This window comes from Pseudomonas pisciculturae, from assembly GCF_015461805.1.
GTDB classification, from domain to species: Bacteria; Pseudomonadota; Gammaproteobacteria; order Pseudomonadales; family Pseudomonadaceae; genus Aquipseudomonas; species Aquipseudomonas pisciculturae.
Map to the genome: position 1 here is coordinate 288,357 of NZ_JACVZE010000003.1, position 57,671 is coordinate 346,027.

The following is a 57,671-nucleotide window of genomic DNA, read 5'->3' on the forward strand; positions in this document are numbered from 1 at the left end:
GTTGGTGATCACCGAAGAGCAGCCGCCCGAAGCGTATGCCCGTTGGATCAAAGACGTGCCGTTCCCCTACGCCCTTGGCCTGTTGGTGACGCCGGGCGACGAGTGGCAGTTGGAACTGAGCGCGGGCACTGTCCAACCCACTCAAACCCAGTGGCCCCATGCCCTGAACCTGCTGCGCGCCCTGCTCACCGAGCAGGCCGACTGCCAACATGCCTGGAAGAATCGCGTATGGAACTGGCAACGCAAACCGTGACCGACAAACCACGGGACGCTTACTACTGGCGCCTGTTCGCCACTGCCGCCAGCTTCTTTGTCTTCGGCGTCGGCGGCCTGTGCCTGCGCTTGCTGGTGTTTCCGCTGCTCAGTTGCCTGCCGGGCAGTGCCGAAACGCACCAGCGCCGTGCCCGCCATACCATCAGCAGGCTGTTCTGGTTCTTTATTCGCATGATGCAACGCTTTGGTGTGCTCACCTACAGCGTCGAGGGTGCCGAGAAACTCGGTCGTCCCGGCCAGATGATCGTCGCCAATCACCCGTCGCTGATCGACGTGGTGTTCTTGATTGGCTTGATGCGCCAGACCAACTGCGTGGTCAAGCAGAGCCTGTTTCAAAACCCGTTCATGCGCGGGCCTGTGCGCGACGCAGGCTATATCAGCAATGACGGCAGCGCCGATATGCTTGATGCCGCTGCCGACGCCCTGCGTGAAGGCCAGACCCTGATCATCTTCCCGGAAGGCACCCGCACCACACCCGGCGCGACGCCTGCCTTTCATCGCGGGGCCGCCGCCATTGCGCTGCGTGGTGCGACAATCGTGACCCCGGTGGTGATCAAGGTCAGCCCCACCACCCTGACCAAAGCCGAACCCTGGTATCGCATCCCAAAACGCCGCTTTCACTTTAGTTTGCGCGTGGGTGCCGATATAGAACCACAGGCGTTCGCAACACTGGGGCCCGCGCCCCAGGCCTCACGCAAGCTCAACGATTACCTGCATGACTATTTTATTAAGGAGCTCGCCGAAGATGAGCGACCAACAACGCCTTGAGTACGACATAAAGACGCTGATCATCGAGGCCCTGGGCTTGGAAGACATCAGTGTCGACGACATCGGTAGCGACCAGACTCTATTTGGCGAAGGCCTGGGCCTGGACTCGGTAGACGCCCTCGAATTGGGCCTGGCGATCCAGAAAAAGTACGGCATCAAGATAGATGCCGACGCCAAGGACACCCGCAATCACTTCACCAACGTGGCCAGCCTTGCGGCGTTCGTCACGGCCCGACAGGCAGCTTGAGACCGTACCATGCAAACTCGTGACGATATTTTCAACACCCTGCGCGATGCCTTGGTGGAACTGTTTGAACTGCCACCGGAACGCGTCACCCTCGACGCCAACCTGTACCAGGACCTGGAAATCGACAGCATCGACGCCGTGGACTTGATCGACCATATCAAGCGCCAGACCGGCAAAAAAATCGCTGCCGAGGAATTCAAGGCGGTGCGCACCGTGAACGACGTGGTTGAGGCCGTGTACCGCCTGGTCACACCTGCCGCATGAGCCGGCTGATCGGCCTCGGCCTGTTGCTGGCGGGGCTGCTGTACCCCTTTGCGGTGTATTACGGCACCGAGCACTTTGCGCCGTGGCAATTCGGCCTGCTGCTGGGCAGCCTGTGGCTGTTGCGCGCACTCACCGGGGCGCGCCGCCCCGGCAGTCGCTGGATGGCGTTGGTGGTGATCGTGTTCTGCCTGCTGTTGGCCTGGTTCGACAACCCGCACCTGTTGCGTTGGTACCCGAGCCTGGTCAGCGCGTTCATGTTGTCGCTGTTTGGCTTGAGCCTCAAATATGGCCCGCCGATGGTGGAGCGCCTGGCGCGCATGACCGACCCCGTATTACCACCCCATGCCATCGTGTACACCCGCCAGGTCACCGTGGTGTGGAGTGTGTTTTTTCTGTGTAATGGCCTGCTCGCCGCCGCCCTCACCCTGTGGGCGCCGCTGAGTTGGTGGACGTTGTACAACGGCCTCATCGCCTACGGGTTGATGGGCCTGTTGTTTGCCGTGGAATGGCTAATACGACAAAGGGTTCGAGGCCGCGTATGAAAGGGTTGAAACTTGAGCACTTGCTGCTTGAGCCGTTGGAACAGCGTTGGGTGACCACCGAACCTGCAATGAATCATGCCCAGCTGTGGGAGCAATCCCTGAGCCTGGCGGCGGGCCTGCAAGCCCGTGGCGTGCAACGCCTGGCCGTGCACCTGGAAGACGCCGGCCTGTTGGCGATTGCCTTGCTGGGCGCCTGGCGGGCCGGGGTCAGCGTGTTGCTGCCTGCCGATCTGCAACCCCAGACACGCCAACGCTGGAACACAGCCGTTGACGCCTGGCTGACCGAGGCCGCCGATCTCGACGCGCTGTATCAACCGCCGTTGAGCGCTGCGGCGCTGGATCTGGACGCGTGCCAATTGAGCCTGTGCACCTCGGGCTCCAGCGGCGAACCCAAGCGCATCGACAAGTCCCTGCGCCAGTTGGCCAACGAAGTCGATGCCCTGGAGACGTTATGGGGCCTCGACCTCAAAGACGCCTGCATCATCGGCAGCGTTGCCACCCAACATATCTACGGCCTGCTGTTTCGCGTGTTGTGGCCGTTGTGCGCCGGTCGCACCTTTGTGCGCAAGCAACTGGCCTTTCCCGAGGATTTGCAGCGCGCCAGCCGTGAACACCCACAGTTCGCCTGGGTGGCCAGCCCGGCGCTGCTCAAGCGCATGGGCGACAACCTCGACTGGCCTGCACTGAGCCAGGTGTCACGGGTGTTTTCGTCCGGCGGCGCCTTGCCCGTCGAGGCCGCCGGCGAACTGTACGACCGCCTGCAGCAATGGCCGACAGAGATCCTTGGCAGCTCGGAAACCGGTGGCATCGCCTGGCGCCAAGGCGCGCAGCCCTGGCAGCCGTTCGCCGATGTCGTGTTGAGCCAGGACGCCGATGGCGCCCTGCGTATCGCCTCGCCCTACTTGCCCGCCGGGCATATCGAGCAGACCGCCGACGCTGCGCGCATCCACGCCGATGGCCGCTTCGAACTGCTCGGCCGTCTGGACCGCATCGTCAAACTGGAAGAAAAACGTATCTCCCTGCCCATGCTGGAACACGCGCTGATGGCTCACCCTTGGGTCGCCGAAACGCGCCTGGGCGTGGTACAGGAAAACCGCGCCTCCCTCGGCGCACTGGTGGTGTTGAGCGCCGAGGGCCTGCACGCCCTGCGCAATCAAGGGCGGCGCACGCTGACCCAAACGTTGCGCCAGCATCTGAGCCAGCATTGCGAAGCGCTGGCACTGCCGCGTCGTTGGCGTTTGCTGCGCCAGTTACCGCTCAACAGCCAAGGCAAACTGCCCCAGGCACACGTCGAGGCGCTGCTGCTGGCACCACGGCCAAAAGCCCCGGAAGTGCTGCAGCAAGTCGAAGCCAATGGCGAGTGGACACTGCAACTGAGCATTCCGCCGGACCTGGCTTACTTCAGCGGCCACTTCCCGGTCACGCCAGTGCTGCCGGGCGTAGTGCAAGTGGAATGGGCGTTCAACCTCGGCCAGCAACTGCTCGACTTGCCAGCGACCTTCGGTGGGATGGAAGTGCTCAAGTTCCAGCAATTGGTACGGCCGGGTGATGCGATCGAACTGCACCTGCGCTTTGATCAGGAACGCGGCAAGCTGTACTTCGCCTATCGCAACGGTGTTGCGGCCTGCTCCAGTGGCCGCATCCTGCTGGAGACTGCGCATGCATAAGCCCTGCGCGCTAATCCCGGTCTACAACCACGAAGCGGCCGTGCCAGCCGTGGTCCAAAGCCTGTTGAACAGCGGCCTGCCCTGCCTGTTGGTGGACGACGGCAGCAGCCCGGCCTGCGCGGCAGTGTTGGCGCAATTGGCGACCCTGGATAACGTCACCCTGTTAACCCTGCCCACCAACCAAGGCAAGGGCGGCGCCGTGATGGCGGGTTTTCGCGAAGCGGCACGCCTGGGTTTTACTCACGCCCTGCAAGTGGACGCCGACGGCCAGCACGACCTGCGTGAAGTCGAGACCTTTATCGACACCTCCCGCAGGCACCCCGACGCCATCATCTGCGGCTATCCCGAATACGACGACAGCGTGCCCAAGGGCCGCCTGTACGCGCGCTACCTGACCCACGTGTGGGTGTGGATCAACACCCTGTCGCTGCAGATCCGCGATTCGATGTGCGGCTTTCGCGCTTACCCGCTGGCACCGGTGCTGGCGCTGATGGACTCGGCCTACATCGGCACGCGCATGGATTTCGACTCCGACATTCTGGTGCGCCTGGCCTGGCGCAACCAGCCGATGCGCTGGCTGCCGACCCGCGTGCATTACCCCGCCGATGGCCTGTCGCACTTCCGCTTGTTCCGCGACAACGTGCGCATCTCGGCCATGCACACCCGGTTGTTCTTCGGCATGCTGGTGCGCGCGCCGATGATCCTGTGGCGACGGTGGCAGGCATGAGTGACAGCACCAAGCACTGGGCCGACCGCGAGGAGCGCGGCAGCTACTGGCTGATGAAGCTCACCGCGTTCGCCGCCAAGGTGCTCGGCCGCCGAGTGTTGAGCCCGGTGCTGTACGCCATCGTGCTGTACTTCTTCCTGTTCGGCCGTACCGCACGCCAAAGCGCCTGGCAGTATCAGCAGCGCCTGGCTGATTGGAGCGGGCGTGACGACCTGCGCCCTACTCACCGCCGAGTGTTCGGCCAGTTCATGGCCTTCGCCGACTCATTGCTCGACAAGCTCGACGTGTGGAACGGCAAGCTGCGCCTGGAACAGATCGAGATCAACGACCCGACGCAATTGCGCGGGCAACTGCGCGGCGAACGTGGGCAGATGCTGGTGGGCGCGCACTTGGGCAACCTGGAAGTGTGCCGTGCGCTGGCCGAGATCGGCGAGCAAGTGACCATGAACGTGCTGGTGCACACCAAGCACGCCGAACAATTCAACCGCTTGCTGGGCGAAGCCGGGGCGACCCACTTGCGCCTGATCCAGGTCAGCGAGCTGGACCCGGCCACCATGCTGCTGCTCAGCCAGCGCCTGGACGACGGCGAGTGGCTGGCCATCGCCGGTGACCGCGTGCCGCTGCACGGCGGGCGCACGGTGCGGGTGGATTTTCTCGGCCATGACGCCGCCTTCCCCCAAGGCCCGTGGCTGTTGGCTGGTTTGCTCAAGTGCCCGGTGAACCTGCTGATGTGCCTCAAGCACAACAACCGCTATCGCCTGACCATCGAGCCTTTCGCTCAATTGATCGAGTGGAAGCGAAATACCCGCGAGCAGGTCATAGCCCTGTGGACCGCGCGCTACGCCGCACGCCTGGGCCAGTTCTGCCTGGAAGCGCCCCAACAATGGTTCAACTTTTACCCTTTCTGGAAGACCGATGACGACGCATCTTGAGCCGGTAACCTTTGGCGAACGCCCTTTGCGCATCGAAGACGTGCTGGCCCTGGCCAACCGTCAGGCGCCTACCCAATTGCAGGGCGATGCCGCGTATCGCCAGCGTATCGCCAAGGGCGCGCAGTTCCTCGACTCGCTGCTGGACAAGGAAGGCGTGATCTATGGCGTCACCACTGGCTACGGCGACTCGTGCGTAGTGGCGGTGCCGTTGCAGCACGTCGAGGCGCTGCCCCGCCATCTGTACACCTTCCACGGTTGCGGCCTGGGCAAACTGCTGGATGCACAAGCCACCCGCGCCGTGCTGGCAGCGCGTTTGCAATCGCTGTGCCACGGCGTGTCCGGGGTGCGTGTGGAATTGCTTGAGCGCTTGCACGCGTTCCTCGAACACGACGTGCTGCCGCTGATCCCCGAAGAAGGCTCGGTGGGCGCCAGCGGTGATTTGACGCCGTTGTCCTACGTGGCCGCGACCTTGTCTGGCGAGCGCGAAGTGATGTTCCGTGGCGAACGTCGCCAAGCCGCCGACGTGCATCGTGAGCTGGGTTGGGACCCGCTGGTGTTGCGCCCCAAGGAAGCCCTGGCACTGATGAACGGCACCGCGGTGATGACCGGCCTCGCCTGCCTGGCCTTCGCCCGCGCCGACTACCTGCTGCAACTGGCCACGCGCATCACCGCGTTGAACGTGGTGGCGCTGCAAGGCAACCCGGAACACTTCGACGAACGCCTGTTCGCCGCCAAGCCGCACCCAGGGCAGATGCAAGTCGCCGCCTGGTTGCGCAAGGATTTGGCCATCGACGCACCGACCGCGCCGCTGCATCGCTTGCAAGACCGTTACTCACTGCGCTGCGCGCCCCACGTCCTCGGCGTGCTGGCCGACAGCCTGAACTGGCTGCGTTCGTTCATCGAAATCGAACTCAACAGCGCCAACGACAACCCGATCATCGACGCCGAGGAAGAGCGCGTATTGCACGGCGGCCACTTCTACGGCGGCCACATCGCCTTCGCCATGGACAGCCTCAAGACCCTGGTGGCCAACGTCGCCGACCTGCTCGACCGCCAGCTCGCGCTGCTGGTAGACGTGCGCTACAACCATGGCTTGCCGAGCAACCTGTCCGGCGCTCCAGCTGATCGCGCCATGATCAACCACGGTTTCAAGGCCGTGCAGATCGGCACCAGCGCCTGGACCGCCGAAGCGCTGAAAAACACCATGCCCGCCAGCGTGTTTTCGCGCTCCACCGAGTGCCATAACCAGGACAAAGTGAGCATGGGCACCATCGCCGCCCGCGATGCGATCCGCGTGCTGGAGCTGACCGAACAGGTCACCGCCGCCACCCTGCTCGCGGCCAACCAGGGCGTGTGGCTGCGTGCCCAGGCCGAGGATGCGCGCCCACTGCCACCCGCATTGGCCGCGATGCACGAACAACTGGCCCAAGACTTCCCGCCGGTGATCGAAGACCGCGCCCTGGAAGGCGAACTACGCCTATGCCTGCAACGCATCGCCGCGCAACACTGGAGGCTGCATGCGTAGCCCCGGTGTGTTGCATTGCGACACTGAAATCCTCGTGCCGTTTTTTGACGTCGACACCATGAACGTCGTCTGGCATGGGCATTACGTGAAGTACCTGGAAGTGGCGCGCTGCGCGCTGCTGGACAAGATCGGCCACAACTACACGGCCATGCTCGAAGCGGGCTACGCATGGCCGGTGATCGACATGCAACTGCGCTACGTGCGCGGCGCCGTGTTCGGCCAGACCATCAACGTGCGCGCCAGTTTGGTGGAGTGGGAGAATCGCTTGAAGGTCAATTACCTGATCACCGACTTGGCCAGCGGCGAGCGGTTGACCCGCGCCAGCACCGTGCAAGTGGCCGTGGACGTCGCCAGCCGCGAGATGCAACTGGCTTCCCCCACAATATTCACCGACGCCGTCGAAAGGGCCTTGAAATGCTGACCCCTGTGGGAGCGGGCTTGCCCGCGAAAATCGCCAACGATAACGCGGGTCGCCTGACACTACGCGGCGTCCTCAGGTTCTTCGCGGGCAAGTCGAATCGTCGCACCGCCGCTCCCACATGGATCGCGTTTATTGTGTTGTTAAGCGTTACGGGCACGGCTCACGCTTTTGACTTGCAACAACTCAGCGACCAGCTTGCCAAACCCTCCGTGATCCACGGCAATTTCACCCAGGAGAAACACCTGCGCGCACTGCCCCAACCCCTGGTCAGCAAAGGCACCTTCGTGCTGGCCAAGGACCACGGCCTGCTGTGGCTGCTCAAAACTCCATTGCAACAGGACTACCGCATCAGTGCCCAAGGCATCGCCCGGCGCGATGCCACCGGTTGGCAGTTGCTGCCCAACAAGAGCGCCGGCGCCGAGCAGAATCGCCTATTCCTCGCCGTGCTTCAGGGCGACAGCAGCGGCCTGCAACGTGACTTCGAGCTGCAACTGCAAGGCGAAGCCAAGCAATGGAAGCTGACCCTGACCCCACGCTCGCTGCTGCTCAAGCAGGTCTTCACCCAGATCAATATCGACGGTGGCGACCTGGTACAAAGCATCGAGTTGCTGGAAACCCAGGGCGACAGCACCTTACTGCGCATGCAAGACAGCCATGCCGACCTGCCGTTGACCGAAGCGGAGCAACACGACTTTGCCCAGTGAGCGCTTGCTGCCGCGCCTGTTCCTGATCCTGCTGGTGGCCGTGCTGGCACTGGCTGGCTGGCAGTGGCGCCACGGTGCGCCGCTGTCGGCCAACTTGATGGAGCTGGTACCAGGCAACACACCTGATGCCCTGGAACTGCAAGCCGAACAGCGCATGCAAGAGCCACTCAACCGCGAAATGCTGGTGCTGGTGGGGCATGCCGACCGCCAACAAGCAGTGGCCGTGGCCCAACAGTTAGGCGAACAATGGCAAGCCAGCGGCCTATTTGAAAAGGTGCAGTGGAACCTGCAAGCCGATCTCCCTGCATTGCGCGAGCAACTGCTGCGCGGGCGCCTGGCGATGCTCTCGGCCAAGGACCGCGAACAACTGATCGCGCAGCCCGACGCGTTTATCCAACAACGCGTGCAAGCCTTGTTCGACCCCTTCACCGGCTTCAGCCTGGTGCCCAGTCAAGACGATTGGCTGGGCCTGACCGGGCGCATCCAGAACAGCCAGCCACAACACGGCTCAGTGCAACTGGACATCGGCAGCGGCGCACTGATTGCCGATGCCGATGGCAAGAGCTGGGTGCTGCTGCGTGCGCGCACCACCGGCAATGCCTTTGACATGAAACTGCCGCTGCAAGTGGCGGATCTGCTCCAGGCCAGCCGCGCACAAGCCAGTGAGCACGACGCGCAATTGCTCGCCGCCAGTGGCCTGCTGTATGCCGCCAATGGTCAGCAGCAAGCCACACGGGAAATGACGTGGGTGGGCGGCGGCGCGTCCGTTGGCATCCTGTTGTTGCTGTTGCTCGCGTTCCGGCGTTGGCGGGTGTTGCTCGCCTTCGTGCCGGTGCTGGTGGGCATGCTGTTTGGCGCGGTGGCGTGTGTGGCGGTGTTTGGCCATATGCATGTGATGACGTTGGTGCTGGGCTCCAGCCTGATCGGCGTGGCGGTGGATTACCCGCTGCATTACTTGTCCAAGAGCTGGAGCATGAAGCCTTGGCGCAGTTGGTCGGCGCTGCGCATCACCTTGCCGGGGCTGAGCCTGAGCCTGGCCACCAGTTGCATCGGCTATCTGGCGCTGGCGTGGACGCCGTTCCCGGCGCTGACACAGATCGCCATATTCTCCGCTGCCGGCTTGGTGGGTGCGTACCTGTCTGCCGTCTGCCTGCTGCCCGCCTTGCTCAAGGGCGTCGAGTTACGCCCGGCGCAATGGCCGCTGCGCATCGCCGAGGGTTTGTGGCAGACGCGTGCATCATTGCTCAAGCGCGTACCAAGCCCGGCGTTGCTGGTGCTGCTGTTGCTGTTTTGCGCAGGTGGCCTGTGGCACTTGAACAGCAAAAACGATATTCGCCAATGGATAGGCGCACCGCCGCAGTTGCTGCAAGAAGCGCAGGCCGTGGCGCGGATTACCGGGTTCCAACCCACCAGCCAGTTCTTCCTGGTGCGCGCAGAGAATCAGCAGCAGTTGCTGGAGCGTGAAAGCACCCTGGGCCAGCGGCTGGACCAACTGGTCAACATGGACAAGCTCCAGGGTTACTTGTCGCTCAATCAACTGGTCAGCCGGCCCGCCGAGCAGCAACAACTGCGTGATGCATTGAACGCGTTGCCCCAACACTGGCAACCGTTGCTGGACCTGGGCGTGCCCGTCAGCGCCCTGCAGGCCGAAGTCGCGCAACTGCAAGCGCTGCCCACTCAAGACATCGACGCTGCGCTGGCGGGCCCAATGGCCGAGCCATGGCGCACGCTGTGGCTGGGCCCGGTTGAAGGCGGCGTGGCGGCGATGGTCAGCCTGCAAGGCCTGAACAACTCGGCGCTGCTGCGGGTGCAGGCGCTGGATTTACCAGGGGTGCAACTGGTGGACCGCTTGGGCGATTTGAACCGGGTGTTTGCCGACACGCAGATCAGCGCCGCCGAATTGAAGTTGATGTCGTGCGTTTTGATCGTGCTGCTGCTGATCCTGCCGTTCGGCTTTGGCGGTGCGTTGCGCATCGTCGCCCTGCCGCTTCTGGCGGCGCTGTGCAGCCTGGCCAGCCTGGGTTGGCTGGGCCAGCCGCTGACGCTGTTCAGCCTGTTCGGGTTGCTGCTGGTCACGGCCATCAGCGTTGACTACGCAATCTTGATGCGCGAGCAGATCGGCGGGCCGGCGGTCAGCCTTCTTGGCACGCTGCTGGCTGCGCTGACGACCTGGTTGTCGTTTGGCCTGCTGGCGGTGTCCAGCACACCCGCGGTGAGTAATTTCGGCCTGTCGGTCAGCCTGGGCCTGGCATTCAGCTTTATGCTGGCGCCCTGGGCCGGGCAACAGAAACACGCCTTATGAATATGATTATCGCCAATGCGGCAAGGAGCCCTCGTGCCCACAGTTGAAATGGAACGTCGCCAGGTGGTGGTGATCGGTGCCGGTCCGTCCGGGGCCATCGCCGCCGCACTGTTAAAGCGCAAAGGGCATGATGTATTGATCATTGAGCGCCAGCATTTCCCACGGTTCTCGATTGGCGAAAGCCTGCTGTCACACTGCATCGACTTTATCGAAGAAGCCGGCATGCTCGACGCCGTGCAGGCCGCCGGCTTCCAGCTGAAAACCGGTGCCGCGTTCGCCTGGGGCGAGCGCTACAGCGCGTTTGATTTCAGCGATACGTTCAGCAACGGCAAGCCCACCACCTTCCAGGTGCAGCGCGGCGAGTTCGACAAGTTGCTGGCAGATCAAGCGGCGCTGCAAGGCGTGGAAATTCGCTACGGCGAAACCATCGTCGGCGTGGATTTCAGCGGTGACTGCCGCTACCTGCATGTACGCCGCGAGAACGGCAGCGAGTACCACCTCAAGGCCAGGTTCGTACTCGATGCCAGCGGCTACGGCCGTGTGTTGCCGCGCCTGCTGGACCTGGACTTGCCATCTGATTTCCCCGTGCGCCAGGCGGTATTCACCCACGTTGAAGACCACATCGAACACCCAGGCTTCGACCGCACCAAGATTCTGGTAACGACCCATCCGACGAAACGCGACATCTGGTTCTGGACCATCCCGTTCAGCAACGGCCGCTGCTCGGTGGGCGTGGTCGCCGCCAAGGAGCATTTCGACGGCCGCGACAGCGACCTCGACGCCTGCCTGCGCAGCTTCATCGACGAAACCCCAAGCCTGTCCGGTGTGCTGCAAAACGCCGTGTGGGATACCCCGGCGCGCACCATCGGCGGCTATGCGGCCAACGTCAAAACCCTGCACGGCCCAGGCTTTGCGCTGTTGGGCAATGCGGCGGAGTTCCTCGACCCGGTGTTCTCTTCCGGCGTGACCATCGCCATGCGCTCGGCGAGCATGGCCGCCGGTCTCTTGCATCGCCAACTGACGGGCGAAACCGTGGACTGGGAAACCGAGTTTGCCGTACCGCTCAAGCGCGGTGTCGACACCTTCCGCTGCTACGTCGAAGGCTGGTACGCCGGCACGTTCCAGGATGTGATCTATCACCCTGACAGCTCGCCGGAGATCCGCCGGATGATCTGCTCGATCCTCGCCGGCTACGCGTGGGATGAGCGCAACCCGTTTGTCAGCGAGCCCAAGCGGCGGCTGCGGATGTTGTCGGAAATTTGTGCGAGCGAGCCGGTATGAGCAGCCCTTCTCTTGAAAAAAACTACCTCAGTAAAAACTACGTCGAAGAAACCAGGTTTGGCTTCTGGTTCCTGCGCAGCCACACCTGGCAGCACCATGTATTGCGCGTGGCGATCAACGACCTGCGCAGCCTGTTCAGCGACCCGCTGCCACAAGCCCCCGTGTTGCTGGACGCCGGTTGCGGCCAGGGCAAGTCGTTCCAGTATCTGCGCCAGGTGTTCGCCCCTGAACGCCTGATCGGCCTGGACGCCGACCCCCATAGCCTGGAGTTGAGCAGGGCCGAGGCCGCACGCCAGGGCATGGCAGTGGAGCTGATCGGTAGCGACTGCGCCACCCTTGATGTGCCGGACGAAAGCGTCGATATCCTGTTCTGCCACCAGACTTTCCACCACTTGGTCGAACAGCATCGCGCCCTCAAAGAGTTCTACCGTGTGCTCAAGCCGGGTGGCTATCTGCTGTTTGCCGAGTCCACCGAGGCCTATATCGACACGTGGGTGATCCGCTGGCTGTTCCGCCACCCGATGCACGTACAAAAAAGCGCTGAAGAGTACCTGGAGATGATTCGCGAACAGGGCTTTGAATTCGGCCCGCAGAACGTGTCGTACCCTTACTTGTGGTGGAGCCGTTCCAGCGATTTCGGCCTGTTGGAACGCTGGGGCCTGCGCAAGGCGCCGCCGGTGGGTCAGCGTGAAGAAACCCTGGTGAACTGCGTGGCCCGCAAACCCTTGGCGAGCACCGCTCCATGATCCGTATGTTGCTGATCGGCTGCCTGTTGCTGCTGAGCGCCTGCGCCAGCCAGCCGCCGCTGCCCGAGAAACCACCGACCCTGGCGCTGCCGATGCAACTGCATGTGCAACGCCAGGCTGACGGCCAGAGCCAGGATTGGCTGCTGGTGATCCAGCGCGAAGGCGGTGGCATTCGCTGGTCGATGATGGACCCGTTGGGCATCCCCCAGGCCCGGCAGAAGCTGATCGATGGGCAGTGGCAGGCCGATGGTTTGCTGCCGCCCAACCCACAGGCCCGCGAGTTGTTTGCGGCGCTGCTGTTTGCGCTGGCCTCGGCCGATGACCTGCGCGCGCTTTACCCGACCGCACAAGCCAGAGACCTGACGCGCACGCTGCCGGGCCATTGGCAGATCGTGTATCAATCTTCCCAGGTGTTCAGCGTGAACATGAGCGGGCAGCCCTTGAGCTACCGCATCACACCACTGGGAGCCGCACGATGACTGCCTACCTCAACGCCCTCGGCGTGATCTGCGCCCTCGGCCGTGGCCAGGCCGACGTCAGCCGCAGCCTGTTTGCCGGTGACTGCTCGGGCATGCGCGCCGAGAGCGGCTGGGTGCCGGAGCGCGTGTTGCCGGTGGGTGGCGTGCAGGGCGAGCTGGCGATCATCCCGCCGCAGCTGGGCCAGCAGAGCAGCCGCAATAACCAGTTGCTGCTGGAAGCCGCTTTGCAGATCGAGGGCGAGCTGCGTCAGGCGATCACCACCTACGGCGCGTCGCGGGTCGGCGTTGTGCTCGGCACCAGCACGTCGGGCATCGACGAGGCCAGCCGCGGTATCGCTCATTACCTACGGGAAAATCAGTTCCCCGGCGACTACGACTACCAGCAACAAGAACTCAGCGCCCCGGCCAACTTCCTCGCCGACTGGCTGCAACTCTGCGGCCCGGCCTATGTGATTTCCACCGCCTGCACCTCCAGCGCCCGCGCGCTGATGAGTGCCCAGCGCCTGCTGGACCTGGGGGTATGCGATGCGGTGATCTGCGGCGGCGTCGACAGTTTGTGCAAGTTGACCCTCAATGGCTTCAGTGCGTTGGAAGCGGTGTCGAACGAGCGCTGCAACCCGTTTTCGGCGAACCGCAACGGCATCAATATCGGTGAAGCGGCGGTGCTGTTTCTGATGACCCGGCAACCGGCGCCCATTGCCCTGCTGGGCAGCGGCGCCAGCTGCGATGCGCACCATATCTCGGCGCCCGAGCCCAGCGGCAAAGGTGCGTTGCAGTCGATGCGCAAGGCCCTGGCCAGCGCGAAATTGCAGCCTGAGCAGATCGGTTACCTGAACCTGCACGGCACCGCCACCCAACACAACGACGCCATGGAAAGCCTGGCCGTCGCCAACCTGTTCCCTACCGGGGTGACCTGCTCATCGACCAAACCCATGAGCGGCCACACCCTGGGCGCAGCCGGCGCGCTGGAAGCGGCGTTCTGCTGGCTGAGCCTGGCCCACGGCGTGGTGCCGCCCCACGTGTGGGACGACCAGCCCGACCCGGCACTGCCCGCCTTGAAATGGGCACGCCTGGGCGACACCCTGGAAAAACCCCGCCTGATGAGCAACTCGTTTGCCTTTGGCGGCAACAACGTCAGCCTGATTATCGGAGAGGCCCCATGACCCCTTGGCCACTCGCTGAACTGCTGCCCCACGCCGGCGATATGATCCTGATCGATCAAGTGCTGTCGTTCGATGAAGAGCAGATTCACACCCGCGTTACCGTCAAGCCCGGCGGCCTGTTCAACCGTCCAGACGGCAGCCTGCCAGCCTGGGTCGGCATTGAGCTGATGGCACAAAGTGTCGCGGCATATGCAGGGTGCCGCGCACGCCAGAAAGGCCAAGCCGTGGAACTGGGCTTCCTGTTGGGCACACGTAAATTCGAGTGCAATGTGGAGCACTTCCCGGCCGGCGCCGAGCTGACCATCCACGGCCTGCGCTCGTTGGAAGACGACAACGGCATGGGTGTGTTCGAATGCCACCTCACCGGCAACGGCATCCAGGCCAGCGCGCGCTTGAACGTATTCCGACCGCCCCAGGCGGCCAACTATTTAGATGAATCGAAGGACGAAACGCCATGACTGAATCCGTACTGGTCACCGGCTCCAGCCGTGGTATCGGCCGCGCTATCGCCCTGCGCCTGGCTCAGGCCGGGCATGACATCGTGCTGCATTGCCGCAGTGGCCGTGCCGAGGCCGACGCGGTTCAGGTCGAAATCCAGGCCCTGGGCCGCCAGGCGCGGGTGCTGCAATTCGATGTGGCGGACCGTGGTGCGTGCAAGGAAATCCTGGAAGCCGACGTTGAGCAACACGGCGCCTATTACGGCGTGGTGCTCAACGCCGGCCTGACCCGCGACGGCGCGTTCCCGGCCTTGTCCGAAGACGACTGGGACGTGGTGATGCGCACCAACCTCGACGGTTTCTACAACGTGCTGCACCCGGTGATGATGCCGATGATTCGTCGTCGCGCCGCCGGGCGTATCGTGTGCATCACGTCGGTGTCCGGTTTGATCGGCAACCGTGGCCAGGTCAACTACAGCGCCTCCAAAGCCGGTTTGATCGGCGCAGCCAAGGCGTTGGCGATCGAACTGGGCAAGCGCAAGATCACCGTCAACTGCGTCGCACCCGGCTTGATCGACACTGCGATGCTGGATGAAAACGTACCGGTGGAAGAACTGATGAAGATGATCCCCGCGCAACGCATGGGCACCCCTGAAGAGGTGGCGGGCGCGGTGAATTTCCTGATGTCGGCCGAGGCCGGTTATATCACCCGCCAGGTCTTGGCCGTGAACGGAGGCCTGTGCTGATGAAACGCGTCGTAGTGACCGGCATGGCCGGTATGACTTCTCTGGGCGGCGATTGGGCGACCATCTCGGCCAACTTTCGCGCCAACCGCAGCGGCATCCGGCGCATGGACGAGTGGGACCGTTTTACCGAATTGAATACGCGTCTGGCCGGGCCAATTGACGATTTTGTCGTGCCCGCCCACTGGACCCGCAAGCAACTGCGCAGCATGGGCCGCGTCTCGCGCCTGGCGGTGTGGGCGGCGGAGCAGGCGTTGCAGGACGCGGGTTTGCTGGGTGACGAATCGATCAAGGACGGGCGCATGGGCGTGGCCTGTGGCTCGTCCACCGGCAGCACCGACGAGATCAAGGCGTTCGGCAATATGCTGCTGAACTCGGTGGCCGAGGGGCTTAATGCCAACTCCTACGTGCGCATGATGCCCCACACCACGGCGGCGAATATCAGCATCTTCTTTGGCCTGACCGGGCGGCTGATCCCCACGTCCAGCGCCTGCACCAGCGGCAGCCAGGGCATCGGCTATGCCTATGAGGCAATCAAGTTCGGGCGCCTGCCGTTGATGCTCGCCGGCGGCGCCGAAGAGCTGTGCCCTACCGAAGCCATGGTGTTCGACGCGCTCTATGCCACCAGCCTGAAAAACGATGCACCGCAGACCAGCCCACGCCCTTACGACGCCGGCCGCGATGGCCTGGTGATCGGTGAAGGCGGCGGCATGCTGGTGCTGGAAGAACTGGAACACGCCCTGGCGCGCGGTGCGCATATCCACGCCGAACTGGTGGGCTTTGGCAGCAACGCCGACGGCCAGCACACCACGCGCCCGGAGCAGAAAACCATGCGCCGTGCGATGGAGTTGGCGCTGGAAGACGCGGGCCTGGAACCCTCTGCCATCGGCTACGTCAACGGTCATGGCACCGCCACCGACCAAGGCGACATTGCCGAAACCCTGGCCACCAGCAGCCTGTTCGGCAGCCGCATGCCTATCAGCTCGCAGAAGAGCTTCCTGGGGCATACCCTGGGCGCCTGCGGGGCATTGGAATCGTGGTTCAGCATCGAAATGATGAACCGCAACCAGTATGTGCACACCTTTAACCTGGAGTCCGTCGACCCACAATGCGGCGAGCTGGACTACCTGCAAGGTGAGTTCCGCGAGATGCACCACGACTACGTCATGAACAACAACTTTGCCTTTGGCGGCGTGAACACGTCGCTGATCTTTCGCCGCTGGTCCTGACTTTTAAACCGATTGGAGAATACGGAATGTCTTCCTTGATACGCGCCACCCTGATCACCCTGGCCCTGTTGACCACCGCCGGCTGCACCAGCAAGCCGATCCTCAACACCCAGCACGAATTGCCGGCCAACAACCAGGTCAGCGACGAAAAGATGAAAACCATCATCGTCAACGCCCTGCAAAAGCGTAACTGGACGGTTCAACGCCTGAGCCCGCAACTGGTACAGGCCGAGATCAACGTGCGTAACCAGTACTACGCCGCCATCGACATTCGCTACACCCGCAATAGCTACGCCATCACCTACCGCGACAGCCGCGACCTGGGCTACAAGGACGGCAAGATCCACCGCAACTACAACCGCTGGGTGAGCATGCTGGACCGCGACATCATGGCGGCGTTGCGTAGCAATGGTGTGAATGTGTCGGATACTTCGCCGCAGAACTGAAATCTGCGCTATCAGGTTTCGCAAAATCTGTGGCGAGGGAGCTTGCGCCCTCGCCACGCAAAGCGATTTGTGGCTCTTCAGAAACGACAAAGGGCGCCTTTCGGCGCCCTCTTCACAAACAGGCTGGCTTGTCATCGCCGCTTCCTGCCTGGCTCTGCGATGGCTGGTTACCCAGGATCCTCAGAGTCTCACAAGCCCCTTTCGGGAGCGTGGGCAGTATGCCTGAAGTCACCCCAACCGGAAAACACCGAAGATCAAATGTGGGAGCTGTCGAGCTTTAGCGAGGCTGCGAAGGCGGCGGCATGACTGGCAGATGTGTGGGCTGACCCACCGCTATCGGGGGCAAGCCCCCTCCCACCTATTTCACTGAGCAGACTTGCGTGTCAACAGCTCTACAAACGCCTGCGCCATCGGCGTTTGCGCGCCTTTACGTTGCACCAGCCACACCGACGTCACCGCCTCCGGGTCCAACAAGGTGCGATAGACCACGCCATCAATCCGTATGCGCTGGTAAGACGCCGGCAGCACCGACACCCCCAGCCCCGCCGCCACCAAGCCGATAATGGTCATCGCCTCCCCCGCCTCTTGCGCAAAGTGCGGACTGAAGCCGGCGTCACGGCACAGGCTGAGCAACTGCGCGTAGAGACCGCTGCCGTAGCTACGTGGGAAAAATACAAACGGCTCCTCGGCCAACTGCGCCAGGTGCAGGCCGCGCTCGCTGCCTTGTACCAAGGGGTGCCCTGCGCTCAACACCGCTACCAGCGGTTCGCGCATCAGCTCGACAACACTCAGGGAATCCGGCAACGGCAAGGGCCGCATCAAGCCAACCTGGATCGACTCATCCACCAATGACTCGGCCACTTCGGTGCTGCTCATTTCCTGCAGGTTCAGGTGAACGGCCGGGAATGCCTGGCGAAACGCAAAGATCGCCTGCGGAATGCTGGCGTTGAACGGTGCCGAAGACGTGAAACCGATCTTCAATTCACCCAGCTCGCCCAGTTGCGCACGCCGCGCTACATCCGCCGCCTTATCCACTTGGGCCAGCACCAGTCGCGCTTCATGCAGGAACAAACGCCCCGCCTCGCTCAGCTCGACCCGACGATTGGTACGTTCAAACAAACGCGCCCCCACCTCTTGCTCCAGGGCCTGGATCTGCTGGCTCAACGGCGGCTGCGAGATGCCCAGCACCTGCGCGGCTCGGCCAAAATGCAACTCTTCGGCGACGGCGATGAAGTACCGCAAGTGACGCAATTCCATGCAAACCTCATTAGGTCGTAAAAGCTCTCAAACAGGTCGAACAATATATTGGAAAGAATCATTAGCCAGCTATATTCTTTTTTACATGGCCGGTCCTGGCACGCTCTCCCTCCCCGAGGTTCACGTGAAATCTGCTGTCGCTCCACTCGCTCAAGAAGTCCCGCCCACTGCCCTGGATGAGGTGGTGGCGCAGCTCAATGACGCCTACATCGAAAAAGGCACGCCGATGTTCATGCGCACGGTGCTGGCGCTGTTCTCCGGTGGTTTCGCGACATTTGCCTTGCTGTATTGCGTGCAGCCGATGATGCCGGCGCTATCACATGAGTTTTCGATCAATGCGGCGCAGAGCAGCCTGATTTTGTCGGTCTCAACCGCGATGCTGGCGTTAGGTTTGCTGATCACCGGGCCGATTTCCGACCGTTTGGGACGCAAGCCGGTCATGGTTTCAGCCCTGTTCTGCGCCGCACTGGCGACCATCGCGAGTGGCTTGATGCCGACGTGGGAAGGGATTCTGCTGATGCGCGCGTTGGTGGGCTTGTCATTGAGCGGCCTGGCCGCCGTAGCGATGACCTACCTGAGCGAAGAAATCCACCCGCAACACATCGGCCTGGCCATGGGCTTGTACATCGGTGGCAACGCGATTGGCGGCATGAGCGGGCGCTTGATCATGGGCGTGCTGATCGACTTCGTCAGTTGGCACACCGCCACATTGATCATCGGCGCCCTGGCGCTCATCGCCGCCACGGTGTTCTGGAAAATCCTCCCCGAATCGCGCAACTTCCGCGCCAGCAGCCTTAAGCCACGCAGCCTGGTGGATGGCTTTGTCATGCACTTCAAGGACGCAGGCCTGCCGTGGCTGTTCCTCGAAGCGTTCCTGCTGATGGGCGCGTTTGTGACGATGTTCAACTACATCGGTTACCGCTTGCTGGCCGCCCCCTACGACCTCAGCCAAGCGGTCGTCGGCCTGCTGTCGCTGGTGTACCTCTCGGGCATCTACAGCTCGGCAAAAATCGGCTCCCTGGCCGACCGCCTCGGCCGCCGCCGCGTGCTGTGGGCCACCATCGTATTGATGCTCGCCGGCATGTGCCTGACCCTGTTCAGCCCGCTGTGGCTGGTGGTGCCAGGCATGCTGATCTTCACCTTCGGTTTCTTTGGCGCCCACTCGGTGGCCAGCAGTTGGATCGGCCGCCGTGCGGTGAAAGCCAAGGGGCAGGCGTCGTCGTTGTACCTGTTCTGCTACTACGCAGGGTCGAGTGTTGCCGGTACAGCGGGCGGGTTCTTTTGGCATTTTGCCGGGTGGAACGGGATCGGCGCCTTCATCGTCGCGCTGTTGATTGGTGCGTTGCTAGTGGCGTTGAGGTTGGCGAAGTTGCCACCGCTCGTCCGCGGCTGAGGCTCTGTCGTTTCCAAGCCATGGGCCTTGAACGACATCCTCGCCATCACCCGCTTGCCGCGTCGTTCATGCAGTACCACCGCGCCGATGTGCAGGATCAGCATCAGCAGCAACATCGCACACGAGAGCACATGCACCTGGGTGTACCAGGCGATGGTTGCCGGGGTGCTTTGGAACGGTGGGATAGAGAATAAATCAAACACATTGATCGGCCGGTCCATCATCAGCACGCCCGTCACCAGTACCACCGCCAACACCAGGTACATGGCCTTGTGGACCAATAACGCCATGTACTCCTGCAACGAACGCTGGGTGGAAAAATCCAGCCCGTGAGAGAACGAGTAATACAGCCGCAGCACAAAGATCGGGATATATACCGTGGTCAACGACACATTGAAGAATCCGACCCAATCCTTGATCGGCGCGGAAACGGTAAACACGGCCACGTAAAAACCCGACAACAACGACCACATGATGATGACGGCAGAAACCCAATGCAGCAGCTTCTGTTTCATCGAATACCCGGTAGCTCTCATTTTACTAACACCACTCAGTGAATTTGCGGCGGATTTTTGACGAAGCAGCTCCCCATAGCCGTAGGGAAAATCTTAAAGTCAGCCAAAAAACACCGCATGGGCGTCAACCGAGCCAGTCAATATGCCGTTGGTCGCCTCAGACAGGGCTAGAGCACGACACGCGCCTCCAATAGTGAATTTCGCTTTTCCAGAGTCAGCTGCTGCAAGGCAATGCCGTCGCGCTCCAGCTCGGCGAGCCAGTTCAGCAATACGTGCGCCTGCGCGATGATGGTCAGGCGCACTTGATCGTTATCAACCTCCATCTCCTGCAATTGCAGACCGGCCGCGACCGCACGCTCACTGATGCGTGCCGGCAAGGGTCTCGCGCTGATCGTCTCAGACCGCACGGGCTGAGCACTTTGCACCCGGATCGAAAGGGCCAACTGATGCTGATAATGGCGCTCGGCATTGGCTAGCCGTTGCTGTGTGGGCTGCCACAGCAGTGAGTAGAACAGCCCGCCGAGCACCAACAGCACCGCGCCCGTCAGCAAGCAACGCTCGCGCAACGAAAGGCCTTTCCAGGTGTTCAGGGTTGACTCAATCCGCCGACTCATCGCGGCTCCTCCAACATCAATACCGCTTGAACCCGATTTCCGTCCTTGCTGCTATTGCCGATACGCACTGGCATCCCATTTTGCTGACCACGTTCGCGCAGTTGCTCCAGCTCATTGAAACTGGCGGTAGTCAGTTGCACCTTCCAGCCATCGCCTGCACGAAAATCTATGCGCTGCACGTCGACATCCCCCCCACCGATCACCTGTTCGGTCAGGCGGACCAACCGCGCAAGCGCAGTGGCTGAAGGCATCGCCGCTTGCCTGTGCAAGGCATCGAGCTGTGCGGAGAGGTCGATGACACGGGTTTGCTGTGGGTACAGCGCTTGAAAACGCTGCAAGCTTTGCGCATATAGCTGGTGCGCCTGCCCTTCGAGCGTTTGAATACGCACAAGCTTGAACCCCCAGTCCAGCGTAAACAGCAAGGCGACCGCGAGGACGAGACTTGCCCAGGGCCAGGCACGCCGGGGTCTGGCGAACTCACCCTGCAGGAGGTCGATCGATTGGCCGTGGCCGTTCCACAGTGCTTGTTCAATCAGCGCCAGGCTGTCGGTTTCGTCCAGCCATTGCAGCGGCTCAGCGAGCAAGGGTTCAAGTGCCTTAAGCCCCTGGGATGAAAGCGCCAGATGCAGGTCGCCGCCCACCACGCGTCGGTCATACCAGTCGACGGCAGCGAGGGTGCCATTGGGCAACACATTGGCGTCCACCTGAACGCTACTGACTTCAATACCCAGTGCCGCCAACAATTGCAGCAATGCCCGCAAACGCGCTTTGTGCGTGACGAGCACCGGATAACGACCCTGCCGATCACGGCGCCCGGCACACACATGCACCACCTCCAGGTCTTCACCCAATTGCTCTTCAATGGCAAAAGCGATTGCCTGGGCGTCCGGTCGTCGTTTTGACGGCCAGGGTTCAGAGCGCACAAAACTGCACATTTCCATGGGCAGCAACACATCAACAGGCTGCGCCCCCAGGCTTTGCGCAGCTTCTACCAGCAGCATCCGTTGATTGTCGCCTGCGGCCCGCCACAGGCAGCACGGCCACTGGCCTGAGGGCGCAGCCAAGCCTTCGGCGCTCAAATGCAGCCAGGTTTTCATAAAGCGCTCTCACTCGAAATCGGAGGAAGGAAACGTCGCTGCACCACACGCCAGCGCCCGGTTTTAAGCTCACGTTCAACCTCGCTGACCAAACGTAAGCGGCCGGTGCCCAAGCTCGCCTCGACACTCACGCGAAACCAGCGGCTGCCGAGGCCCAGGCCCTGGCTGTTGAGCCCCAGCCCGGCAATCAGCGGGTCATGGGTAAACGCCTGGACGCTGGTGTAACCCGCTTCAGGGCGTTGGGCCACCAACGCTTGGGCGGTCGCCATCGATACACCCTCAAGCGTCGCCAACACCTGCGCGGGTGCGGTATTGATGTTCAATGCGGCGTCCCTGGGCAACGTTGCCACCCAAGGCTCCAGCCTGCGCAAGAACTCGCCATCGATACCCGGCAGCAAGCGCAACTGACTCAGCTCCTTTACCGCGCCGGTGGCCGGCAGATCCAACGGCCCCAACCCCAGGGAGCCAAGCAGGAGCGACCAGCGCTGGCGCACCACCGCGTCCGCTTGCCCTTCGCCCAACAGCGCGTTGATGTTGAAGCGGCCGCTGAGGTCTTCGATGTGCAGACTGATCTGCGCGCCGTCGGTCGCGAAAGGCCAGCGGACATGCGCCCACTGTTGGGCCAGGTGTACCCGCTGCCGTTCATCCTCCATGGCCTCCAGCGTTAATGTCGCCCAGGCTTCTGCCGACAGCGCCAATTGCCGAAGCTGCATCTGGTGCAACTGGCGTGCAGTGCCTTGCAGCATCAACTGATGGCTACGCAGCATGCCCGCCGTCAGTAACAAAGCCAGGCTCATGACCAGCAACACACTCAGCAGCGCGACACCGCGCTGGCGCCGTTTCATGGGTGCCCTTGGGGCAGCGGCCAAACGCGGCGTATCTGCTCGAAGCGGCCACTCGACAACACCACTTCAAGCGCTTGTGGCGGCATCGCTGCCGCGCCACGCCCCACCGGCCACACGGCACTCCAACCGGTCTCAGGGTCGAAGAGTCGCCAGTTAAGCGCGTGCACATCATCGAGTAGCTTCTGCCGCTCGACCGTAGGAGAGTCCAGCCCGCGGCTTTCACGCCAGAGCGCACGGTTTTCCACGCGATAGAGCACGTGCTGACGCCCGCTGCGCGGCAAGTCATGGGGGTTACGCCAGTTACTGCGCACCCACTGCAAGCCAGCCGGGCCCAGGACGATGACCGATGACGCGACGTGCAACGCATCCCGCTCGATCACCCCCAGCGCTCGTTGCAGACGCCGCAGGGACTGTTCGTGCCCGGCCACGCCCTGCTGGGCACGTACAGTTGTGTCGAACAGGCGCCAGCTGGCCAAACCCAGCAGGGCAAAAATGGCCAGGGCGATGACTAGCTCCAGCAGGGTAAAACCGCGTTGTTTATTCATGGGCGGCGGGCACCCAGCTCGTGATGCTGTAGGCCGGCTGATCGCTGCCCTGGGGACTGACGCTGATGTCGACCTTGAGCAGACGCGGATCGCCTGTCGGGGTGATGGTCTGGTCAAGCACCCAATCACGCCGATCAACGTGTCGCAGCAATTGCTGACGCCCTGGCGACGGGGCTTGTAGACGCAGCTCGGTCAGTTGGTTATCCGCCAACCACGCGCATTGCATCTGCTCGTTCAACCGCACGTTCTGGCGCAATGAGTAGTGCCCTGCCGAGATCACGGCGGCCGCCAGCGTGGCGAAAATCGTCAAGGCAATCATGACTTCCAGCAAGGTGAACCCCCTTGCTGTCTTGACACGTTTGCGAGTACGACGGTGTTTACCCTTCAATCCACGGCTCCCCGGCTCCGTCACTGACCAGGCTCAGCCACGCCCGCTCTGCCGACATGAAGTACAGGGCAAACGCACTGATTTCATCGTTGCTGAGCATCAGCAATTGCGGCACGGTGCCGTCAAGATTGAGCCGCTGCCCTTCCTGTTCAAGTTGAAAATACAGGCCCTGCGGTAAACGGTGCACGTTACCGGTGGGCTGCCAACCTTCGTGCTCAAGGCGCAAGACTCGATACTCTTCACGCTGTATACGCACACCGTATTCGCGCCCTTCGATCACGGCTTGCTCACGTAATTGCTGAACCAGTTGCAACAACTGGCCAGCCTCCTGACGTGCAGCGCGGCCAGGGCTGCTGCCGGTAGACAGGCTCACGACACCGAGCACAACACCGACCAGCGCGATCACCACCATCAACTCCAGCAGGGTAAAACCGCGGCTGTGCCTGGGCATGCAATCAACCACCCCAGTTGCCGATGTCCGCCCCATGGCCTTCGCCACCGGTTACACCATCTGCCCCCAATGAGTAGAGGTCATAGCCGCCATTGGCGGCACGCACACCTGGGTTGAGGTATTGGTAGGGCGTACCCCAAGGGTCCACGGGCAGGCTTTTGAGATAGCCCTGAGCGTTCCAGTTGCGCGCGGCGGGCGTGCCCGACGGGCGACGCACCAAGGCTTCCAGGCCTTGCTGCGTCGAGGGGTAGTAGGCGTTGTCGAGACGATACATTTCCAGGCTGGTGGCAATCGCCTGGATCTCCGTTTTGGCGGCCGTGACTTTCGCTTGGTCAGGTCGGCTCATGAACTGCGGTACCACAATGGCGCCAAGTACGCCGATGATCACCACCACCACCATAATTTCAATCAACGTAAAACCGCGTTGACCCTTGGGCATGTTGCGCATTCAATTCACCAGTTGGTTAAGGCTGAGAATCGGCAACAGAATGGCCATGACGATCAGCAATACCACGCCCCCCATCACCACCAGCATTGCCGGCTCGAACAAACTCACCACCAGCGCGATGCGGGCGGCGAGGCTTTTTTCTTGTTGCTCGGCGGCGCGCGCCAGCATGGCGTCGAGTTCACCGGCGCGTTCGCCACTGGCGATCATGTGCAACATCAAAGGAGGTATATCGCCGCCGGCTTCAAGCCCACGGGTGAGGGTGCCGCCCTCGCGCACAGAGCGGGCAACGTCGCGCATGCGGGCACGAATGGTCACGTTGCCGATCACGGCGGCAGCGATTTCCAGGGCGTCCACCAACGGCACGGCACTTTTACCGAGGATCGCCAGGGTGCTGGCGAATCGCGCCGCCTCCATCGCACGAAACACGCCCCCCAGCAACGGAATGCGCAGCGCCACGCCATGCCAATAACGGCGCCCGCGTGACTGCTGCAGACTCCAGCGCCACACCAGCACGATGGCTGCCAGCACCAACAACAGCACCCAGCCAAAAGCACGCAAGCCATGGCTCACCGCGATCATGGCCTGGGTCAGCCCTGGTAGAGGTTGGCCACTGTCGACAAATATCTTCACGACATCCGGCACCACGTACCCCAGCAGAAAACCGACGATTGCCACACAGGCCATCATCAGCAACGCCGGATAGACCAGGGCCAGTTGAATCTTCTGACGCGACGCCTGCCGCGCCTCGGTATACGCCGCCAACTGCTCAAGCACGTGGCCCAGATGACCGGAACGTTCGCCGGCCGCAATGGTGGCGCAAAACAGCTCGGGGAATGCACGCGGGAATACCCCCAACGCCGCCGCCAGAGAGTGGCCTTCCATCACACGCCCGCGCACTTGCACGAGCAAGCGCGCGACACGCCGCTTTTCGCTCTGCTCGGCCACCGCGTTGAGGGCTTGCTCAAGTGGCAACCCCGCTTGAACCAGGGTCGACAATTGCAGGGTCAGCAAGGCGAGATCAGCGGCACTCAGACCCAACGCCAACCCGCTGCCGCCCCGCCCGCTTGAGGCTTGCACCCGGCTCGGCAACAGGCCGCGCTCGCGCAGCAATTGCCGGGCGTGGCGGGCGCTGTCGGCCTCTTGCCTGCCCCTGCAGGCACGACCGTTGCGGTCTCGGGCTTGATAGTCAAAGGTCGGCACGACTAACTCTCCTGGACGACCCGCAGCAGCTCATCCACGCTGGTCAGGCCTTCCAGCACCCGGCGGCGACCGTCCTCAAACAGGCTCGGGGAGTGGCGTCGCGCTTCGGTCAGCAGTGCCTGCTCACCCGCGCCCTGATGAATCATTGCAGCCAGTTGAGGGGTGACGCGAACCAGTTCGTAGATGCCGACACGCCCGCGATAGCCTTGCTGGCAGTGTTCGCAATCACCCGCTTTGAACAGCCCTGGCGTTGATTCGCCAGGCAACCCCAGGCGACGACACAGATCGGCATCTGCGACGACAGGAATCTTGCAGAGCGGGCACAGCGTGCGCAGCAATCGTTGCGCCAGCACGCCCACCAGGGATGACGCGAGCAGGTAGGCATCGATGCCCATGTCCACCAAGCGGGTAACGGCGCCGATGGCGCTGTTGGTATGCAGGGTCGACAACACCAGATGCCCGGTCAGGGACGCCTGCACGGCAATTTCAGCGGTTTCACCGTCACGGATTTCGCCGACCATCACCACATCCGGGTCCTGGCGCAGGATGGCGCGCAAGCCACGGGCGAAAGTCATCGCGACCTTGGCGTTGACCGGGGTCTGGCCGATGCCGGGCAAGTGGTATTCGATCGGGTCTTCAACGGTCAGGATGTTGCGGGTCTGATCATTGAGGTGCGTCAACGCGGCGTAAAGGCTGGTGGTCTTGCCCGAGCCCGTGGGGCCGGTCACCAGAAAGATGCCATGGGGTTTGCCCAGCAGTACGCGCAGGTCGGCCAAGGTCGTGGGCGACATACCCAAACGCGTTAACTCCAGGCGCCCGGCGTGTTTGTCGAGCAGGCGCAGCACCACCCGTTCACCGTGGGCAGAGGGTAACGTCGAGACCCGCACATCCACTTCATGGCCCGCCAGGCGCAGGGCCATGCGACCGTCCTGGGGCACGCGCTTCTCGGCGATATCCAGGCGCGCCATGACTTTGATCCGTGACACCAGCAACGTCGCCAGCTCACGCCGTGGCCGCAGTACTTCACGCAGTTGGCCGTCGACGCGCATGCGCACCGACAGAGTGTGTTCGAACGTCTCCAGGTGCACGTCGGAGGCTTTTTCCCGCACGGCTTCGCTGAGCAACGCGTTGATCAGCCGAATGATCGGCGCATCGCCCTGTTGCTCCAGCAGGTCAGCGGTCTGGGGCACCTGATCGACGAGGCTGAGCAGGTCCAACTCATCATCGAGCCCTTGGGCAACCTGTTCGGCGGCGCTTTGCCCCTCGCTGTAGGTTTCGGCCAGGCGTGCGGCGAAGGCTTCGGGGCTGAGAATACGCAGCGGCAATTCGCACTCAGTGAGTCGACGGGCTTCGCCCACGGCGCTCAGGGGCGTATCACTGCGCACCATCATCGACTCATCGTCGAGCAGTACGCCAAACCGTCGGGCAAAACCAAAGGGCAGTGGCTTCATTGCGTCACCGCGGCGGGTTGGCGCAGGTCGAACAGTTGGGCCGCCTCGTCAGGCAGTTGCAGGGAGCGATGCTGACCCGAAGCCGGTAGGCTTTCTTTGCGCAGGTCTTGATAACGCTGCTGGCTGATCCCGGACAAATCCTGGCCGCTGCGCACAATGGTCGGGCGCAGGAACACCATCAGGTTGCTCTTGGCCTGCGTGTCGCGACTCCAACGAAACAGCGCGCCAAGGTAAGGAATATCGCGCAACAACGGTACACCGCTGTGCTGGGTGCGCACGCTGTCCTTGATCAAGCCGCCGATCACAATAATCTCGCCATCATCGGCCAGGATCGTGCTCTTGAGCGCGCGCTTGTTGGTGATCAGGTCAGAGGAGTCCACACCTGACACGGCCGGTGCGATGTCCGAAACTTCCTGCTCGACCTCCAGGCGCAAGGTCGAGCCTTCGTTTATGTAGGGTTTGATCTTGAGGCTGATGCCGACGTCCTTGCGCTCCACCGTGGTAAAGGGGTTATCCGCACCGTTGCTGTTGGTGGCATAGGAGCCGGTCTTGAACGGCACGTTCTGGCCAACGATGATTTCTGCCTCCTGGTTGTCCAGGGTCAGCAGGCTGGGCGTCGACAAGAGATTGCTGCGACTGTTGCTGGCCAGCGCAGAGATCAGCGCGCCGAAGCGGTCCCCGCCTACCTTCAACAACGCGCCTTCGGGAATCACGCTTTTTTCGTCGAACTTCAAGCCGCCGATAATCGGCAAGCCGGTGCCAGGGAAGTTGATCAGCCCTGACGCGCTGCCACCCGTGAACGCCCACTGCACACCCAGCGCTTCGGCGATATCACCGGACACCTCGACAATCGCCGCATGGATCAACACCTGCGCACGCGGCCGGTCCAGCTCCCGCACGATGCCTTCCAGTGTTGCCAACTGGGCCGCCTCGGCCACTATCACCAATGCATTCTGGCTTTCATCGGCGCGCACCATAAACGGCGCGTTGGCGGTGGTGTCTTTAAGCCCAGAAGCGGTCAGCGGCGATTTGCTGCCCTGCCCCATGGTGTCTAGCACTTCGGCCAGTTGCTTGGCGTCGCTGTAGCGCAGGCGGATCACGCGGGCGTTGTCCAGACGCGCCGGCGCGACGGTATCGAGGCTGCGGGCCATTTGCACCAGGCGCTGACGCACGGCCGCCGTGCCGACAATCACCAAGCGATTGCCGCGTGGGTCGGCCAGTACGGATATGGCGCTTTCTGCATTTTGCTTACCGAGGGAGGCCTCAATCAGCCGGGCGATATCCGCCGCCACGCCGTGGCGCAACTCCACCAGTTCATGGGTATTCTTCGCGCCGGAATCCAACTGGCGCACGACTTCACCGATGCGCCGCACATTGCGCGCGGTATCGGTAACCACCAATGCGTTGGCCGACACCGACGGGCCAACATAACCATTGGTGGATATCAGGGGCCTTATAAGGCTGGCCAGATCAGAGGCATTGCTGATGCCTAATGCGATGACTTGAGTGACAAATTGTTCGGGGGCCGCAGTAGGTTCCTGCGCATCGCCCGACAGCGACTTGGCCTGGGTAACCGGCACGATAAGAATCTGATCACCTTGATCAATCACACTGAAACCATGGGTATCGAGCACGCTGTAAAACAACCGTCGCACACCTTCGCGGTCCAGCGCCTGGCTTGAAATCACGGTGATCCGCCCCTGCACTTTGGGGTCGAGGATCACCGTCTTGTCCAAGATGGTCGACATTTCTTCGACCACATCACGCAGCTCGGCATTGTTCATGCTCAGTTGCCAACGTGATTGCGTCGCCGACACGGAGCCCACCCATAACACGACGAACAGGGTCGTTGCGCCAAAGACGCCGAAAAAGCTGCGCCACCCGATGATGCTGTACATGGGTTTACTCACTCTTGGGTTGGTCGGCGACGGGCTTGAAGTGAAGGCGTGTGGCCTCCTTGGGGGGTGTATCAACGGCGTGTAGAAACCTCTCGCCCGCAGGGCGTAGCATCAACAATTCCTCACGGCCCTGGCGCCACAGCACTACGTGACCCGGCTCAATGCGTCGAAGCACGCTGCTTGCCGAGAGCCGTTCGCCTGCACGGTAAAACCGTTCGCCAGTTGGCCCGGCCAGTAAGGCTCTGGACTCACTTGTGCTATCGATCACCGTGGCCAACAGCGTCAGGGGTTCGGCGCTGTTCACCACGCGATCTTGCGCAGAAAGGCCAAGGACTGTGGCCACTGCCTGGGTATTGAGCTGCGCTGGCGGCGTTGCCGTCACGGCAGGTGACGACGCTGGAGCCGGTGCCTGCAGCCCTTGGCGGAATCTGGTTTCCTGCCACGCCAGCATCACGCCGTAGCCCAGCGGCAACAGCAGGATCAACATGCACGTGCGCATTCTGTACAACGCTGCACGCATCAACATGCCGTGCACTCGATAAAAAACCGATTTTTAGCCACTGACGGAACTGTCTGAAAAAAAAGAACAAACACACTTAAAAACAAAAATATGAACGGGAAAATTTCTGTCACTAGTTGCAACAAAACTCGCGCCCCCTTCTGCTGTTATCGGGCATAACCAAGCACTCGCACTTCTCATTCAGTGAAAGCCCACCCTTAACTAAAGTACCCAATAGAAATCAGGGCAAGTTCATACGCACTTGCCCTGAACTTACTCAACTAACGATTACAGTTGGTTCCAAGCGGTCTGCCAGTGGTGGCCCACACCCGGCTCAAAGCCATTGGCTGTTGGCAGGTACTGTTTGCAGTAGCCAGAGTCCGGGAACGGTTTGCACTCATAGACTTCGCCGGTTTGCGGGTGCAACACACGGGTGCCGGCTTCATAGGTTGCCAGGCCTTCCGGGAATACGAAGTGGTAGTCCTTCGCGCCACCTTCACCGGTCATGTTCACCGGTTGAGTATCCTGGCGGGTGGTGCGACCGTCTTCGGTGGTGCCCACCAGCGTCATGTGGTGAGTGCCCGGCTCGGAGCGCACATCCATTTCAAGCCAGTTGCTGGAACCCTGGGCCAGGGTTTTTACAGTGCCGACCGCTTTGTTGTTGGCATTGAACAAGGTTGCTTCAACGTTCATGTCACGGTTGGCGATCATCGCGAAGCGCACCTTCGCGCGGCCTTTGTCCAGAACGTATTGTTCAGCAAACGCCGACAAGGCCATGCGTGCACCTTCATCTTCTTTCATGTCCAGAGACAGCTCATAGCGAACCACACCACTGTCTTTCTGGGCATACAGATTGTTCTGGCCTTTGACCGGCGCAACATCGCCTTGCTCATCGCGGATGCCAGCTTTGATCAAGGTCTGGCTTTTGTTGATCGCTTCGGCCAGCTTGAAGGACCAGTTCCCCTGTACACCCTCCTCAGCGCTATCAATGGTGATTGCCACCGAATGCGCCGCACTCTCGCCTGCTGCCGTGAAGGCACGGGCCTTGACCTTGTCGCCAGCCAACAGGGTGTTGGACGGCACAATACTGCCCACGTTACTCCAGCCGCCCGGCAACTCGGCTTCGGCAATGATGTTCACGTCGACCACGTTATAGAACGCGGCATCCGTGTCGCCAACGGTCCAGATACCCAAAAGAATGTGGGAGCCGTTTTTGTCTTGTGGAATGACGCATTCGTGCTTGGCGCCAGGTGCCGGCAGGACGTTGCCACCGTCAACCGTGCAGAACGGGGTGCTCTCAAACGAGGTACGCGCCAGTGGCTGATTAGCGTTCCAGCCGTTGCGGGTGATGAAGTACTCATGCTTGGTCGCCGGATGCGGCGCGGTGTACTTCCAGTCGAATTTTACAGTGCGATCCTTGATTTCAGTCTTGTGCCAACGCGTGGCCGACTGAGCGTCGACGGCAGAAAACAGGCCATGACCGCCACTGGCAATCTTGCCATCAATCGGCCCCTGCAAAGGCGCACCGCCTACGCCAGCCGGAAACCCCTTAAAGGTTTCACCCACGCTTTGCGGCTCGTACTGAGCACCGCCGCAGTCTTTATTCAACCCTTTCTGGCATTGGAAAGCGCGGGAAGGTGGGTCATTCAAGTAACCATGTGCCATGACACTTTGCATAGGTAGTAACAATGCACTCGCCAGAACCAATGAAGACGCACCGCCCCATTGCGAAAAATTATTTTTAATCATAACTACGGAATCCTACGATTAATATTTGGTAAAGAACTCACACTCAAATGGTGCGGACGATGCCTTGAAGAGTTATCGAACGACAACCGACGGTGATATTCGCGAAAACAAGGAATGATGGCTGTAGGGAAAGTCTTAGAAATAACTTTCAGGTACAACAATGCCCGACGAAGATAAACAACGTGCTGGCGATTAAAAATACAAATACTTTGAAATAGACAATAAAAAACCCATCACTTCAATGACAACAAAGTGATGGGTTTCAGGTGGAGACTATTATTGGTGGTATTGCGCGGACAGCTCGTGCACAGCCTGCAGGAACGCGCCCGCATGTTCCGGATTAACTTCCGGTGTAATGCCATGCCCCAGGTTGAACACATGCCCGGTGCCTGTGCCATAGCTGGCCAGGATGCGGCCCACTTCGGCGCGGATCGCTTCGGGCTTGGCGTACAGCACCGTCGGGTCCATGTTGCCCTGCAGCGCAACGCGGTTACCCACGCGCTGACGGGCTTCGCCGAGGTCGCAGGTCCAGTCCAGGCCGAGGGCGTCAGCGCCGGCATCGGCGATGCTTTCCAGCCACAGGCCGCCGCCTTTGGTGAACATGATCACCGGCACTTTACGGCCTTCATGTTCGCGGATCAGGCCACTGACAATCTTGCGCATGTAGGCCAGGGAGAACTCCTGGTACGCCGCCGATGACAGGTTGCCGCCCCAGGTGTCGAAGATCTGCACCGCTTGCGCGCCAGCCATGATCTGGCCGTTGAGGTAGGAGGTGACTGACTGTGCCAGCTTGTCCAACAGCAGGTGCATGGCCTGCGGGTTGTCGTAGAGCATGGCCTTGGTCTTGCGGAAGTCTTTCGACGAACCGCCTTCGACCATGTAGGTGGCCAAGGTCCATGGGCTGCCGGAGAAGCCGATCAGCGGCACGCGGCCGTTGAGCTCGCGACGGATGGTGCTGACCGCGTCCATCACGTAGCCCAGGTCTTTGTGGGGGTCAGGGATCGGCAGGGCTTCGATATCCGCCAGGGTGCTGACGACCTTCTTGAAACGCGGGCCTTCGCCGGTTTCAAAATACAGGCCTTGGCCCATGGCATCAGGGATGGTGAGGATGTCGGAGAAGAGGATGGCCGCGTCCAGTTGTGGGTAGCGGTCCAGCGGCTGCATCGTGACTTCGCAGGCGAACTCCGGGTTCATGCACAGGCTCATGAAGTCACCGGCGTTGGCGCGGCTGGCGCGGTATTCCGGCAGGTAGCGACCGGCCTGGCGCATCATCCAAACAGGGGTGACGTCCACGGGTTGCTTGAGCAGGGCACGAAGGAAACGGTCGTTCTTGAGGGCAGTCATGTCGGCATCCGCAAAAAAAGTGCGGGCATTTTCTCAGAGCCGGACGCAAAAGGCACGGAATGGGCCGTGCCTTTTATCTATTGGGTTGATTTGCAGCAATGTCTGGCACCCCAAACCCCAATGTGGAATGAGGCTTGTGTGGGAGCTGGCTTGCCTGCGATGCAGGCGACTCGGTGAATCAGGTACACCGAGGTGATGCTATCGCAGGCAAGCCAGCTCCCACATTTGACCGCTTTTCAAATCAGACTTGCAGGTAATCCAGGATGCCTTCGGCAGCATTGCGCCCCTCGAAGATCGCCGTCACCACCAGGTCAGAACCGCGCACCATATCGCCACCGGCGAAGATCTTCGGGTTGCTGGTCTGGTGCTTGTACTGGCCTTGTTCCGGAGCCACGACGCGGCCCTGGCTGTCGGTCTGGATTTCAAATTGCTCGAACCACGGCGCCGGGCTTGGGCGGAAACCGAAAGCGATGACCACGGCGTCAGCCGGGATGATCTCTTCAGAACCCGGGATCGGCTCGGGGCTGCGACGGCCACGGGCGTCCGGTTCGCCGAGACGGGTCTCGACCACCTTCACGCCTTCGACGCGGTCTTCGCCGACGATGGCGATCGGCTGGCGGTTGTAGAGGAATTTCACGCCTTCTTCCTTGGCGTTCTTCACCTCTTTGCGCGAGCCGGGCATGTTGGCTTCGTCACGACGATAAGCACAGGTCACCGACTTGGCGCCCTGGCGAATCGAAGTCCGGTTGCAGTCCATCGCGGTGTCGCCACCGCCGAGCACCACGACCTTCTTGCCCTTCATGTCGACGAAATCTTCCGGCGACTTTTCAAAGCCCAGGTTGCGATTGACGTTGGCGATCAGGAAGTCCAAAGCGTCATACACGCCCGGCAGGTCCTCACCGGCAAAACCGCCCTTCATGTAAGTGTAGGTGCCCATGCCCATGAACACGGCATCGTATTCTTCGAGCAGTTGCTCCATGGTCACGTCTTTGCCGATTTCGGTGTTCAGGCGGAACTCGATGCCCATGCCAGTGAACACTTCGCGGCGGTGGCTCAGTACGGTTTTTTCCAGCTTGAACTCCGGGATGCCGAAGGTCAGCAGGCCACCGATTTCCGGGTTCTTGTCGAACACCACCGGGGTTACGCCGCCACGCACCAGCACGTCAGCGCAGCCCAGGCCAGCAGGGCCGGCGCCGATAATGGCGACGCGCTTGCCGGTCGGCTTGACCTTGGACATGTCCGGGCGCCAGCCCATGGCGAACGCGGTGTCGGTGATGTACTTCTCCACCGAGCCGATGGTCACCGCGCCAAAGCCGTCGTTAAGGGTGCACGCACCCTCGCACAGACGGTCTTGCGGGCACACCCGGCCGCACACTTCCGGCAGGGTGTTGGTCTGGTGCGACAGCTCGGCGGCGGCGAGGATGTTGCCCTCGGCCACAAGCTTGAGCCAGTTGGGAATGAAGTTGTGCACCGGGCACTTCCATTCGCAATACGGGTTACCGCACCCCAGGCAGCGGTGGGCCTGGTCGGCCGAGTGCTGGGGTTTGAAGGGTTCGTAGATTTCCACGAACTCTTTCTTGCGTTGACGCAACAGTTTCTTCTTCGGATCTTTGCGCCCGACATCGATGAACTGGAAGTCGTTATTCAGACGTTCAGCCATGTTAAAACCTCATCAAACTTCTTCAGGCGCATATCACTGCGGGTTGGCACGGATGCTGGAAAGCAACGATTTCAGGTTGGCAGCCTTGGGCTTGACCAGCCAGAAACGACGCAGGTAATCATCGAGGTTTTCGGCGAGGTTACGACCCCATTCGCTGCCGGTCTCCTCGACATACTCGTCCAGCACGTGCTGCAAGTGGTTCCGGTAGGACTCCATGGCTTCGCCGCTGATGCGCTGGATCTCGACCAACTCGTGGTTGACCTTGTCGACGAAGGTGTTGTCCTGGTCGAGCACGTAGGCGAAACCGCCGGTCATGCCCGAACCGAAGTTGTAACCAGTCTTGCCCAATACCGCGACAAAGCCCCCGGTCATGTACTCACAGCAGTGATCGCCAGTGCCTTCCACCACGGTGTGGGCACCGGAGTTACGCACGGCGAAACGCTCACCGGCGGTGCCGGCAGCGAACAGCTTGCCACCGGTGGCGCCGTAGAGGCAGGTGTTGCCGATGATGGCACTGTCCTGGCTCTTGTAGACGCTGCCTTTAGGCGGAACGATCACCAGCTTGCCGCCGGTCATGCCCTTGCCCACGTAGTCGTTGGCATCGCCTTCGAGGTACATGTGCAGGCCGCCGGCGTTCCACACGCCAAAGCTCTGGCCCGCAGTGCCTTTGAAGCGGAAGGTGATTGGCGCCTTGGCCATGCCTTGGTTGCCGTGCTTGCGCGCGATTTCGCCGGAGATGCGTGCGCCGATGGAACGGTCGCAGTTGCAGATATCCAGTTCGAATTCGCCACCGCTGGCGTCATTGATCGACGACCCGGCGATTTCCACCATTTTCTCGGCCAGCAGGCCTTTGTCGAAGGGCGGGTTGCGCTCAACACCGCAGAACTGCGGCTTGTCGGCCGGGATGTGATCGCTGCCCAACAACGGCGTGAGGTCCAGGTGATGCTGCTTGGCGGTCTGGCCCTGAAGGATTTCCAGCAGGTCGGTACGGCCGATCAGCTCTTCGAGGGAGCGCACGCCCAGCTTGGCCAGCCACTCACGGGTCTCTTCGGCGACGTAGGTGAAGAAATTCACCACCATGTCGACGGTGCCGATGTAGTGATCCTTGCGCAGCTTTTCGTTCTGAGTAGCCACGCCGGTGGCGCAGTTGTTCAGGTGGCAGATGCGCAGGTATTTGCAGCCCAGGGCGATCATCGGCGCGGTGCCGAAGCCGAAGCTTTCGGCGCCAAGGATCGCGGCCTTGATCACGTCGAGGCCGGTTTTCAGGCCGCCGTCGGTTTGTACACGCACCTTGCCGCGCAGGTCGTTGCCGCGCAGGGTCTGGTGGGTTTCGGCCAGGCCGAGTTCCCACGGTGCACCGGCGTACTTGATGGAAGTCAGCGGCGAAGCGCCAGTGCCACCGTCATAGCCGGAGATGGTGATCAGGTCGGCATAGGCCTTGGCCACGCCAGCGGCGATGGTGCCCACGCCGGCTTCTGCTACCAGTTTCACCGAGACCAGGGCCTGCGGGTTGACTTGTTTAAGGTCGAAAATCAGCTGCGACAAGTCTTCAATCGAGTAGATGTCGTGGTGCGGCGGAGGCGAGATCAGAGTCACGCCCGGCACTGCATAACGCAGCTTGGCGATCAGACCGTTGACCTTGCCGCCTGGCAGCTGGCCGCCTTCGCCAGGCTTGGCGCCCTGGGCAACCTTGATCTGCAGCACTTCGGCGTTGACCAGGTATTCCGGGGTTACACCGAAACGGCCAGTCGCGACCTGCTTGATTTTCGAGCTCTTGATGGTGCCGTAGCGCGCCGGGTCTTCGCCGCCTTCGCCGGAGTTGGAACGCGCACCCAGGCGGTTCATGGCTTCGGCCAGGGCTTCGTGGGCCTCAGGCGACAGAGCACCCAGGGAGATACCGGCGGAGTCGAAGCGCTTGAGGATCGACTCCAGCGGCTCGACTTCGCTGATGTCCATCGGCGTGTCCAGGGTCTTCACCTTGAACAGGTCACGGATCATCGACACCGGGCGGTTGTCCACCAGCGAGGTGTATTCCTTGAACTTGGCGTAGTCGCCCTGCTGCACGGCGGCTTGCAGGGTGTTGACCACGTCCGGGTTGTACGCGTGGTATTCGCCACCGTGCACGAACTTGAGCAGGCCACCTTGCTGGATCGGCTTGCGCGCGCTCCAGGCTTCGGCGGCCAGGGCTTTTTGCTCGGCTTCGATGTCGACGAAACGCGCACCCTTGATGCGGCTTGGCACGCCACGGAAGCTCAGCTCGCAAACTTCTTCGGACAAGCCGATAGCTTCGAACAGTTGAGCGCCGCGATAAGACGTGACGGTGGAGATGCCCATCTTCGACAGGATCTTCAACAGGCCCTTGGTGATGCCCTTACGGTAGTTCTTGAACACCTCATAGAGGTCGCCCAGCACTTCACCGGTACGGATCAGGTCACCCAGCACTTCGTAGGCCAAGAACGGGTAAACCGCGGAGGCGCCGAAGCCGATCAACACCGCGAAGTGGTGCGGGTCGCGGGCAGTAGCCGTTTCAACGAGGATGTTGGAGTCGCAGCGCAGACCTTTTTCGGTCAGGCGGTGGTGCACTGCACCCGTCGCCAACGAAGCGTGAATCGGCAGCTTGCCCGGCGCGATATGGCGGTCGGTCAACACGATCTGGGTACGACCGGCGCGCACGGCTTCTTCGGCCTGGTCGGCGACGTTGCGCACAGCGGCTTCAAGGCCGAGGCTCTCGTCGTAGTTCAGGTCGATGATCTGGCGGTCGAAGCCCGGGCGGTCCAGGGTCATCAACGAACGCCACTTGGCCGGCGAAATCACAGGCGAGCTGAGGATCACGCGAGAAGCATGCTCAGGCGATTCCTGGAAGATATTGCGCTCGGCACCGAGGCACACTTCCAGCGACATCACGATAGCTTCGCGCAGCGGGTCGATCGGCGGGTTGGTCACCTGGGCGAACTGCTGGCGGAAGTAGTCGTACGGCGTGCGCACGCGCTGGGACAGCACGGCCATCGGCGTGTCATCGCCCATGGAGCCGACGGCTTCGTAGCCTTGCTCACCGAGCGGGCGCAGCACCTGGTCGCGCTCTTCGAAGGTGACCTGGTACATCTTCATGTACTGCTTGAGCTGGTCAACGTCGTAGAAAGCCGAACCGTGGTCGTTGTCTTCCATGGTCGCCTGGATGCGCAGGGCGTTCTTGCGCAGCCATTGCTTGTACGGGTGACGCGACTTCAAACGGTTGTCGATGGCGTCGGTGTCGAGGATCTGCCCGGTTTCGGTGTCCACGGCCAGGATCTGGCCAGGGCCTACGCGGCCTTTGGCGATGACGTCTTCGGGTTTGTAGTCCCACACGCCGATTTCCGAGGCGAGGGTGATGAAACCGTTGGTGGTGGTGACCCAACGCGCCGGGCGCAGACCGTTACGGTCAAGCAGGCACACCGCGTAGCGACCGTCGGTCATGACCACGCCGGCCGGGCCGTCCCACGGTTCCATGTGCATCGAGTTGTACTCGTAGAACGCACGCAGGTCCGGGTCCATGGTTTCGACGTTCTGCCACGCAGGCGGAATGATCATGCGCACGCCACGGAACAGGTCGATGCCGCCGGTGACCATCAGTTCGAGCATGTTGTCCATGCTGGAGGAGTCGGAGCCTACGCGGTTGACCAGCGGGCCGAGCTCTTCGAGGTCCATCAAATCGTTGGCGAACTTGGTGCGACGGGCCACGGCCCAGTTGCGGTTGCCGGTGATGGTGTTGATCTCGCCGTTGTGGGCGAGGAAGCGGAATGGCTGGGCCAGCGGCCATTTCGGCAGGGTGTTGGTGGAGAAGCGCTGGTGGAACACGCAGATTGCGGTTTGCAGGCGCTCATCGCTCAGGTCTGGATAGAAGGCGGTCAAATCCGCCGGCATCATCAGGCCTTTATAAATGATGGTCTTGTGGGAAAAGCTGCAGATGTAGTGCTCGGTGTCGGCAGCGTTGGCCACGGACGAACGACGACGGGAGGTGAACAGCTTGATCGCCATGTCCTGGTCGCTCAGGCCATCGCCGGCGATGAAGACTTGCTCGATCTGCGGCAGACGCTCCAGGGCCAATCGGCCGAGTACGCTGGTGTCGATCGGCACTTTGCGCCAGCCGACAAGTTGCAGGCCCGCAGCGGCGATCTCGCGGTTCATGTTCTCGCGAGCGGCCTCGGCTTTTACCGGGTCCTGGTTGAAGAACACCATGCCCACGGCGTACTGCTTGGGCAGGTCGACCGCAAATTGCTCTTTGGCGACAGCGCGCAGGAACAGGTCGGGCTTTTGAATCAGCAAGCCACAACCGTCACCGGTCTTGCCGTCGGCGTTGATCCCACCGCGGTGGGTCATGCAGGTCAGGGCCTCGATGGCCGTTTGCAAAAGGGTATGACTGGGCTCGCCCTGCATATGGGCAATCAGGCCGAAACCGCAGTTATCCTTGAATTCATCGGGTTGGTACAGACCTGCTTTCATAGACACTTTCTCACCAGGCTGCCTCTTATATCGAGGCAAATTTCTTTTCAATTCAACCGGTTACCTTCCACGCCGAACGTACGCCGGCTTAGCGGGGGCAAAAGGGAGGTCATTGTACACACCGACACAGACGCTCACAAATTTAGCGACGAAATGTCGCAAATCTATGTCGCATTTATGAAAGGTTTAAAGCGATATGCTGTGCTAGTCAAAACTTTTTTAATTCTGACCGCTACGACTCAAAAGCTACTGTGACGCAGACACCACAAAGCGCGCGGTCCGTAGGGGACTGCACGCCATGCGATTTTTTTTGAGGTGCCGGGAGGGCGGCCTGGGTAAGGCCGCCGGATCTTCAGCGAGTTGCTGCCAGTTCTTGTTGAACGCTGGCGACAGTGCGAGGCCAAGGTTTACCAGCCTGAACCTTCGCTGGCAAGGTTTTGATCGCAGAATCTGCGGCTGCGCGGCTGGAGAAGTTACCGTAGGTGATCACGTAGAGAGGCTTGCCGTTGAGCACTTTCTTGAAATAACGGTACTCGCCGCCCTGCTCTTTCACGAACGCTTGGGCGTTGGCTTCGGAGCTGGTGCCCAGGATCTGCACCACGAAGTTGTTGGCGGGCTGGCTGCCGTACCAACCGCTGCCAGCAGCACCGGCTTTGGCGACAGTGGCTGGTTTTTCAACCGGCTTGACCACTGGAGCGGGCTTGGCAACCGGCGCAGGTGCGACCGGCTTGGTCACAGGCGCAGGCTTGGCGGTGGCAACGGTAGGCGCTGGGGTTGGCTTGGCAGCTGGCTGACCCGCTGGCACGCCCGCAGGCGGCGCGGTGGTGGTTACGGTCGGCGGCGTAGCGCTGGAGCCTTCTACCGGCACGCCGTCGTCACCTTCGGAGATGCCACCGGCTTCTTCGGCGAGCGGGCCACGCATCACCGGCTGGCCGACCATAGGCAGGTTGGTGGGTTGGCCGGAATTGGCGAACTCAACGTTTGGAGTAGGCTTGCCCAGTGGCAACTGCGCCTGTTCGGTTGGCGCGCCGGGAGTGGTCGGTGCCTTGCTGCGACCTGGGATCAACCAGGCGGCGGCAACCGCGACCACAACAACGGCGGAAATAGCCAATACGTGCTTCTTAGGCATAGTGAACCCCATCTTTGGACGCTTGACCGCAGAGCGGCTGGCAATCATGGCTTCGATCATGGCATCGCGGGCAACCTGGTTGATGGTGCCAGGCCAGCCGTCGGAGCTTTCGTGAATATCAGAGATCTGCTGAGCGGAGAAAAGTTCGATCCCCGCCCCCGCGCCTTCCAGGCGTTGAGCCAGGTATTCGCGGGTTTCTTCTTCTTCGTACGGCTGCAATTCGATGACGTGGAACAGCTCTTGATCACCGCTGATCTGCTCCAGATCGGCGATCAACGACGACTCACCAAACAGGAACACATGCGGGCGGCCTTCGGGCGTGCCCGCTGCCAGCGCCAGCAGCGCTTCCAGGGCGGATTCGTCGAGCTGCTCGGCGTCGTCCACCAGCAGGTAGACTTCCTGGCCGGTCAGACCCAGCTGCACCACTTGCTTGAGGATCGCATTCGGTTCGGCAGTGGCCACGTCCAGCGCCTGGGCAACCTGGCGCAGCACGCCCGCCGCGTCACCGGCACCACGGGCCGACACCACCACGCTCTGCACGGACTGCTTGTTGGTGCTGGCCACCAGGGCTTGGCGCAGCAAGGTCTTGCCGCTGCCCAGCGGGCCAGTCACCACCAGCAGCAACTGGCTGTAGCGCGCCAGATGGTGCAGTTGCCCCAGCACTGGCTTGCGCTGGGCCGGGAAGAATTTGAAACCAGGCACCCGCGGAGCAAAAGGGTCGTGGCTTAACTGGTAATGGCCGAGGAACGCCTCGTCGGCATGCAAACTAGTCATCGGGATCTCATTAACCTTTCAGCTGAGCCAGGGCACGGTAATCCGCTCCCAGCGTGGCTTGTAGAATCTCTTTTGGATAATCGTCGGTCACTACCGCTTCGCCCATGTGGCGCAGCAGCACCAGTCGCAGTCGACCGTCGATCACTTTCTTGTCTATTGCCATATGTTCGAGGAAATCCGCTTCGGTCATTTCCTCAGGCGGGATGACCGGCAGACCGGCGCGCTGGAACAAACGGATACCACGATCGCGCTCCTGGGCGCTGATCCAGCCCAGGCGTTGCGACATCTCCAACGCCATCACTGTGCCAGCCGCTACGGCCTCCCCATGCAGCCACACACCATAGCCCATGTGGGTTTCGATCGCATGGCCGAAGGTGTGACCGAGGTTCAGGGTGGCCCGCACACCGGACTCCCGTTCGTCGGCATTCACCACCAGCGCCTTGGCGGCGCAGGAGCGGGAAATCGCTTCGGTGAGTGCCACCTGGTCGAGGTTGCGCAGCGCGTCGACATGTTCTTCCAGCCAGGCCAGGAACGGTTCGTCGCAGATCAGCCCGTACTTGATGACCTCCGCCAGGCCCGCAGACAGCTCACGCGGCGGCAGGGTGTTGAGCGTTGCAGTGTCGATCAGTACCGCCTGGGGCTGGTAAAACGCACCGACCATGTTCTTGCCCAGCGGGTGGTTGATACCGGTCTTGCCACCCACCGACGAATCGACCTGGGAGAGCAAGGTAGTCGGCACCTGGATAAAATCCACGCCACGCTGGTAGCAGGCCGCCGCGAAACCGGCCATGTCGCCGATCACACCGCCGCCCAAGGCGATCACAGTGGTGCGGCGGTCATGGCGAGCAGTGAGCAGGCCATCAAAGATCAGTTGCAGGGTTTCCCAATTCTTATGGGCTTCGCCGTCAGGCAGGATCACCGAGATCACGGAATACGCCGCCAGGCTGCGGCTCAGACGCTCAAGATACAGCGGCGCGACCGTTTCGTTGGAGATGATCGCCACTTGCCGCCCGGCAATGTGCGGCGCGAGCAACTCGGGCTGGTCCAACAGACCTTCGCCAATATGGATGGGGTAGCTGCGCTCGCCTAGATCGACCTTAAGTGTCTGCATGTGTCCCCGCGTTAGAGATGTTGTGACTACCGGCCACGCCGAAATACAGCGTTGCCTAATGGCTCTACGCCATACCTTTAAGGCTGATGGCGCGCCGCCGAGAATAGCGCATTTCGGGCCTGGCTTTAACGGGGTGGCAGCCGTTGCAGGCGCTCAAGAATATCGAGGACCACCATCCGCGGCGGCCGCTCATCGGTTTCGACCACCAGATCGGCAATTTCCCGATACAGCGGATCACGCAACGTGAGCAGGTCCCGCAGGGTTTTCTCTGGATTGGCCGTGCGCAGCAACGGGCGATTGCGATCGCGGGCAGTACGCCCCACCTGTTGCTCGACCGAAGCATGCAGATAGACCACCCGACCGCCAGCATGAAGCGCCCGGCGGTTTTCTTCGCGCATGACTGCGCCACCGCCGGTGGCCAATACCACGCCGTCGAGGCCGCACAGCTCGGCGATCATCGCCTGCTCGCGGTCACGAAAGCCCAGCTCGCCTTCCTTATCGAAGATCCATGGGATATTGGCACCCGTGCGCACTTCAATTTCCTTATCGGAATCTTTGAATGGCAGGCGCAGCTCTTTGGCCAGCAAACGGCCGATGGTGCTTTTTCCAGCCCCCATCGGTCCTACAAGAATCAAATTTCGCACAGAATCAACGACTCACAGCAATCGCCTGGTTATTCATAATACGCGGAGTCAGGAATACCAGCAGCTCGGATTTTTTCTCCGCCAGCACATCGCGCCGGAAAAGGCGGCCAAGATACGGCACATCGCCAAAAAATGGCACTTTATCTACCACTTTGCTTTGGGTATTAGAGAAAACCCCGCCGATCACGATGGTCTCGCCGTCCTTGACCAGCACCTTGGCGTTGACCTCGTTCTTCTTGATGGGGGGCACGTCATTGAGTTTGTTCAGGTAGTCGGGCTCGTCCTTGGTCACCCTGACCTCCATGATCACCCGATCATCAGGCGTGATTTGCGGCGTCACCTCTAGCGACAGGGAAGCCTCCTTGAATGACACCGACGTAGCCCCCTGGGAGGTGGACTCCTGATACGGGATCTCGGTGCCTTTGAGGATGCGGGCGGTTTCCTTGTCGGAGGTAACAACCTTGGGCTGCGAGACGATCTCACCATTGCCGGATTTCTCCATGGCCGTCAGCTCCAGGTCCAGCAACAGGTTGTCGGTGATAAAGGCGAAGCCCAGGCCCGAAGTACCGGTCAACGACCCCAAATCGACAAACGGCGAGCTGGGCGGGCTTTCCGGCGGCTCCGCCCCCTCGGCCAAGGGCTTGGTGATACCCCCAGCGCCCCAATTGCCACGGTTGAACCGCCCTCCCCAGCGTGCGCCCAGGCTTTTGTCGTAATCGACATTGGCCTCGACAATCCGCGCCTCGATCATGACTTGGCGCACGGGAATATCCAGTTGCGCCACGATGCGCCGCAGCTCTTCAAGCCGCTCCCCCGTCTGATAGGCAATGATGTTGTTGGTACGATCATCCACTGCCACTGAGCCGCGCTCATCGGTGGCGCCTTCCAAGCCCGTGACCGACTGGAACAATTTGGCCAGGTCCGACGCCTTGGCGTAGTTGACCTGCAACAGCTCCCGGCGCAATGGCGCCAGCTCTGCCATTTGCTTGCGCGATTCAAGGATCAGCAACTCACGCGCCGCCAACTCCTCAGCGGGCGCCACCAGCAAGACGCCGGCCTTTACGCGCTTGTCCAGACCTTTGGCTTGCAGCACCAGGTCCAACGCCTGATCCCAAGGCACATCCTTGAGCCGTAGGGTGACCGAACCCTGCACATCATCGCCGGCGACCAGATTCAGGCCGGCCACATCGGCGATTTGCTGCAACGCCGTGCGTAACTCGATGTTCTGGAAGTTGAGGTTCAGCTTGTCGCCTGAGTAGACGCCGGCAACCGCACTGTCGGGAGGCGGCAGATGGATCAGGTCGATGCGATTGGGCACAGCAGCAGCCATCGGTGCCGTGAACGCTATCCATAGCGCCACACCGAAGGACGAGAAAGTCCTTTTCATTGGATTGATTCCGTTAAGAGTTGACGTTTAACACCAGGGTTCGCGGGCGTTCGATCCACGCGCCCTGCTTGTCGGGGAATAGTTCGAGCAGTTCGACATAGCCCTCATGGATAGCCGTGACCCGACCATGGTCTGGCCCCAGGTAATCGCCGACTGCCAGGCGGTGCACCTTGGCGGCTGCACGCAGCAGGGCGAAGGTCTGTGAGCCGCGGGACAGCGTACCGACCATTTCAAACTGCTCTACTGCAACGCTTTCCAGAAGGCCGCGCGGTCGCGAAAGGTCTGGTGCCCGGGCCAGGCGACCCGGCGCGTGATCAACCTGCATCGCCAGCGGCTGGAAAGGATCGCGCAAGCCGGATGAATCATAGGTAAACGCCTGATCTTGCGCATAAGCCTCACCGGCCCGGCCACCCTGCTGCGTGCGCCAATAGGTTTTGACCAGCAGATCGAGGCGCAGCAGCCTGCCGTCAGGCCGCAGGGCAACATCATGCGTGGTGGCAATTTGCGACTGACCACCCAAGGCACTCACGAACATCGCCAGGTCGTGATAAGCGCCCACCACACCAACCTGCACCGGCTGCTCGATATAGAGCGCGCCGGATCGCTCATCCAGTGGCATGACACTCTCGATCAGTAACCCATTGGAGAGCGCCAGGCCTGCGATGTCTTCCAGCCAGTCAGGCATTCGAGATTCAGCCGGCAACTGTCGCCAAAACTTCTCGACCTTTTCCTGCGTGATCATTAACCGCAGATTGCGCTCTTCGAGACGAGCCGCCCCGGCTGTCTTTTGCGCAACTTGCTCCTGCAGGGCCACTTCCCGCGCCTCGACCTGCTGCAACCGCTCTCGCGACGGGCCCAGATACACCACGTCACCGACCACCCACACCACAGCCGCCAGCGCACAGCCCAGCAGGGCCCTGCCTGGAAGGGGCCATTTTGCAGCGTTGTGAATAAGTGCGAGAAGTTTGAGCCTGGGCAGGCTCACGGCTGAACCTCGGAGGATTCTCCCTGACGCACCATCAATTGGAATTCGTTGTTGCCGCGAGCACCTTCGGTGCGTACATGTTGCAGGCGCGTGGCGTGGGCGCCCTCGGTGGCTTCCAGCCGTCGCATCAGCTGGGCGATATCCTGGCTGGATTCGGCACTGCCGCTGATGCTTACCGTGTCACCCTTCGCAACCACCTCATGCAGATGCACGCCATCGGGCATTGCGCGGGCTAACTGCTCCAACAACTGCGCCCCTGCAGAGCGGCCGTCGTGCAGGTCCTGTACGACCTTCATACGTTCTGCCAGTTGCTGGCTTTGCACCTGCAGGTCATCGATGGTCTTGATGCGTGAGTCCAGGACGGTGATGTCCCGGCCCAAGTGATCATTGCGCGTTACCTGCCGATCAATCGCCTGGTCGATCACCTGGTCCGCCAGCCATACGGCCGCAAGCGCCACACCGGCGAACGCCAGCAAGAACGCGAGGAGATACTTGCGTCGCCGCTCTGCCAGCGCCTGGCGCCAAGGCAAAAGGTTGATTCGTGTCATCAAGCGAAACTCCTCAGGGCCAACCCGCAAGCAACTCCCATCGATTGGGCATCCACCGCCCATTGTGCACCATCGACTCGATGGCCCGGCGTGAAGCTGGCGAAATCCTGACCGCTAGCACGCGCCAATGCAAATGCTTCGACGTCGATCACCCTCGGCACCAGCCCGGCCAAGGCCAAAACCGCTTCTCGGGTCTCCACATGCTCCTTAAGGCAAGCCGCCAGCAACACCTCGACCCGCGCCGGGTTCAGGGGCGAGCGACCCTGAATGTGGAAGTCGATAGCCACTTCATCCAGTGGATACGGAATGTACTGCTCTGCCTCGACCTGGATCATCAACGCCATCTCGTCCTCGCTAAGCCCCGCCGCCATCTCGATGACCCGTGTAATGACCGAAGGCCCCGCCACCGCGACTGCCACGCCTCGGGCCGACGTATGTAGCCGAGGCAGCGCGGCATGCAGCGCGCACCCTATGCTTTCAAGATCGAGCAAGGCGCCTTCGATAACCGCGTGGGCGGGCAGCGCCTGGGTGGTATAGCCCTGAATGCTGTAACCATCGCCAGAACGGCCCAGCTCAACCAACCGGATGGCCGTGTCATTGATATCGACGCCCAAGAGGATGTCGGCTTTTCGTGTGAAAAATCCCTTTCGCATAAAACTCCCCAAAACTTTGCCTGTCATACCGCCTGATTACCGCTGGATGCCACGCATTCTGTCGACATGTTGGAGAGGGGCGAATGACGCCCCAAGTCGAAAAATGCTTTAATGCCCAGCGTTTTTTCCCGCTTTTTATCTGCAGCTCGGGTTGATCCATCGTTTGCCATGCATGCCCCGACGCCTAACTCTTTCTTTTCTCTGGAAATCCAAAAGCCTTGATTCGTCTGCTGAAGTTTTTCGGGTACTCCATTGTCGCGATTGTCTGCGGGCTGCTGCTCGTGCTCAGCGGTGCCTACCTCTACCTTAGTCCGGGTTTGCCCTCCGTAGAGGCCCTCAGAAGTATCCAGTTGCAGATTCCTTTGCGGGTCTACAGCAGCGATGAAAAACTCATCGCGGAGTTCGGCGAAATGCGCCGCACACCGATCCGTTTTGCCGATATTCCGCCCAATTTCATCAACGCACTGCTCTCGGCCGAAGACGATAATTTTGCCAACCACTATGGCGTCGACCCCAGCAGCCTGGTGCGTGCGGCCACACAACTGGTAAAAAGCGGACACATTCAATCCGGTGGCAGCACCATCACCATGCAAGTGGCGAAGAACTTCTTCCTCACCAGCGAACGCAGTTTTTCGCGTAAAGCCACTGAAATCCTCCTGGCCCTACAGATCGAACGTCAGTTGACCAAGGACGAAATCCTGGAGCTGTACGTCAACAAGATCTACCTGGGCAACCGTGCCTACGGGATCGAGGCCGCCTCCCAGGTTTACTACGGCAAGTCCATCCGTGACGCCAGCCTGGCGCAGATGGCAATGATTGCCGGCCTGCCGAAGGCGCCTTCGCGCTTCAACCCTCTGGCCAACCCGGCACGCAGCAAAGAGCGACGGGACTGGATTCTCGGCCGTATGTACAAGCTGGGCAAAATCGACCAGGCCGCTTACGAAAGCGCCGTATCCGAACCTCTGAACGCCAGCTATCACGTGCCGACACCGGAAGTGAACGCCCCCTATATCGCCGAAATGGCCCGCGCCGAAATGGTCGGCCGTTATGGCAGCGAGGCTTACACCGAGGGCTTTCGCGTCACCACGACCGTGCCGAGCGACACTCAGGACATGGCCAACACCGCCGTGCATTCCGGCCTGATCACCTACGACCAGCGTCACGGCTACCGTGGCCCTGAATCGCGCCTGCCGGGCAAGACCCTGAGCGCCTGGACCACCGAGCTTGGCAAGCAACGCGCCATCAGCGGCCTGGAACCGGCCATCGTCACCCAGGTGAAGAAAGATGGCGTGCAGGTGCTGACCCGCACCGGCGAAGCCCATGTGGCGTGGGACAGCATGAAGTGGGCACGCCCCTTCCTGAACACCAACAGCATGGGCCCGATGCCCAAGCAGCCGTCGGACGTGGCGCAGGTGGGTGACTTGATCCGCGTGCAACGCCAGAAAGACGACAGCCTCAAGTTCAGCCAGGTGCCGCTGGCCCAGGGCGCCCTGGTGTCCCTGGACCCGCAAAACGGCGCCATCCGCGCCTTGGTGGGTGGTTTCGCTTTCGAGCAGAGCAACTACAACCGTGCAACCCAGGCCAAGCGCCAGCCGGGTTCGAGCTTCAAGCCATTTATCTACAGCGCAGCGCTTGATAACGGCTATACCGCCGCCAGTCTGGTCAACGATGCTCCTATCGTGTTTGTCGACGAGTACCTGGATAAGGTCTGGCGCCCGAAAAACGACACCAACACCTTCCTCGGCCCGATCCGCATCCGCGAGGCGCTGTACAAGTCGCGCAACCTGGTGTCGATCCGCCTGCTGCAGGCAATGGGCGTGGGCAAGACCATCGACTACATGACGCGCTTTGGCTTCGCCAAGTCGGACCTGCCGCCGAACCTGTCCCTGGCCTTGGGTACCGCAACCCTGACACCGATGGAAATCGCCACCGGCTGGAGCACGTTCGCCAACGGCGGCTACAAGATCTCGCCGTACCTGATCGACAAGATTGAAAGCCGCAACGGCGACACCCTGTTCACCGCCAACCCGCCGCGAGTGCCGGGTGATGTGGTCAACGGCGTGGCAGCCACTGATGGCCTGGCAGCGCCAAGCAATGGCGGCATTACCATCGAACCGACGCCAGGTGCCGCGCCAGCCACCAACGCTGCCCCCGCCGAGCCCCAGACTCCTGCGGTGGCCGAGCGCATTGTGGATGGCCGCACCACTTACATCCTCAACAGCATCCTTCAAGACGTGATCAAAAAGGGCACCGGTCGCCGCGCACTGGCCCTGGGCCGTGCGGACATCGCCGGCAAGACGGGTACCACCAACGAATCGAAGGACGCCTGGTTCTCCGGCTACAACGCCGATTACGTGACCACCGTATGGACCGGCTACGACCAGCCGGAAAGCCTCGGCCGCCGTGAGTTCGGTGGCACCGTGGCGCTGCCGATCTGGATGAGCTACATGGGCGCAGCCCTGAAGGACAAACCACTGCACACCCAACCGGAACCGGAAGGCATCCTCAGCCTGCGGATCGACCCGGTCAGCGGCCGCGCGGCCTCGCCTAGCACCCCGAACGCGTACTTCGAACTGTTCAAGAGCGAAGACACGCCGCCGTCGGTCAATGAGCTGGGCAATGGCGTTGCACCGGGTAGCCCGCTGCCGGCGGATGAGGCGGCGCCGATCGATCTCTTCTGACCCAAACCCCAAGCCAATGGGATCTAAAAGTGGGAGGGGGCTTGCCCCCGATGCCGATGTATCAGCAACAGATCTACTGGCTGACACACCGCTATCGGGGGCAAGCCCCCTCCCACATTTGGATCTGCGTTCAGCCCAAGTAAAAGGCCACACAACAAAAAGCCCCGACTCTCACGAGCCGGGGCTTTTTGTTGGTGCGCTACAACGGCTTAGCCGTTGAACACATCATCCACGCTTTGCAGCGGGTAGTTCTTCGGATACGGCAGGGTGGCCACACCGGTCTCGATGGCAGCTTTGGCCACGGCATCGGAGATCAGGGTGATCAGGCGCTTGTCCATTGGTTTCGGGATGATGTACTCACGACCGAATTCCAGTTTGGCACCGCCGTAGGCGTCGCACACGTCCTGAGGCACCGGCAGCTTGGCCAGTTCACGCAGGGCGTTGGCGGCAGCTACTTTCATCTCTTCGTTGATGCGCTTGGCGCGAACGTCCAGGGCACCACGGAAGATGAACGGGAAGCCCAGTACGTTGTTGACCTGGTTCGGGTAGTCCGAACGGCCGGTCGCCATGATCACGTCGCTACGAGTGGCGTGAGCCAGCTCTGGCGAGATTTCTGGATCAGGGTTGGAGCAGGCGAACACGATCGGGTTGGCCGCCATCGACTTCAGGCCTTCAGCGCTCAGCAAGTTCGGGCCGGACAGGCCGACGAACACGTCAGCACCGTCCAGGGCGTCAGCCAGGGTGCGCTTGGAGGACGGGTGGGCAAACATCGCCTTGTACTGGTTCAAGTCGGTACGCTCGGACTGGATCACGCCCTTGCTGTCGACCATGTAGATGTTTTCGAGCTTGGCGCCCATGCTGACGATCAGCTTCATGCAGGAGATAGCCGCTGCACCAGCGCCCAGGCAGACGATCTTGGCATCAGCCAGGGTTTTGCCAGCGATTTCCAGGGCGTTGATCATGCCGGCCGCAGTAACAATTGCGGTGCCGTGCTGGTCATCGTGGAATACCGGAATGTCGCACTGCTCGATCAGGGCCTTTTCGATCTCGAAGCACTCAGGTGCCTTGATGTCTTCCAGGTTGATGCCACCAAAGGTGATGGAAATGCGCTTGACGGTGTCGATGAACGCCTGCGGGCTCTCGGAATCGACTTCGATGTCGAAAACATCGATGCCGGCGAAGCGCTTGAACAGCACGCCTTTACCTTCCATGACGGGCTTGGAAGCCAATGGGCCGAGGTTACCCAGGCCCAGAATCGCGGTGCCATCGGAAATCACTGCAACCAGGTTGCCTTTGCCGGTGTACTTGTACGCCAGCTCAGGGTCACGGGCGATTTCACGTACGGGCTCGGCCACGCCAGGGCTGTAGGCCAGCGACAGGTCGCGGGCAGTGGCTGTGGCTTTGGTGAGCTCTACACTCAGCTTTCCTGGACGAGGATGGGCATGATATTCGAGAGCGGCAGTTTTCAAATCAGACATATCGGCATTCCGCTTTTACTGTTGGTCGACGGACCGCCGAGGATACGCGTGTCGTAAAGTCCCTACAAGACTGGGTAGTCACCGGTGTCAAGGCCCCAAAGCGACGTACTTTGGTCTAAGGCCACGGGATACAAGGGCTCAACTGTTCACAATCACATAAAAAAATGTCTACAATTTTTTATTAATTCGTTGTTTTAAGCATGCTGGGGTCGGTGAGTGGCAACAACCAGCGTGCCTGGTCGCTTTTTGTACCCCCACGCTTGCCACGATCCTGCACCCAGCCACGCGCCTCGATACGCTTGCCTTGCAGACCACTGAACAGGCCGCTATCGAATTTACCGGCCAGATCGGGTGCAATGCGTAATACCAGTGAACCCTGCAATTCGATCCAGATACCACCTCGATTGCGCTCGATCTTGTTCACACGGCCAGCGACCAGCGCAAAACCCGATTGCTTGAGTTGCGCCACCTCTTGCACCGGCGATTGCCGCCACAGCCCCAGCCGCGCCCTTCGCGCACTGTTCTCGGCAGCCTGTTGGCAGGCAACAAGATCGACATTGGGCGCCACACCCACCTGAAACCCCAAGCCTTCAGCCAGTAGCCGTGCCTCAAGGTTTTCGCCGTCAGCACCATAGAGATGAGCCAAGGTGCGGCCGTAGCGGTCTCTACCCTCACGCCCAAGCGCGAGCCCCACACGGCCATCACCGGCCTCGATCAACTGCTGCAAGCGCTGGCGAGCGGCCACGGCATAGGGCTCGTCTGTGCGGCCCTGCTTGCCGGTTTCCGGAGCGTTGATACCGATCATGCGCACGCTGCGGCCATCCTTGAGGCGCACCGTGTCGCCATCCACCACGCGCTGCACGTGCACTTGAGCCAGGGAAGCCGGCGCCGGGCAAAACACCTCGCCCTGAGCCGCCAAAAGCCAAAACCCAGGCACAAAAAAGGCGCCCCAAAGGGACGCCTTTTTCAACAGCCTGCAAAAGCCCATAAGGCCTTTGAGCCTTACTCTGCTGGAGTAGCAGGCTTCTTGCCGAAAGCACCAAAGCGATCTGCGAAGCGCTGTACACGGCCGCCGGTGTCCAGAGTCTTCTGCTTACCGGTGTAGAACGGGTGGCACTCGTTGCATACGTCAGTACCCAGTGGCTTGCACAGGTTCGAACGAGTTTCGAACTTGTTGCCGCAGCTGCAGGTTACTTCGATGGTTTCGTACGCTGGATGGATATCGGCTTTCATGGCACTTCCTCGGGCTAGCGTGCCGCCACTCGACACTATTGTCGAATACCGCACGTAATTAGGCCGCGGATTCTACCAGACCTTTTTGATCGCGCAAGCGGCGCTTAGGCCCCAAACCCTCCTTTCATCAGAAAACCATCGGCTACCCCAAGCCACCCCTCGTCTGCTAGGCTCCCGCCCCTGCGCCACCGCCTGCCTTATATGAGACCCCCGCGTGCCCGACGCCATTTTGCGCCTCGCCCTGCCCTCGCCCCTGCGCCGCCTGTTCGACTACCGGGCCCCGGCCGGCGTGCTGCGGGCGCAGTTGCAGCCGGGCATGCGCGTGCGTGTACCGTTCGGGCGGCGCGAAATGATCGGCATCCTGGTGGAAGTCGCCGACCACAGCGAAGTGCCCGCCGAGAAGCTCAAGCCAGCCATCGCCCTCCTCGATGCCACGCCGCCGCTGCCGCCCGCGCTGTTCAAGCTGTGCTTGTGGACGGCCCAGTATTACCAACACAGCCTGGGCGACACCTTGAGCTGGGCGCTGCCGGTGCTGCTGCGCCAGGGCGAATTGGCCGAAGCACGCCAGGAACGTTTCTGGTCGATGGCCCCCGATGCACGCCTGGACGACCCGCGCATCGCCCGCGCCCCACGCCAGCGTGAAGCCCTGGTCACCCTGGCCCAGCACCCCCATGGCGTGGCCCATCAGTTGCTCAGCAAGCTGATGCTGAGCAAAGACAGCCTCGACCTGCTGCTGGCCAAGGGCTTGGTGCAGGTCGAAATCCGCAAGCATGCCCCCGACCCGCGCCACGAACACTGGCTGGCGCAGCCGGAACTGCCGCTCAACCCTGAACAACGCGCCGCCTACGAAGCCATTCGCGCAGGTTTCGACAGTTTTCATGCGTTCCTGCTGGCCGGCGTCACTGGCAGCGGCAAGACCGAAGTGTATTTACAGTTGATCCGCGAAACCTTGCAGGCCGGCAAACAGGCGCTGGTGCTGATCCCCGAGATCAACTTGGGCCCGCAGACCCTGGCGCGTTTCGAGCAGCGCTTTAACGCACGCATCGCCTTGGTGCACTCGGCGGTCAACGACCGTGAACGCCTTGAGTCCTGGCTGGCGGCGCGGGACGGCGAGGCCGACATTATTATCGGCACCCGTTCGGCGCTGTTCACCCCGATGAAAAACCCCGGGCTGATCATCATCGACGAGGAGCACGACGGCTCCTATAAACAGCAGGAAGGCCTGCGCTACCACGCCCGCGACCTGGCGCTGGTGCGGGCGCGCCAGGAAGATATTCCGATCGTGCTGGGCTCGGCCACGCCGTCCCTTGAGAGTTTGCACAACGCCTACACCGGCCGTTATGGCCTGCTACGCCTGAACGAACGCGCAGGCGGGGCCAAGCAACCGCGCTTCCTGCGTCTGGATGTAAAAAGCCGCCCGCTGGACAGCGGCATTTCCGGGCCGATGCAACAGGCCATCGGCCAGACGCTTGCGGCCGGGCAGCAAGTGCTGGTGTTCCTCAACCGGCGCGGCTTTGCGCCGACGCTGCTGTGCCATGACTGTGGGTGGATGTCCGAATGCGAACGCTGCGATGCGCGCATGACCGTGCATCAACGCTACGGCGAACTGCGCTGCCATCACTGCGGCCATGTAGAACGTGTACCGCGCCACTGCCCGCAGTGCGGCAAGGTCGACCTGCGGCCCGTCGGCGCAGGCACCGAGCGCGCCGAGGAACGCCTCGGCATTCTGTTCCCGGACTTCCCGGTGCTACGGGTCGACCGCGACAGCACCTCGCGTAAAGACGCGATGAACCAGTTGTTTGCCACGATCCAGAAAGGCAACCCGTGCATCCTGATCGGCACGCAGATGCTTGCCAAGGGGCACCACTTTCCACGGGTGACCCTCGTTTCCATCCTGGATGCAGACGGGGGTTTGTTCTCTGGTGACTTCCGCGCCAGCGAGCGCATGGCGCAGTTGATCGTGCAAGTCGCTGGCCGTGCCGGGCGTGCCGAAGAGCCGGGCAAGGTGATTATCCAGACCCACCTGGCCGACCACCCACTGCTGATCCAGCTGACAGAACAAGGCTACTTTGCCTTCGCCGAACAAGCCTTGAGCGAACGCCGCGCCGCTGGCTTACCGCCCTTCTCTCATTTGGCCCTGCTACGAGCCGAAGCGCACAAACCGGGGCAAGCCGAAAGTTTTCTGGATGAAGCGTGCAGTGCTGCCGAAGGATTGCTCGGCGACTTGGGTCTGAGCGGCATCGAGCTGCTTGGCCCGGTACCCGCGCCCATGGAGCGCCGCGCCGGTCGCTACCGCGCTCAGCTACTCTTGCAGGCGACGTCCCGCGCGCCGCTGCATCGGCTGTTAAGTAGCTGGTTGCTTGCCCTGGAGCAAATGCCCAGCGGCCGACAGGTGCGATGGTCGTTGGATGTAGACCCGGTAGATTTGTATTGATAAATAGATCGCCATCGCGGGCAAGCCCGCTCCCACAGTTTGAATTGTGAATACCTTTAAATGTGGGAGCGGGCTTGCCCGCGATGAGGCCCGCAGGTCCGCCAACCCGTCTGAACGGTTGGCAAGCCCGCCCTCGCCACGGATAATGCCCAGTTTTTCCACCTGCGCATCGCGCGCAGCCGCTTGCGGCACAAAGAGAACACCATGAAAGACACCATTCGCCAGCTGATCCAACAAGCCCTCACCCAACTCGTCAACGAAGGTGTGTTGCCTGAAGGCCTGACGCCGGCGATCCAGGTGGAGAACACCCGCGACAAGACCCACGGCGACTTCGCCAGCAACATCGCGATGATGCTGTCCAAGCCTGCGGGCATGAAGCCGCGTGACCTGGCAGAAAAAATCATTGCCGCCCTGCCTGCCGACGAAAGCGTCACCAAGGCCGAGATCGCCGGCCCAGGCTTTATCAACTTCTTCCAAAACACCCAGGCCCTGGCTTCGCGCCTGGACGCGGCCCTGGCCGACGCCACCATCGGCGTGCGTAAAGCAGGCCCGCTGCAGCGTGTGGCCATCGACCTGTCGGCACCCAACCTGGCCAAAGAGATGCACGTAGGCCACCTGCGCTCGACCATCATTGGCGACGGCGTGGCACGCGTGTTGGAGTTCCTCGGCGACACCGTGATCCGTCAGAACCACGTGGGCGACTGGGGCACCCAGTTCGGCATGCTGATGGCGTACCTGCAAGAAAACCCGATCACCAGCAATGAGCTGTCGGACCTGGAAAACTTCTATCGCGCTGCCAAGAAGCGTTTCGACGAGTCCGAAGAGTTCGCCGACCGCGCCCGTGGCCTGGTGGTCAAGCTGCAAGCCGGTGACAAGGAATGCCTGGCGCTGTGGAGCCGCTTCCGTGATATCTCCCTGTCCCACTGCCAGGAAATCTACGAACTGCTCAACGTCAAACTGACCATGGCCGACGTGATGGGCGAAAGCGCCTACAACGACGACCTGATCAACGTGGTCAACGACCTCAAGGCCAAGGGCTTGCTGGTTGAGAGCAACGGCGCGCAGTGCGTGTTCCTCGAAGAATTCAAGACGGCCGATGGCGAGCCGCTGCCGGTGATCATCGTCAAGGCCGATGGCGGCTACCTGTACGCCACCACTGACCTGGCTGCCGTGCGCTACCGCAGCGGCGTGCTCAAGGCTGACCGTGCGCTGTACTTCGTCGACCAGCGCCAGGCCCTGCACTTCCAGCAAGTATTTGAAGTGGCCCGTCGTGCGGGTTTCATCACCCACCCGATGCACATGGAGCACATGGGCTTTGGCACCATGAACGGCGCCGATGGCCGCCCGTTCAAGACCCGCGACGGCGGCACCGTGAAGCTGATCGACCTGCTGAACGAAGCCCAGGAACGTGCCTACACCCTGGTGAAGGAAAAGAACCCTGAACTGGCCGAGGCCGACCTGCGCAACATCGCCCGCGTGGTAGGCATTGGCGCAGTTAAATATGCCGACCTGTCCAAACACCGCACCAGCGACTACAGCTTCAACTTTGAGTTGATGCTCAACTTTGAAGGCAACACTGCGCCGTACCTGCTGTACGCCTACACCCGTGTAGCCGGTGTGTTCCGCAAGCTGGGTAAAGACTTCAGCGAAGTCGAAGGCCAGATCGTGCTCGACGCTCCCCACGAACAGGAACTGGCCGCCAAACTGGCGCAGTTCGGCGAAGTGCTCAACAGCGTTGGCGAGAAAGGCACACCGCACATTCTCTGCACCTACCTGTATGAAGTTGCCGGCCTGTTCTCCAGCTTCTACGAGAACTGCCCTATCCTCAGCGCCGACGACGAAGCCCAGAAGCAAAGCCGCCTGCGCCTCGCCGCACTGGCTGGACGGACCCTCAAGCAAGGCCTGGAGCTGTTAGGCCTGGAAACCCTGGAGCGTATGTAAGTTGGCTGCCAAGAAAAAACCTGCACCCAAGCGCGGCGCCAGCCGCTACCAGGCCCCGGCGAAGAAACCGATCCCGGGCTGGTTGTGGATGGCCATCGGCCTCACGGTCGGCGCGTTTATCGTGTTCCTGATGAAGCTGGACCCCGGCAAGGGCGATGACGTCAAACGGGTCAAGCAGGAGCAGCAGAAGGCCACGAAAATGGCCGAAGCCAACAAAACCGCGCCGAGCCCTACAGCACCCGTGAAGCCGAAATACGACTTCTACACGCTGCTGCCGGAATCGGAAGTGATCGTGCCGCCTGACGCCGTGCCGGAAAAAACCCTGCCGACGCCGCAAGTGCCGACCACACCGGTTACACCAGCGGAAGCGGCGAAGATCGACACCGCTCGCGCCCAGGCCGCATTGGCCGGGATCACCCCGCCGCCCGCGCCGCCAGTGGCTGAGACCAAGGCGGCACCGGTGACCAAGTTCTTCCTGCAAGCGGGCTCGTTCCCGAAACAGGCGGATGCGGACCGTGTGCGGGCGCAGATCATCTTGCTGGGCCAGGCCGTGACGGTAGAGTCTGGCACGGTGAAGGATGCGACCTGGTATCGCGTGCTGGTGGGGCCGTTCAGCAACCGGGAGCAGCTGACCGTGGCGCAGAAACAATTGGCGGGCGCGGGCTTTAGCAACCTGTTGTTACAACAACGCCAGAGCCGCTGATTCGGGCTGTACTTTGATCAAAATGTGGGAGGGGGCTTGCTCCCGATTGCGGTGTATCAGTCACCAGATTCATTGACTAATACACCGCCATCGGGAGCAAGCCCCCTCCCACATTTGGTTTTGCAGCGCTCTGGAATGTGTGTCAGACCATTGAGCACCACTCGTCCGCCATAAACCCCTACGGTTGAAATCATCTCCACCACCCCCATATCTATTTCCACCAGGGCATTTTCGCCCCGCTGCGTGGAGACTCTCCCCTTGACCACCATCGTTTCAGTACGTCGCCACGGCACAGTCGTCATGGGCGGCGACGGCCAGGTTTCCCTTGGCAATACCGTGATGAAAGGCAACGCCAAGAAAGTGCGTCGCCTGTACCACGGCCAGGTTCTTGCGGGCTTTGCCGGCGCTACCGCCGACGCCTTCACCCTTTTCGAACGTTTCGAAGGCCAGCTTGAGAAACATCAGGGCCACCTCGTGCGCGCCGCCGTCGAGCTCGCCAAAGAATGGCGTACCGACCGTTCCCTCAGCCGCCTGGAAGCCATGTTGGCCGTGGCCAACAAAGATGCGTCCCTGATCATTACCGGTAACGGCGATGTCGTTGAGCCTGAACATGGCCTGATCGCCATGGGCTCCGGCGGTGGCTACGCCCAGGCTGCGGCCAGCGCACTGTTGAAGAAAACCGACCTGTCGGCCCGTGAAATCGTCGAGACGGCCCTGGGTATTGCCGGCGATATCTGCGTGTTCACCAACCACAACTTCACCATTGAGGAGCAGGACCTCGCCGAGTAAGCCGTAGGCTTATTCCCGCTTGAGGCCGCCAAACACTATGTCCATGACTCCCCGCGAAATCGTCCATGAACTCAACCGCCATATCATCGGCCAGGACGATGCCAAGCGCGCCGTCGCCATCGCGCTGCGTAACCGCTGGCGCCGGATGCAACTGCCCGAAGAGTTGCGTGTTGAAGTAACGCCCAAAAACATCCTCATGATCGGCCCGACCGGCGTTGGTAAAACCGAAATCGCCCGTCGCCTGGCCAAGCTGGCCAACGCACCGTTCATCAAGGTCGAAGCCACCAAGTTCACCGAAGTGGGCTACGTGGGCCGCGATGTCGAGTCGATCATCCGCGACCTGGCTGACGCCGCCCTTAAAATGCTGCGCGAACAGGAAGTGACCAAGGTCAGCCATCGCGCCGAAGACGCTGCCGAAGATCGTATCCTCGATGCCCTGCTGCCACCGGCAC

Annotated in this window: 53 protein-coding genes and 1 pseudogene (2 of these 54 cut by a window edge); 27 read left to right on the forward strand and 27 right to left on the reverse strand. The window is 61.5% G+C overall.

Annotated features, from left to right (window positions below):
- The 20 genes in view from ICY20_RS10295 to ICY20_RS10390 are tightly spaced (at most 33 nt apart) and all read left to right on the forward strand, a layout consistent with a single transcriptional unit that may run on beyond the window.
- A protein-coding gene (locus ICY20_RS10295; RefSeq protein ID WP_194937423.1) for a beta-ketoacyl synthase chain length factor crosses the window boundary here: on the forward strand, positions 1-253 show its 3' portion. The gene continues 467 nt to the left of window position 1, outside the view; the window shows 253 of its 720 coding nt (coding positions 468-720); the start codon falls outside the window, past its left edge; its stop codon occupies positions 251-253.
- A complete protein-coding gene (locus ICY20_RS10300; RefSeq protein WP_159962501.1) occupies positions 229-1,041 on the forward strand; it encodes a lysophospholipid acyltransferase family protein in 813 nt (270 codons plus the stop codon). The genes ICY20_RS10295 and ICY20_RS10300 overlap by 25 nt, the downstream gene beginning before the upstream one ends.
- A complete protein-coding gene (locus ICY20_RS10305) occupies positions 1,019-1,288 on the forward strand; it encodes a phosphopantetheine-binding protein (RefSeq protein ID WP_105522073.1) in 270 nt (89 codons plus the stop codon). Before ICY20_RS10300 ends, ICY20_RS10305 begins: the two co-directional genes overlap by 23 nt.
- A 9-nt stretch (positions 1,289-1,297) precedes the next feature.
- Positions 1,298-1,552, forward strand: a complete 255-nt coding sequence (locus ICY20_RS10310) for an acyl carrier protein (protein WP_016979215.1) — start codon at positions 1,298-1,300, stop codon at positions 1,550-1,552.
- A complete protein-coding gene (locus tag ICY20_RS10315; protein ID WP_194937424.1) occupies positions 1,549-2,094 on the forward strand; it encodes a COG4648 family protein in 546 nt (181 codons plus the stop codon). The genes ICY20_RS10310 and ICY20_RS10315 overlap by 4 nt, the downstream gene beginning before the upstream one ends.
- The gene (locus tag ICY20_RS10320; protein ID WP_194937425.1) at positions 2,091-3,761 is read left to right on the forward strand and encodes an acyl-CoA synthetase family protein; all 1,671 of its coding nucleotides are present in this window, start codon (positions 2,091-2,093) and stop codon (positions 3,759-3,761) included. Before ICY20_RS10315 ends, ICY20_RS10320 begins: the two co-directional genes overlap by 4 nt.
- On the forward strand, positions 3,754-4,488 hold the full coding sequence (locus tag ICY20_RS10325; protein ID WP_159962504.1) for a glycosyltransferase family 2 protein: 735 nt from the start codon (positions 3,754-3,756) through the stop codon (positions 4,486-4,488). The genes ICY20_RS10320 and ICY20_RS10325 overlap by 8 nt, the downstream gene beginning before the upstream one ends.
- Entirely contained in the window at positions 4,485-5,420 is a 936-nt protein-coding gene (locus tag ICY20_RS10330) for an LpxL/LpxP family acyltransferase (RefSeq protein ID WP_194937426.1), read from the forward strand. Before ICY20_RS10325 ends, ICY20_RS10330 begins: the two co-directional genes overlap by 4 nt.
- Positions 5,404-6,945 carry an HAL/PAL/TAL family ammonia-lyase gene (locus ICY20_RS10335; protein ID WP_194937427.1) on the forward strand — a complete coding sequence of 514 codons (1,542 nt, stop codon included), beginning with the start codon at positions 5,404-5,406 and terminating at the stop codon, positions 6,943-6,945. The genes ICY20_RS10330 and ICY20_RS10335 overlap by 17 nt, the downstream gene beginning before the upstream one ends.
- Positions 6,938-7,366: an acyl-CoA thioesterase gene (locus ICY20_RS10340; RefSeq protein ID WP_194937428.1), complete on the forward strand. Its 429-nt coding sequence runs from the start codon at positions 6,938-6,940 to the stop codon at positions 7,364-7,366. The genes ICY20_RS10335 and ICY20_RS10340 overlap by 8 nt, the downstream gene beginning before the upstream one ends.
- Entirely contained in the window at positions 7,360-8,070 is a 711-nt protein-coding gene (locus ICY20_RS10345) for an outer membrane lipoprotein carrier protein LolA (protein ID WP_159962507.1), read from the forward strand. Before ICY20_RS10340 ends, ICY20_RS10345 begins: the two co-directional genes overlap by 7 nt.
- Positions 8,060-10,372: an MMPL family transporter gene (locus ICY20_RS10350; RefSeq protein ID WP_194937429.1), complete on the forward strand. Its 2,313-nt coding sequence runs from the start codon at positions 8,060-8,062 to the stop codon at positions 10,370-10,372. The genes ICY20_RS10345 and ICY20_RS10350 overlap by 11 nt, the downstream gene beginning before the upstream one ends.
- A 33-nt stretch (positions 10,373-10,405) precedes the next feature.
- Positions 10,406-11,653, forward strand: coding sequence for an NAD(P)/FAD-dependent oxidoreductase (locus ICY20_RS10355; RefSeq protein WP_194937430.1), 1,248 nt, complete (start codon positions 10,406-10,408; stop codon positions 11,651-11,653).
- Entirely contained in the window at positions 11,650-12,399 is a 750-nt protein-coding gene (locus ICY20_RS10360) for a class I SAM-dependent methyltransferase (protein ID WP_194937431.1), read from the forward strand. Before ICY20_RS10355 ends, ICY20_RS10360 begins: the two co-directional genes overlap by 4 nt.
- Complete coding sequence (locus ICY20_RS10365; RefSeq protein ID WP_159962511.1) at positions 12,396-12,878, forward strand: hypothetical protein; 483 nt, start codon at positions 12,396-12,398, stop codon at positions 12,876-12,878. The genes ICY20_RS10360 and ICY20_RS10365 overlap by 4 nt, the downstream gene beginning before the upstream one ends.
- On the forward strand, positions 12,875-14,041 hold the full coding sequence (locus ICY20_RS10370; RefSeq protein WP_159962512.1) for a beta-ketoacyl-[acyl-carrier-protein] synthase family protein: 1,167 nt from the start codon (positions 12,875-12,877) through the stop codon (positions 14,039-14,041). Before ICY20_RS10365 ends, ICY20_RS10370 begins: the two co-directional genes overlap by 4 nt.
- Entirely contained in the window at positions 14,038-14,499 is a 462-nt protein-coding gene (locus tag ICY20_RS10375; RefSeq protein ID WP_159962513.1) for an ApeP family dehydratase, read from the forward strand. Before ICY20_RS10370 ends, ICY20_RS10375 begins: the two co-directional genes overlap by 4 nt.
- Positions 14,496-15,224, forward strand: coding sequence for a 3-oxoacyl-ACP reductase FabG (fabG, locus tag ICY20_RS10380; RefSeq protein ID WP_194937432.1), 729 nt, complete (start codon positions 14,496-14,498; stop codon positions 15,222-15,224). The genes ICY20_RS10375 and fabG overlap by 4 nt, the downstream gene beginning before the upstream one ends.
- Positions 15,224-16,450 (forward strand): beta-ketoacyl-ACP synthase, encoded by a 1,227-nt coding sequence (locus ICY20_RS10385; RefSeq protein ID WP_159962515.1) that lies wholly within the window; start codon positions 15,224-15,226, stop codon positions 16,448-16,450. The genes fabG and ICY20_RS10385 overlap by 1 nt, the downstream gene beginning before the upstream one ends.
- A 26-nt stretch (positions 16,451-16,476) precedes the next feature.
- The gene (locus ICY20_RS10390) at positions 16,477-16,896 is read left to right on the forward strand and encodes a hypothetical protein (RefSeq protein WP_159962516.1); all 420 of its coding nucleotides are present in this window, start codon (positions 16,477-16,479) and stop codon (positions 16,894-16,896) included.
- Between the two features lie 363 nt (positions 16,897-17,259).
- Here ICY20_RS10390 and ICY20_RS10395 read toward each other — a convergent pair whose 3' ends face one another.
- The gene (locus ICY20_RS10395) at positions 17,260-18,153 is read right to left on the reverse strand and encodes a LysR family transcriptional regulator (protein WP_159962517.1); all 894 of its coding nucleotides are present in this window, start codon (positions 18,151-18,153) and stop codon (positions 17,260-17,262) included.
- Positions 18,154-18,325: 172 nt separating this feature from the next.
- Between ICY20_RS10395 and ICY20_RS10400 the strand changes: the two genes are divergently transcribed.
- Positions 18,326-19,546 carry an MFS transporter gene (locus ICY20_RS10400; RefSeq protein WP_228758397.1) on the forward strand — a complete coding sequence of 407 codons (1,221 nt, stop codon included), beginning with the start codon at positions 18,326-18,328 and terminating at the stop codon, positions 19,544-19,546.
- 47 nt (positions 19,547-19,593) lie between these two features.
- On the opposite strand, the pseudogene ICY20_RS10405 reads toward ICY20_RS10400, so the two are convergent.
- From ICY20_RS10405 to pilM, 23 genes and pseudogenes are all read right to left on the reverse strand, one after another.
- A pseudogene (locus ICY20_RS10405) lies at positions 19,594-20,082 on the reverse strand (cytochrome b/b6 domain-containing protein); the annotation flags it as partial.
- Positions 20,083-20,228: 146 nt separating this feature from the next.
- A complete protein-coding gene (gene gspM / locus ICY20_RS10410; protein ID WP_159962519.1) occupies positions 20,229-20,675 on the reverse strand; it encodes a type II secretion system protein GspM in 447 nt (148 codons plus the stop codon).
- A complete protein-coding gene (gspL, locus tag ICY20_RS10415) occupies positions 20,672-21,772 on the reverse strand; it encodes a type II secretion system protein GspL (protein ID WP_194937433.1) in 1,101 nt (366 codons plus the stop codon). The genes gspM and gspL overlap by 4 nt, the downstream gene beginning before the upstream one ends.
- On the reverse strand, positions 21,769-22,617 hold the full coding sequence (locus tag ICY20_RS10420; protein ID WP_159962521.1) for a type II secretion system protein GspK: 849 nt from the start codon (positions 22,615-22,617) through the stop codon (positions 21,769-21,771). Before ICY20_RS10420 ends, gspL begins: the two co-directional genes overlap by 4 nt.
- The gene (locus ICY20_RS10425) at positions 22,614-23,162 is read right to left on the reverse strand and encodes a type II secretion system protein GspJ (RefSeq protein ID WP_159962522.1); all 549 of its coding nucleotides are present in this window, start codon (positions 23,160-23,162) and stop codon (positions 22,614-22,616) included. Before ICY20_RS10425 ends, ICY20_RS10420 begins: the two co-directional genes overlap by 4 nt.
- Positions 23,155-23,574, reverse strand: a complete 420-nt coding sequence (gene gspI / locus ICY20_RS10430) for a type II secretion system minor pseudopilin GspI (protein WP_321186738.1) — start codon at positions 23,572-23,574, stop codon at positions 23,155-23,157. The genes ICY20_RS10425 and gspI overlap by 8 nt, the downstream gene beginning before the upstream one ends.
- The gene (gspH, locus tag ICY20_RS10435) at positions 23,540-24,001 is read right to left on the reverse strand and encodes a type II secretion system minor pseudopilin GspH (RefSeq protein WP_194937434.1); all 462 of its coding nucleotides are present in this window, start codon (positions 23,999-24,001) and stop codon (positions 23,540-23,542) included. Before gspH ends, gspI begins: the two co-directional genes overlap by 35 nt.
- A gap of 4 nt (positions 24,002-24,005) precedes the next feature.
- A complete protein-coding gene (gspG, locus tag ICY20_RS10440) occupies positions 24,006-24,449 on the reverse strand; it encodes a type II secretion system major pseudopilin GspG (RefSeq protein ID WP_194937435.1) in 444 nt (147 codons plus the stop codon).
- Entirely contained in the window at positions 24,450-25,649 is a 1,200-nt protein-coding gene (gene gspF / locus ICY20_RS10445; protein ID WP_159962525.1) for a type II secretion system inner membrane protein GspF, read from the reverse strand. It lies immediately after the preceding gene.
- A gap of 2 nt (positions 25,650-25,651) precedes the next feature.
- Positions 25,652-27,100 (reverse strand): type II secretion system ATPase GspE, encoded by a 1,449-nt coding sequence (gene gspE, locus ICY20_RS10450; protein ID WP_159962526.1) that lies wholly within the window; start codon positions 27,098-27,100, stop codon positions 25,652-25,654.
- Entirely contained in the window at positions 27,097-28,998 is a 1,902-nt protein-coding gene (gspD, locus tag ICY20_RS10455; RefSeq protein WP_194937436.1) for a type II secretion system secretin GspD, read from the reverse strand. The genes gspE and gspD overlap by 4 nt, the downstream gene beginning before the upstream one ends.
- A 4-nt stretch (positions 28,999-29,002) precedes the next feature.
- Entirely contained in the window at positions 29,003-29,524 is a 522-nt protein-coding gene (locus tag ICY20_RS10460) for a type II secretion system protein N (protein ID WP_159962528.1), read from the reverse strand.
- Positions 29,525-29,785: 261 nt separating this feature from the next.
- The gene (gene gbpA, locus ICY20_RS10465) at positions 29,786-31,246 is read right to left on the reverse strand and encodes an N-acetylglucosamine-binding protein GbpA (RefSeq protein WP_159962529.1); all 1,461 of its coding nucleotides are present in this window, start codon (positions 31,244-31,246) and stop codon (positions 29,786-29,788) included.
- Between the two features lie 276 nt (positions 31,247-31,522).
- Entirely contained in the window at positions 31,523-32,590 is a 1,068-nt protein-coding gene (gene hemE / locus ICY20_RS10470) for a uroporphyrinogen decarboxylase (RefSeq protein ID WP_194937437.1), read from the reverse strand.
- Positions 32,591-32,831: 241 nt separating this feature from the next.
- Positions 32,832-34,250, reverse strand: coding sequence for an FAD-dependent oxidoreductase (locus tag ICY20_RS10475; RefSeq protein ID WP_003209353.1), 1,419 nt, complete (start codon positions 34,248-34,250; stop codon positions 32,832-32,834).
- Between the two features lie 33 nt (positions 34,251-34,283).
- Entirely contained in the window at positions 34,284-38,729 is a 4,446-nt protein-coding gene (gltB, locus tag ICY20_RS10480; protein WP_159962531.1) for a glutamate synthase large subunit, read from the reverse strand.
- Positions 38,730-39,081: 352 nt separating this feature from the next.
- Positions 39,082-40,632, reverse strand: a complete 1,551-nt coding sequence (locus ICY20_RS10485) for an SPOR domain-containing protein (RefSeq protein ID WP_159962532.1) — start codon at positions 40,630-40,632, stop codon at positions 39,082-39,084.
- Between the two features lie 10 nt (positions 40,633-40,642).
- Positions 40,643-41,743 (reverse strand): 3-dehydroquinate synthase, encoded by a 1,101-nt coding sequence (gene aroB, locus ICY20_RS10490; protein WP_017738869.1) that lies wholly within the window; start codon positions 41,741-41,743, stop codon positions 40,643-40,645.
- A 125-nt stretch (positions 41,744-41,868) separates the two neighbouring features.
- Positions 41,869-42,387 (reverse strand): shikimate kinase AroK, encoded by a 519-nt coding sequence (gene aroK / locus ICY20_RS10495; RefSeq protein ID WP_105695062.1) that lies wholly within the window; start codon positions 42,385-42,387, stop codon positions 41,869-41,871.
- A gap of 4 nt (positions 42,388-42,391) precedes the next feature.
- Positions 42,392-43,717 carry a type IV pilus secretin PilQ gene (locus ICY20_RS10500; protein ID WP_194937575.1) on the reverse strand — a complete coding sequence of 442 codons (1,326 nt, stop codon included), beginning with the start codon at positions 43,715-43,717 and terminating at the stop codon, positions 42,392-42,394.
- Positions 43,718-43,787: 70 nt separating this feature from the next.
- Entirely contained in the window at positions 43,788-44,759 is a 972-nt protein-coding gene (locus tag ICY20_RS10505; RefSeq protein WP_194937438.1) for a pilus assembly protein PilP, read from the reverse strand.
- On the reverse strand, positions 44,756-45,307 hold the full coding sequence (locus ICY20_RS10510; RefSeq protein ID WP_194937439.1) for a PilN domain-containing protein: 552 nt from the start codon (positions 45,305-45,307) through the stop codon (positions 44,756-44,758). Before ICY20_RS10510 ends, ICY20_RS10505 begins: the two co-directional genes overlap by 4 nt.
- A complete protein-coding gene (gene pilM, locus ICY20_RS10515; protein WP_159962535.1) occupies positions 45,307-45,960 on the reverse strand; it encodes a type IV pilus biogenesis protein PilM in 654 nt (217 codons plus the stop codon). Before pilM ends, ICY20_RS10510 begins: the two co-directional genes overlap by 1 nt.
- 218 nt (positions 45,961-46,178) lie before the next feature.
- On the opposite strand from pilM, the gene ICY20_RS10520 reads away from it, so the two are divergent.
- Entirely contained in the window at positions 46,179-48,641 is a 2,463-nt protein-coding gene (locus tag ICY20_RS10520; protein ID WP_194937440.1) for a penicillin-binding protein 1A, read from the forward strand.
- Between the two features lie 209 nt (positions 48,642-48,850).
- On the opposite strand, the gene ICY20_RS10525 is transcribed toward ICY20_RS10520, so the two are convergent.
- The 3 genes from ICY20_RS10525 to rpmE all read right to left on the reverse strand — a co-directional run bounded on the left by ICY20_RS10525 (position 48,851) and on the right by rpmE (position 51,352).
- Positions 48,851-50,119: a malic enzyme-like NAD(P)-binding protein gene (locus tag ICY20_RS10525; protein WP_122511504.1), complete on the reverse strand. Its 1,269-nt coding sequence runs from the start codon at positions 50,117-50,119 to the stop codon at positions 48,851-48,853.
- A 181-nt stretch (positions 50,120-50,300) separates the two neighbouring features.
- Complete coding sequence (locus ICY20_RS10530; RefSeq protein ID WP_194937441.1) at positions 50,301-51,107, reverse strand: thermonuclease family protein; 807 nt, start codon at positions 51,105-51,107, stop codon at positions 50,301-50,303.
- 14 nt (positions 51,108-51,121) lie between these two features.
- Positions 51,122-51,352, reverse strand: coding sequence for a 50S ribosomal protein L31 (gene rpmE / locus ICY20_RS10535; protein ID WP_049710411.1), 231 nt, complete (start codon positions 51,350-51,352; stop codon positions 51,122-51,124).
- A 214-nt stretch (positions 51,353-51,566) separates the two neighbouring features.
- Between rpmE and ICY20_RS10540 the strand changes: the two genes are divergently transcribed.
- The 5 genes from ICY20_RS10540 to hslU form a co-directional block, all read left to right on the forward strand.
- Positions 51,567-53,786, forward strand: coding sequence for a primosomal protein N' (locus tag ICY20_RS10540; protein WP_194937442.1), 2,220 nt, complete (start codon positions 51,567-51,569; stop codon positions 53,784-53,786).
- A gap of 204 nt (positions 53,787-53,990) precedes the next feature.
- Entirely contained in the window at positions 53,991-55,727 is a 1,737-nt protein-coding gene (gene argS, locus ICY20_RS10545) for an arginine--tRNA ligase (RefSeq protein ID WP_194937443.1), read from the forward strand.
- Position 55,728: 1 nt separating this feature from the next.
- A complete protein-coding gene (locus tag ICY20_RS10550) occupies positions 55,729-56,430 on the forward strand; it encodes an SPOR domain-containing protein (protein ID WP_159962540.1) in 702 nt (233 codons plus the stop codon).
- Positions 56,431-56,688: 258 nt separating this feature from the next.
- Positions 56,689-57,219, forward strand: coding sequence for an ATP-dependent protease subunit HslV (gene hslV / locus ICY20_RS10555; RefSeq protein WP_159960225.1), 531 nt, complete (start codon positions 56,689-56,691; stop codon positions 57,217-57,219).
- 37 nt (positions 57,220-57,256) lie between these two features.
- Positions 57,257-57,671: the start of an ATP-dependent protease ATPase subunit HslU gene (gene hslU, locus ICY20_RS10560; protein WP_159960227.1), read on the forward strand. It continues 923 nt past the right edge of the window; the window shows 415 of its 1,338 coding nt (coding positions 1-415); it begins with the start codon at positions 57,257-57,259; its stop codon lies beyond the right edge, outside the window.

Coding starts and splice junctions, on each gene's coding strand:
- ICY20_RS10375 (WP_159962513.1), top strand. CDS start 14,038: ATGACCCCTTGGCCACTCGCTGAACTGCTGCCCCACGCCGGCGATATG.
- ICY20_RS10510 (WP_194937439.1), bottom strand. CDS start 45,307: ATGACACGAATCAACCTTTTGCCTTGGCGCCAGGCGCTGGCAGAGCGG.
- aroB (WP_017738869.1), bottom strand. CDS start 41,743: ATGCAGACACTTAAGGTCGATCTAGGCGAGCGCAGCTACCCCATCCAT.
- ICY20_RS10300 (WP_159962501.1), top strand. CDS start 229: ATGGAACTGGCAACGCAAACCGTGACCGACAAACCACGGGACGCTTAC.
- ICY20_RS10335 (WP_194937427.1), top strand. CDS start 5,404: ATGACGACGCATCTTGAGCCGGTAACCTTTGGCGAACGCCCTTTGCGC.
- ICY20_RS10485 (WP_159962532.1), bottom strand. CDS start 40,632: ATGACTAGTTTGCATGCCGACGAGGCGTTCCTCGGCCATTACCAGTTA.
- gspD (WP_194937436.1), bottom strand. CDS start 28,998: ATGTACAGCATCATCGGGTGGCGCAGCTTTTTCGGCGTCTTTGGCGCA.
- ICY20_RS10525 (WP_122511504.1), bottom strand. CDS start 50,119: ATGTCTGATTTGAAAACTGCCGCTCTCGAATATCATGCCCATCCTCGT.
- gspH (WP_194937434.1), bottom strand. CDS start 24,001: ATGCCCAGGCACAGCCGCGGTTTTACCCTGCTGGAGTTGATGGTGGTG.
- gspE (WP_159962526.1), bottom strand. CDS start 27,100: ATGAAGCCACTGCCCTTTGGTTTTGCCCGACGGTTTGGCGTACTGCTC.
- ICY20_RS10310 (WP_016979215.1), top strand. CDS start 1,298: ATGCAAACTCGTGACGATATTTTCAACACCCTGCGCGATGCCTTGGTG.
- ICY20_RS10340 (WP_194937428.1), top strand. CDS start 6,938: ATGCGTAGCCCCGGTGTGTTGCATTGCGACACTGAAATCCTCGTGCCG.
- ICY20_RS10320 (WP_194937425.1), top strand. CDS start 2,091: ATGAAAGGGTTGAAACTTGAGCACTTGCTGCTTGAGCCGTTGGAACAG.
- ICY20_RS10360 (WP_194937431.1), top strand. CDS start 11,650: ATGAGCAGCCCTTCTCTTGAAAAAAACTACCTCAGTAAAAACTACGTC.
- ICY20_RS10325 (WP_159962504.1), top strand. CDS start 3,754: ATGCATAAGCCCTGCGCGCTAATCCCGGTCTACAACCACGAAGCGGCC.
- gspM (WP_159962519.1), bottom strand. CDS start 20,675: ATGAGTCGGCGGATTGAGTCAACCCTGAACACCTGGAAAGGCCTTTCG.
- gbpA (WP_159962529.1), bottom strand. CDS start 31,246: ATGATTAAAAATAATTTTTCGCAATGGGGCGGTGCGTCTTCATTGGTT.
- gspL (WP_194937433.1), bottom strand. CDS start 21,772: ATGAAAACCTGGCTGCATTTGAGCGCCGAAGGCTTGGCTGCGCCCTCA.
- fabG (WP_194937432.1), top strand. CDS start 14,496: ATGACTGAATCCGTACTGGTCACCGGCTCCAGCCGTGGTATCGGCCGC.
- hemE (WP_194937437.1), bottom strand. CDS start 32,590: ATGACTGCCCTCAAGAACGACCGTTTCCTTCGTGCCCTGCTCAAGCAA.
- ICY20_RS10370 (WP_159962512.1), top strand. CDS start 12,875: ATGACTGCCTACCTCAACGCCCTCGGCGTGATCTGCGCCCTCGGCCGT.
- ICY20_RS10305 (WP_105522073.1), top strand. CDS start 1,019: ATGAGCGACCAACAACGCCTTGAGTACGACATAAAGACGCTGATCATC.
- ICY20_RS10425 (WP_159962522.1), bottom strand. CDS start 23,162: ATGAATAAACAACGCGGTTTTACCCTGCTGGAGCTAGTCATCGCCCTG.
- ICY20_RS10315 (WP_194937424.1), top strand. CDS start 1,549: ATGAGCCGGCTGATCGGCCTCGGCCTGTTGCTGGCGGGGCTGCTGTAC.
- ICY20_RS10460 (WP_159962528.1), bottom strand. CDS start 29,524: ATGTTGATGCGTGCAGCGTTGTACAGAATGCGCACGTGCATGTTGATC.
- ICY20_RS10365 (WP_159962511.1), top strand. CDS start 12,396: ATGATCCGTATGTTGCTGATCGGCTGCCTGTTGCTGCTGAGCGCCTGC.
- ICY20_RS10530 (WP_194937441.1), bottom strand. CDS start 51,107: ATGGGCTTTTGCAGGCTGTTGAAAAAGGCGTCCCTTTGGGGCGCCTTT.
- ICY20_RS10475 (WP_003209353.1), bottom strand. CDS start 34,250: ATGGCTGAACGTCTGAATAACGACTTCCAGTTCATCGATGTCGGGCGC.
- gltB (WP_159962531.1), bottom strand. CDS start 38,729: ATGAAAGCAGGTCTGTACCAACCCGATGAATTCAAGGATAACTGCGGT.
- ICY20_RS10385 (WP_159962515.1), top strand. CDS start 15,224: ATGAAACGCGTCGTAGTGACCGGCATGGCCGGTATGACTTCTCTGGGC.
- gspG (WP_194937435.1), bottom strand. CDS start 24,449: ATGCGCAACATGCCCAAGGGTCAACGCGGTTTTACGTTGATTGAAATT.
- ICY20_RS10345 (WP_159962507.1), top strand. CDS start 7,360: ATGCTGACCCCTGTGGGAGCGGGCTTGCCCGCGAAAATCGCCAACGAT.
- ICY20_RS10395 (WP_159962517.1), bottom strand. CDS start 18,153: ATGGAATTGCGTCACTTGCGGTACTTCATCGCCGTCGCCGAAGAGTTG.
- ICY20_RS10390 (WP_159962516.1), top strand. CDS start 16,477: ATGTCTTCCTTGATACGCGCCACCCTGATCACCCTGGCCCTGTTGACC.
- rpmE (WP_049710411.1), bottom strand. CDS start 51,352: ATGAAAGCCGATATCCATCCAGCGTACGAAACCATCGAAGTAACCTGC.
- ICY20_RS10420 (WP_159962521.1), bottom strand. CDS start 22,617: ATGAAACGGCGCCAGCGCGGTGTCGCGCTGCTGAGTGTGTTGCTGGTC.
- argS (WP_194937443.1), top strand. CDS start 53,991: ATGAAAGACACCATTCGCCAGCTGATCCAACAAGCCCTCACCCAACTC.
- pilM (WP_159962535.1), bottom strand. CDS start 45,960: ATGCGAAAGGGATTTTTCACACGAAAAGCCGACATCCTCTTGGGCGTC.
- ICY20_RS10500 (WP_194937575.1), bottom strand. CDS start 43,717: ATGGCTGCTGCTGTGCCCAATCGCATCGACCTGATCCATCTGCCGCCT.
- ICY20_RS10330 (WP_194937426.1), top strand. CDS start 4,485: ATGAGTGACAGCACCAAGCACTGGGCCGACCGCGAGGAGCGCGGCAGC.